Genomic DNA, 56,466 nt, shown 5'->3' with positions numbered 1-56,466 from the left:
CGCGAAAACGGAGACCCTGCGTGACCAAACACCCGCCCGGCCGACGAGCAATCCGGGCGTTTCGCCGATCCGGTGACTACGCGTCTATCCGAAGAGGCCGGTCTCCCGGCCCAGTTCGTCCACCGTTCCACCGGGCACTCCGCGCACCAGCCGGTAGAACTCCATCGACGGCAGCGGCTGGGCGACGTGGTTGCTCAGCGCGAACCACACCTCGCTGGGGTCGACCACGGCCTGGGTGGCGTGCGCACGCAGGGCCCGGGCCTTGGCCCCGGCGAAGGCCCGGGCGTCGATCGCGGCCGTGACCTGGCCGTCGGGCACCACCAGGCTGGGCAGACGGCCCTCCGGATCGATACCGGAGTAGGCCTCGCCCAGACTCTCCTTCAGCGTCCGCAGGACCTCGCGGGCGAGCGACTCGGGCTGAACGGTCCAGTAGACCTTCGGCACCGCCCATCCCGGTTCACCCTCCGGTCCCTCCAGGGCCGCGAGCTCGACGCCGCGCATCGTCACCAGGTGGGCATGCACATGGTCGGGGTGTCCGTAGCCGCCGCCGGGTTCGTAGGTCACCACGACCTGGGGCCGCACCCCCCGCAGCAGTGCCGCCAGGTGCCCGGCCGGTTCCTCGGTGCCCGCCAGCACGAACGCCCCGGCGGGCGGGTTCGGGGAGGGCACCACCCCGCCGTCGTGGTCGTAGGCCATGCCCGAGTCGGCATAAGCAGTGCTTGAGGACGACCTGGTCACCCCGGCGGGTCGCCCGGGAGTCGTGGGGTCACCCAGGAAACGGTGGTCGGGCACGCCCAGAGCCGTCATCGCGGCCGCCAGCTCGGCCACCCGGTGATCACCCAGCCGCTCGGCGTCGCCCTCCAGGTGCGCCAGATCCGGCGGGATCACCTCACCCTGCTCGCCCCGGGTGCAGGTGACCAGCGTGACGTGGGCGCCCTCCGCCGCGTACTTCGCCATCGTCGCGCCGTTCCCGATGGTCTCGTCGTCGGGGTGGGCGTGCACGAACACGATGCGGCGGGGGTTCTCGATCATGGGGCCATTGTCGTGCAAAACAAATGGTGGACGCCCGTGGAGACCACGGGCGTCCACCATCGGTTCGGTTCTAGGCAGCCACTCCGGGACGGGAGGGCGTCTCGCCCGGGAAGTGGCAGGCGGCCTGGGCACCGGAGGAGGTGACCTCCAGGGCCGGGTCCACCTCGGCGCAGACGGACTGCGCCTTCCAGCAACGGGTGCGGAACCGGCAGCCCGACGGCGGGTTGGCCGGGCTGGGCGGGTCACCCTCGAGCACGATCTGGTTGCCCTTGCCGCGCTGCGAGGGGTCCGGGTTCGGCACGGCCGAGAGCAGCGCCTTGGTGTACGGGTGCTGCGGGTTGTTGTAGACCTGCTCCTTCTCGCCGAGCTCGACGATCCGGCCCAGGTACATCACCGCCACCCGGTGGGAGATGTGCCGCACCACGGACAGGTCGTGCGCGATGAAGATCAGCGAGATGCCCAGCCGGTTCTGCAGGTCCTGCAGCAGGTTGATCACCTGCGCCTGCACCGAGACGTCCAGCGCGGACACCGGCTCGTCACAGATCAGCAGCTTGGGGTTCAGGGCCAGGCCGCGGGCGATGCCGATGCGCTGACGCTGACCACCGGAGAACTGGTGCGCGTAACGGTCGATGTGCTCCGGCGCAAGACCGACGAGCGACATCAGCTCACGCACCCGCTCGGTGCGCTTGTTCTTCGGGACGACGTCCGGGTGGATCTCCAGAGGCTCCGCGATGATGTCACCGACCGTCATGCGGGGGTTCAGCGACGTGTACGGGTCCTGGAAGATCATCTGCACGTCACGGCGCATGGCCTTGAGCTTCGCGCCCGAGGACCCGACCATCTCCCGGCCGGTCAGCTGGATCGAGCCGCCGGTGGGGGTCTCCAGGCCGATCAGCAGCCGGGCCAGCGTCGACTTGCCGCAGCCGGACTCACCGACCACGCCGATCGTCTCGCCCGGGTAGACCTGCAGGTTCACGCCGTCGACGGCCTGCACGGCACCGACCTGACGCTTGATCACGATGCCCTGGCGCAGCGGGAAGTGCTTGACCAGGCCGTTGACCTCGAGGATCGGGTCGCTGTCCGGAGAGGGCTGCGACCCGGTCTCGAGGCCGGCCGGGGCGGCCTGGGCGGCGCCCCACGGGTCCGGGGTCTCAGTGGATGCCATGAGAGACAACCTCCTCGGCGAAGTGGCAAGCGGCGTAACGGATTCCGTCGAGCTGAACGGCCGGCGGGGGCGGGTCCTGGCGGCAGATGTCCTCCGCGCGCGGGCAGCGCGGGGCGAACGGGCAGCCGGCCGGGATGTTCAGCAGGCTCGGCGGCAGGCCGGGGATGGCGTACAGCCGGTCGCCGGCCCCGGTGAGCCGCGGCATCGACTCCATCAGGCCCACCGTGTACGGGTGGGCCGGGTTGGCGAAGACGTCGACGGCGGGCCCGTGCTCCACGGTGCGCCCGGCGTACATCACGCTGATCACGTCGGCGGTCTCGGCCACCACGCCGAGGTCGTGCGTGATCAGGATCAGGCCGCTACCGGTCTCCCGGCGCATCTCCGCGAGCAGCTCCATGATCTGCGCCTGCACGGTGACGTCCAGGGCGGTCGTGGGCTCGTCCGCGATGATGATGTCGGGGTCCAGCGCGATCGCCATCGCGATCATGATGCGCTGGCGCATACCGCCGGAGAACTGGTGCGGGTAGTCGCCGACGCGCGCGGCGGCGCCCGGGATCCGCACCCGGTCCATCATCTCGATGGCCTTCTTCTTCGAGTCCTTGCGGGAGAGCCCGCGGTGGACCTGGAAGAGCTCACCGATCTGCTCGCCGACCGTGTAGACCGGGTTCAGCGCGGAGAGGGCGTCCTGGAACACCATCGCGATGCGCTGGCCGCGGTACAGCCGGCGCTCCTTCTCCGGCATGGTCAGCAGGTCCTTGCCGCGGAACTCGATGGTCCCGGACGTGATCTCGGCCGGCGGCATGTCGAGGATGCCCATGATCGCCTTGGCCGACACCGACTTGCCGGAGCCCGACTCACCCAGGATGGCGAGGGTCTGACCCCGGGCCAGGTCGAGATCGACCTTGTTGACCGCCTGGGCCGAGCCCTCCCGGGTGCGGAACACGACGCTCAGGTCGCGAACGCGAAGCAGCGGCTGGTTCTCGTCGACCTCGGGTTTGCCGAGTTCTTCGGTCTTCTTGCTGAACATCCGCCCGCTCACATCGTCTTCGGGTCGAGAGCCTCACGCACGACATCGCCGAGCGCGATGAAGGCGAGCACGGTCAGGGACAGGAACAGCGCCGGGAACAGCAGCATGTGCGGCGTGCTGCGGATGTACGGCGCGGCGTCGTTGATCGCGATACCCCACGAGATCACCGGCGGCTGGAGACCGATACCGAGGAACGACAGGGTCGCCTCGGCCCCGATGTAGCCACCCAGGCTGATCGTGGTGATGACGATGACCGGCGCGGCCGCGTTCGGGATGATGTGCTTGCGGATCATCCAGCTCTGGCTGGCGCCCAGAGCCCGTGAGGCGGCCACGAAGTCGGACTGCTTGACCTGGATCACCGCGGATCGCGCCACCCGGGCCGTGGACGGCCAGGAGAGCACCGAGATGGCCAGGGCCACCTTGGCGATGTTCAGGAAGTCGCTGCCGGGCGGCGTCGGGATCGAGCTGAGGATGATGATGCTGCCCAGCAGGATCGGGATACCGATGAAGATGTCGGTGACCCGCGAGAGCAGGATGTCGACCCAGCCGCCGTAGAAACCGGCGTAGACGCCGATGCCGGCCCCGACGATCATCGCCATCAGGGTGGAGAGCGAGCCGACGATGATCGACGCGCGGGCGCCGTACATGGTGCGGGCGTAGACGTCGCAGCCCTGCACGTCGTAACCGAACCAGGCCGAGCCACTGGGCTCCTGCCGGGCCCGCATGGCCTGGCAGTCACGCGGGTCGGCATGGGCGAACAGGCCCGGCCAGGCGGCCATCACCAGGAAGATCGCGATCAGCACCAGCGAGCCCCAGAAAACCCAGGAACCGCGCAGAGTCTCCCAGGCGTCACCGGCCAGGGTGCGGGACTTGCCGGCCTCGGTGACGGAGGAGGTGGGGGTACCCGGCGCGCCCTCGATGGTCTCCAGGGCGGCGACGGAGTCGGGTTCACTCATAACGGATCCTTGGGTCGAGCCGGGCGTACAGCAGGTCCACGAGCAGGTTCACGAGCAGAATGATGAGCACGACGAGCGTGGTCACACTGACGACCGTGGCGTTCTCGCGAATACGCATGGCGTGGTAAAGCAGACCGCCGATGCCCTGGATGTTGAACACGCCTTCGGTGACGATCGCACCGCCGAGCAGAGCGCCGACGTCCGCGCCGATGTAGGTGAGCACGGGGATCAGCGAGTTCCGCACCACGTGCTTACGCAGGACCATGCCGCGGGGCAGCCCCTTGGCGATCGCGGTGCGCACGTGGTCGGCCTGCAGGGTCTCGAGCAGGCTGGCCCGGGTCAGGCGCAGCACGTAGGCCAGCGACAGCGAGGCCAGCACGAAGCCCGGAAGTATCAGGTCGCCCCAGGGCGCACCCGATCCGACCGTCACGCTGAACAGACCCAGCTTCACGCCCAGCAGGTACTGCAGCACGAAACCGATGACGAACGACGGAAAAGAAATGGCGACAAGGCTCGTGAAGAGGAAGAATCCATCGAGGTAACCGCCGCGGCGCAACGCCGCGAGGATGCCTATCCCGATACCCAGGACGAGCTCGAAGGTGATCGCGACCACGGTGAGCTTGACGGTGATCGGGAAGGCCTTCTCGGTCGCCTCGAGCACGGTCTGACCGTTCGACGTGGTGCCGAAGTCACCCTTGGCCATGTTCCCGAGGAAGTACGCGTACTGAACCGGGAGCGGCTTGTCGAGATGGAGCCGTTCCGTCTCGGCCGCGACGAACGCGTCCGAGCAGGGGCGCTGGCCACATCTGCTGGCGAACGGGTCACCGGGGATGGCCCAGGCCATCGTGTAGATGAGGAACGTGGTGCCCAGGAGCACCGGAATCATCATCAGCAGGCGTCTAACGACGTAACGCCCCATGGCTTTCGCCTACCCTTCATGGGTTTCGCCCGCTGATCGGCCGGCCCCGCGTCGTGCTGATGCGGGACCGGCCGATCGTGTGTGTAGCGGTACTGCGTCTGTCCTAGAGCGCCGCCCCGCCCGTGCTGGGGCGGGACGGCACCGAGGTAATGCTGCTCCTACCGACGAGCGGTTGTCAGGAGGTAGCGGTAACGCTGGTGAGGTCCAGCGTGCTCTTCGGCGTGACCTTCACGTTGCCCAGCCGCTCGGACCACACGGACTGCTGCGCCTGGTACCAGAGCGGGATGACCGCCATGTCCTCGGACAGCAGCGCCTCGGCGGCCTGGTAGTCGGCGTAGGACTCTTCGCCCTCGGCCGCGTTGGCCTTCTTGATCAGCGCGTCGAAGTTCTTGTTGCTCCAGTGGCCGTCGTTGGAACCCGCGCCGGTGGCGTACAGCGGCTCCAGGAAGTTCTGGATGTGCGGGTAGTCCATCTGCCAGCCGGACCGGAACATGTTGTCCATCTTGCTGGCGTTCACGTCGGCGCGCAGGGTCGCGAAGTCGACGTAGCTCTTGGCGTTGCACTCAACGTCGAGAGCGTTCTTGATGCTGTTGCAGATGGCCTCGGCGGCTTCCTTGTTGCCCTGGCCGTCCGAGTTGTAGCTGAAGGAGAAGGGACCCTTGAAGTTGGACTTCGCCAGGTACTCCTTGGCCTTCGCCGGGTCGTAGGTGCAGAACTCGCCACACGCGCCGGCCTTGTAGCCGTCCACGATCGGGGAGACCCAGCCGGTGGCCGGGGTCCGGCCGCCGTTGAACACCGACTTGGTGATGGTGTCCCGGTCGATCGCCAGGGACAGCGCCTTGCCGACGTTCGGGTCGTCCTTGAAGTTCTTGCTGTACTGCGGCAGCGTCGCGGTCTGGATGACGCCGACGGCCTTGTTCACGAAGTGGTCGGGGCGGTCCGTCTGGTACTGGTTGTCGACCAGAGCAGCAGCCGGAACCTGGTTCATGAAGTCCAGGTTGCCCGCGAGGACGTCGGAGTAACCGGCCGAGTCGGAAGTGTAGGTCTTGTAGATCGCTTCCTTGATCTTCGGCTTGTCCTCGCCCTTGTAGCCCGACCAGGCCGTCAGGGTGAAGCCCGAGTCGCCGTCACCGGCGGTGACCTGGAACGGGCCGTTGGCGATCGGCTTCTTGCCGTACGCCTCCGGGTCGTCGAAGAACGCCTGCGGCAGCGGGTAGAACGCCGTGTAACCGACCATGGTCGGGAAGAACGACTGGGCGCTGGCGAGCTTGACCGTGAACTCGGTGTCGCTGACCTTCTTCAGGCCGGACAGTTCCTTGACCTTCGGCGTGGGGGCCTTCTTCGGGCCGTCCTCGTCCGGGTCGGCCGGGTTCATGGCCTCGTAGCCGTCGAACGACGCGAAGAAGTAGTTGTTCAGCGCGGCGTTGGGACCGTAGGCGGTCCAGTTCCAGGCGTTGATGAAGCTGTCGGCGTCGACCGGGGTGCCGTCCTGGAAGGTCTGGTCGGCCTTCAGCTTGACGTCCCACGTCTTGTTGTCGCTCGACTCGATGGACTCGGCCATCGACATCTCCGGAGCGGCGGTGTCGGGGTCGTAGTCCACGAGGCCGCGGAAGACGGCGTCGAGGATGTTGCCGCCGCCGACCTCGTTCGTGTTACCCGGGATGAGCGGGTTCTCCGGCTTGGTGCTGTAGAGCGTGATCGAGGCGTTGCTGTCGGCACTGCCCCCATCCGACCCGCTGTCGCTGTCGCTGCTGCACGCGGTCAGGGCCATGGCCCCCGCCGCGAACATAGCGCCAGCAGCAATCAGCCTTCGCTGCTTCACTCGTCGTTCTCCTTAGGTTTCCGACATCACGGCGTCGAGCCGGCGCTCGTGAGTACTCGCGCCTGCACTCTTGGTACCGGATTCGGGGCACGATAGGCGTTCACAGCTGATTACGATCCGGACAAGGATGCTTCACGATCAGCCGCTCCGCACGATGAAACCACGTTCGAAAACCCGCTCCGACCGGACGATCTTCTGCCCCGTCGCTATCGGTCGCCCGCCCGACTACCGACTGTTCCGAATCGCCAAGGAGCGGCCACGGGTCGGTCTCGATCGGGACACGATGTAGCCCCGCACTACCGCTTAACCGGCGAAACGGACAAGCAAACATCGTCCCGTGAGCTTGAACACACCAAGACCAACGGGCCGCACTAATTTACCTGCTGGACACAAACCTTGCACATCGAGAAGCCCCGCCCTCCGAAATTGATACGGAAAGCGGGGCTGCACCGAAAATTTCACACCAGCCCTCAAGCCCTTCTCAGGGCTCGAGGGCGTACCCGTACGGGTCAGCCGCGCTTGGCGCGGGCCGTGGACCGGCCTCGGGCGACCTGGTCCAGGACCACCTTGCGGATGCGCACGGCGTCCGGCGTCACCTCGACACACTCGTCGTCGCGGCAGAACTCCAGGCACTGCTCCAGGGAGAGCTTGCGCGGCGGCACCAGACGCTCGAAGTTGTCCGAGGTGGACTGCCGCATGTTGGTGAGCTTCTTCTCCTTGGTGATGTTCACGTCCATGTCGTCGGACCGTGAGTTCTCACCGACGATCATGCCCTCGTAGACCGGTGCGGTCGGCTCCACGAACAGGGTGCCGCGCTCCTGCAGGTTGGTGATCGCGAACCCGGTCACCACCCCGGCCCGGTCGGCCACCAGCGAGCCGGAGGGACGGGTGCGCAGCTCGCCCACCCAGGGCTCGTAACCCTCGAAGGTGGCGTGCGAGATGCCGGTACCCCGGGTGTCGGTGAGGAACTCGGTGCGGAAGCCGATGAGGCCGCGCGAGGGCACCGCCCACTCCATCCGGATCCAGCCGGTGCCGTGGTTCGACATGTGCTCCATCCGGCCCGCCCGGACCGCCAGGAGCTGGGTGATCGCACCCATGTACTCCTCGGGGGCGTCGATGGTCAGGCGCTCGAACGGCTCGTGGACCTTGCCGTCGATCTCCTTGGTGACCACCTGGGGCTTGCCCACGGTCAGCTCGAACATCTCCCGGCGCATGGTCTCCACCAGGATGGCCAGCGCCAGCTCACCGCGGCCCTGCACCTCCCAGGTGTCGGGACGCTCGGTGTTCAGCACCCGCATCGAGACGTTACCGATCAGCTCCCGGTCCAGCCGGTCCTTGATCAGGCGGGCGGTGACCTTGGTGCCCTTCACCGTGCGGCCGGCCAGCGGCGAGGAGTTCGCGCCGATGGTCATCGAGATGGCCGGCTCGTCCACCGTGATCAGCGGCAGCGGGATCGGGTTCTCCGCGTCGGCCAGGGTCTCGCCGATGGTGATCTCCGGGATACCGGCGATGGCGACGATGTCACCGGGGCCGGCCTCCTCCGCGGGCTCGCGGGTGAGCGCCTTGGTGATCATCAGCTCGGTGATCTTCACCCGGCTGATCGAGCCGTCGTGCTTGCACCAGGCCACCTGCTGGCCCTTGCGCAGCGTGCCGTTGTGCACCCGGCACAGGGCGAGACGACCGAGGAACGGCGAGGCGTCCAGGTTCGTCACGTGCGCCTGGAGCGGCATCTTGTCGTCGTAGGACGGCGCCGGCACGGTGTCCAGCAGCACCTGGAACAGCGGCTCCAGGTTCTCCGAGTCGGGCAGCTCGCCGTTCTCGGGACGCTTCAGCGAGGCGCGCCCGGCCCGGCCCGAGGCGTAGATGATCGGGAAGTTCAGCGCGGCGTCGGGGTCGAGACCGGTGCCGTCGAGCAGGTCCATGAACAGCTCGTAGGTCTCGTCGACGACCTCGGAGATCCGCGCGTCCGGACGGTCGGTCTTGTTGACGACCAGGATCACCGGCATCTTGGCCTGGAGGGCCTTGCGCAGCACGAACCGGGTCTGCGGCAGGGGGCCCTCGGAGGCGTCGACCAGCAGGGCGATGGCGTCGACCATGCTCAGGCCGCGCTCCACCTCGCCACCGAAGTCCGCGTGACCGGGGGTGTCGATGATGTTGAAGGTGACCCCACCGTCAGGTGCTCCTGGCCCCGAATACCGCACCGCGGTGTTCTTGGCGAGGATGGTGATGCCCTTCTCGCGCTCCAGGTCGTTGGAGTCCATCGCCCGGTCGTCCACGTGCGCGTGGTCGCCGAAAGAGCCGGTCTGCCAGAGCATGGCATCGACGAGCGTGGTCTTTCCGTGGTCGACGTGGGCGACAATGGCGACATTGCGCAGGTCGTCACGGGTCTGCGTAGGCATGCTGGACCGATCCGGTTGTGGGGTGGGGACGATTGATGTTACCCGCGCCTCAGGGAGCCTGACGCTCCTCCGCCAGGGCGGTGAGCGCAGCCACGATCGGCATGTCAGCCGGTAGCCAGTTCACCTCGCCCCATCGGCCCAGCGGCAGATGACGCAGTTCGTCGTGCGCCTCGATCGGCGCCGACTCACCTTCGGTCACCCGCACCAGCCAGACGCGCATGCGATGCGACGGCGGGAGATCCCAGCCCAGACCGTTCGGGGCCACCAGCTCCTCGCCGACCTCGATTTTAACCCCCAGTTCCTCGTGCAGCTCACGGTGCAGGGCCTGGAGGGGCTCTTCGCCGGGGTCGACCTTGCCTCCGGGCAGCTCCCAGCCGCCGGCCAGGTGCGGGGGTTCGGTGCGGCGCGCGGCCAGCAGAACGGTGGGCCGCGCCAGGTCGTCGACCACGGCTCCGCCGACCACCATCGTGGGCATTTTCTCGGTCACAGTCCGCGATCATCCCAAGTCCGGACGGTTCCCGCACCACGCGGGTGCGCCGGGAGAGTGAACCGGCCGGTAATCCGGCCCAGGTCCTACCCTTGGGTCATGCCTGAGCTGCTGACGATGCAGGAACTGGACACGGCCCTGGTGGGACTGCCCGCCGTCCACAAGTCCGGTACCTCCCTGCTGCGCGTCCGCGTGCGGGCCCCCGGATTCCCCCAGGCGGTCGATCTGGTGTCCCGGGTCGCGACGAGCGCCCAGGAGATGAACCACCACCCCGACATCGACGTGCGCTTCGACAAGGTCACGTTCACCCTCAGCACCCACAGTTCCGGCGGGGTCACCGCGCTCGACGTCGAACTCGCGCAGCGCATCATGCTGCACGCCGACGCGGTCGGGGCCCGGGTGCTGCCCCCGGCCGCCCGGGTCGAACTGGCCATCGACACCCTCGACGCCGACGCCATCCGCCCGTTCTGGCGGGCCGGGCTGGGCTACGTGGAGCGCCGCGGCGACGAGGGCATCGAGCTGCACAACCCCGACGAGGTCGGCCCGGTGGTGTGGTTCCAGCCGATGGTGCAGCCGCGCCCCGACCGCAATCGCATCCACTTCGACGTCTACGTGGCGTTCGACGAGGCCCCCCAGCGGGTCGCCGACGTGGTGGACGCCGGTGGCCGGCTGGTCACCGACGAGTTCGCCCCCGACTGGTGGGTGCTCGCCGACGCCGACGGCAACGAGCTGTGTGTCTGTACCCAGTGACTACGAGGACGTCCAGGTGTTGACGTTGTAGGTGACGCCGGACCAGCTCGGATTGTCCTGCACGCCCTGCACCTTGGTGTCGGTGGCGAGCAGGGCCGGGAAGGCGAAGATGGGCACGTCGACCAGGTCGTGCCACAGCGCCGTGTCCAGCTGCTTGAGCAGGTCCCGCTGGCGGCCCTCGTCCAGTTCCCCGGCCAGGTCGGCGTAGAGCCCGTCGACCTTCTTGCTGCTGTACCCGAGGCGGTTCTCCGCGCCCTTGGACGTGTAGACGGCCGACGACTGGGTGACCGAGGCCGAGTCGGTGGCGCTGTACAGGGCCACGTCGAAGTTGCCCCGCACCAGCTCGGACGACAGGAAGGTGTAGCTGCCCGCGTCCACGACCTTGAAGCCGGCCTTGCCACACGACTTCTTGATCAGCTTCACCTCGTTCTCGCGGCGCAGGTCGGGCGCCAGGTAGGCGATCTCGACCCGGGTGCCGACCTTCTTCTCCTTCTCCAGGATCTTGCGGGCCCCGGCGACGTCCGCCTTCGCGTAGTCCTGCCCGCCGGTCTGCGCGAACTCGGGGTAGTCCTTCTGGAACGGCAGCCGGAACCGGGAGTGCAGCACCTGCGCGCGGGGGTTCAGCGGCTTGATCAGCTCGTCGACGATCTGCTGACGCGGAAGGCATTTCGTGAACGCCTCACGCAGGGCGCGGGACGAGAAGGGGCCGTCGAAGTTGTAGTCGGCGTGCTCCCAGGCCGCCGAGTCGTGGCTGGACACCTTCACCGCCCCCTTCGCGGCCGAGAGTGTCTTCAGGATCTTCTCGGTCGGGGTCGGGTGGATCACCTGCACCGTGCCGTCGACCAGGGCCTGCGCCTGGTCCTGGGCGTGCACCAGCCGGAACACGATGGTCCGGGCGGCCGGCACCGCGCCCCACCACTTCGGGTTCGGCTCCAGCGTCAGCGCCTTGCCCGGCTTCCACGAGGCCACCTGGTAGGGGCCGGAGCTCGGGGAGATCGCCGTCTCGTACTTCCCCGGCTCGAACAGCCAGCCGGTGTTGTAGAACCGGCCGAGCTTCCGCATCGTGGCGTTCTTCCCGCCCTTCACCGCGGAGATCACGTCCTTGACACCGGACCGCTTCTCGACGATGTGGGCGGGCAGGATGGTCGACGGCCCGAAGAACGTCTTCCAGTCGGCGTACGGGTGCTCGAACGTCATGGTGAACGTGCGGTCGCCGTCGGCGCACTTCGGCATCGAGGCCCGCGCCCAGGCGCCCGGGGTGAGCGAGGAGAACGCCGTCAGCCTGGCCTTGGTGTACTGGTCGACCTCACCGGTGGGCCAGCGCCCGACGTTGGCGGCCCAGGCGAGCACCGCGTCGTCACAGTCGATCGGCTCGCCGTCCGACCAGACCGCGGCGTCGGCGAACGTGTACTTCACGGTCTGCGGGTCGGTGCCGGTGAGCTCGAAGGTGCCGAACTCGGTGTCGGGCACCACGTCGCCCTCCGGCCCGTAGGACCAGAACCCACGCAGCACCTGATTCAGCACGGCGGCGTTCGCGGGGTTGGCCTGGTCGGCGGTGTTGTTGTTGTAGGAGGAGAACTCCGAGGGGGTGGCGTAGGTCAGCTCGATCGGCGCCGTGGAGGGGGTGGGCGACGGCGTGGTGGGCCCGCCGTCGGGCTCGGGGTTGCTGCCCCCGCCGCCGGAGCAGGCGGCCAGCGCCAGCGCGGCGCCGGCCAGGACGGCGATCAGGGTTCTCGGCTGCCGTGAGCGGCTCAAGCGAGGGTCCTTTCCTGAGCGGCGATCACCGGCCTTCCAGCCGTTCTGTCCAATAAATCCGCCAGCGACCGATTTATCAAGAGTAACGACGGTGCGTTACCCAGGTGTGACGCACCGCTCCCCCGACCGTAGTCCTGCGGCCCGGTCGGGCGCCGGGGCTTCGATCCGGGTATTTTTGAACGGATGATCACCCCAGCTCGTTGAGGTAGCTGGACGGGCTTCGACCGGGCGGGAGGCGGCACGATGGGCAAGAAGTGGCATGCGCACACCGTCCATCACGTCACCGAGCGCTGCCCGGTCCACAGCAAGAACATCTATCCGAGCTCCGCCGTCGCCGGCATCGCCGCGAAGAACGTCGAGCGCAAGGAAGGCCTGGAGTCGGGCGCGATGGACACCTTCTACTGCGAGGAGTCCAAGGGCTGGCACATCGGCCACCGCTCGATCCGGGCCCGCATCGAGCGAAAGTGGTCCATCTGAATGCTTGACGTCGACGTTCTCCGCTCCCACTTCCCCGCCCTGGCCGAGGGGGCGGCCCACTTCGACGGGGCCGGCGGCACACAGACCGCCGACGTGGTCGGTGACGCCATCCGCGTCACCCTGCTGTCCGACATCTCCAACCGGAACACCGTCACGGCCGCCGAGCGCCGTGCCGAAGAGGTGGTCACCCGGGCCCGGGGCGCCCTGGCCGACCTGCTGGAGGCCGATCCGGGCGGCGTGGTGTTCGGGCGCAGCATGACCCAGCTGACCTTCGACTTCTCCCGCACCCTGGCCAAGACCTGGCGGCCGGGTGACGAGGTGGTGCTCAGCCGTCTCGACCACGACGCGAACGTGCGGCCCTGGGTGATCGCGGCGCAGGCCGCGGGCGTCACCGTGCGCTGGATCGACTTCGACCCGGCCACCGGTGAACTCACCCTCGACCACGTGCGCGAGCAGCTCTCGGAGAAGACCCGCCTGGTCGCCCTGACCGGTGCGTCCAACCTGATCGGCACCCGGCCCGCCCTGCGGCCGATCGCCGATCTGGTGCACTCGACCACCGGCGCGCTGTTCTACGTCGACGCCGTGCACCTGGCCGCCCACGCCCCGGTGTCGCTGCCCGGGCTCGGCGCGGACTTCCTGGCCTGCTCGCCGTACAAGTTCTTCGGCCCGCACTGCGGCGTGGTCGCGGCCGCGCCGGAACTGCTGGCCGAGCTGCACCCCGACAAGCTGCTGCCCTCCAGCGACTCGGTGCCCGAGCGGTTCGAGCTGGGCACGCTGCCCTACGAGCTGATGGCCGGGGTCACGGCCGCGATCGACTTCATCGCCGGCCTGGCCCCGGACGCCTCCGGGCACCGCCGCGACCGGCTCGTCGCCGCGATGAACGCGACGGCGGCCCACGAAGACGCGCTGCGGGCGAAGATCGAGGCCGGGCTGAACGAGATCGGCGGCATCACCGTGTGGTCGCGGGCGGGCAGGCGCACCCCCACCCTGCTGCTGACCTTCGAGGAGCACGAGGCCGCGGACGCGTACCCGTTCCTCGCCGACCGCGGCGTCAACGTCCCGGCCGGTTCCTTCTATGCGTACGAACCGGCCCGGCACCTCGGACTGGGCGCGGCCGGCGGCCTCCGCATCAGCCTGACCGCGTACAACAACGACGACGACGTGAACCGTCTGCTGGCCGGGATCCGCGAGTTCGTCAGTCGCTGAGCCGGCGGCGACTACCTAGCGTCTACTGGTCGAGACGTGGGCGCAGCGCATGACCTCGAGGAAACCGTCGGTGTCGAGCTCCGCCGCCGGTAGCCGGTCACGTTCGGGGCAGGCCCGCAGACCTTCCAGGACGATCTCGAGCGGTCGCCGCCAGAGGTCGGGCTGCACCGCCCGGCAGCCGTCCATCACCGGGCCGAGCATCAGCGGGATCATGCCCAGGTCGTAGGTGGTGACCTCGGGGCGCACGACCCCGGCCTCGCGGGCCCGGGCCACGATCCGGTCGAGCATCGGTATCAGGTCGGCCCGGCAGGCCGACATGGCGTCGCTGGTGACGTTGTGCATCAGGAACTCTTTGAGCCCCCGGTTGCCGGCCTGGAGCTCCAGCGACTGGGTGACGAAGCAGACGAGCCCCTGCCACGGGTCCGGGTTCTCGAGAGCCGCCCGGGCGATCCGCATCACCTGGTCCATCTCGTCCACGAACAGGGCCTCGAGCAGCGAGTCCTTGTCGGGGAAGCGCCGGTAGACCGTGCCCACGGCGACATCGGCCGCCTCGGCGAGCTGGTCGTGACTGACCCCCAGCCCGTGCTGGGCGACCAGGATGCGCGCAGCCTGGAGGATCCGCTGGCGGTTGCGCTCGGCATCTTTCCGCAGCGGCCGGCAGATCTGCGTCCGCTCTACGACCACGAGGCCCAGTGTACGCGGGACCGCCCATTCAGGCGAGATAAGTGGAGAGTTCATTTCTAAGTTGACAGAGCTCTCCACTTCCGGGGTAAGGTCTCTGTGTTCTCAAAGTTGAGATCTCTCTCCACTTATTCCGCGCGGCTGGCGAGCCCGCCTGCGGAACACAGACTTTCTCCCCAGAACAGGACCCTCATGGCGTCTGTAGAAAGCGTCGACCGCGCGCCCTCTCAGGGCAGCGCACTCGACGGCGAACCGGATCCCCGCAGATGGTGGGCCCTCGGGATCATCGCCATCGCCCAGCTGATGGTCGTGCTCGACGCGTCCATCGTCAACATCGCCCTGCCCTCGGCCCAGGCCGACCTCGCCATCAGTGACGCCAACCGCCAGTGGGTCGTCACCGCGTACACGCTGGCCTTCGGTGGCCTGCTGCTGCTCGGTGGCCGCATCGCCGACTACACCGGCCGTAAGCGGATCTTCCTGATCGGCCTGATCGGCTTCGCGGTCGCCTCGGCCCTCGGTGGCGCCGCGACCAACGACGTGATGCTGTTCGGCGCCCGCGCCCTCCAGGGTGTCTTCGCCGCTCTCCTTGCCCCGGCTGCACTTTCGCTGCTTCAGGTGAGCTTCACCGACGCCAAGGAGCGCGCTCGCGCGTTCGGTGTCTACGGTGCGATCTCCGGTGGTGGCGCCGCGATCGGCCTGATCCTCGGCGGCGTGCTCACCGAGTACGTGAGCTGGCGCTGGTGCCTCTTCGTCAACGTGCCGATCGCCGTGCTCGCCGCGCTCGCCGCCGTGAGCGTGGTGCGCGAGAGCAAGGCCCACGGTGACACCCGGTACGACGTTCCCGGTGCGGTGCTGGTCAGCGGTGGCCTCGCCTCGCTGGTCTACGGCTTCACCCAGGCCGCCGAGGCCAAGGACGGCTGGACCGACACGAGCACGATCACCTGGCTCGTCGTCGCGGCCGTGCTGCTCGTCGGCTTCGTGATCTGGGAGACGCGCACCCACCACCCGCTGCTGCCGCTGCGCGTCGTGCTCGACCGCAACCGGGGCGCCGCCTACGCGTCGTCACTGCTCATCGGCGCCGGCCTGTTCGCGATGTTCCTGTTCCTGGCGTACTACTTCCAGCAGAACCTGGGCTACAGCGCGGTCAAGTCAGGCTTCGCGTTCCTGCCCTTCAGCGCCGGCATCATCGTGTCCGCCACTGTGGCCAGCAGCCTGATGCCGAAGGTCAACCCGCGGGTCCTGCTAGTGGTCGGCGGCGTGCTGGCCACGGCCGGTCTGGCGCTGCTCACCCGCATCGACCTCGACAGCAGCTGGCTCACGCTGATCCTGCCCGCCGAGGTGCTGCTCAGCCTGGGTATGGGCCTGTTCTTCGTGGTCTCGGCCAGCCTTGCGCTGACCAAGGTCGAGGAGCACGACGCCGGTGTTGCCAGCGCCATGCTGAACACCAGCCAGCAGATCGGTGGCGCCCTCGGTACCGCGCTCCTGAACACGCTTTTCGCGAGCGCCGTGACGAGCTGGATGACCGACAACGCCGGTTCGGGCAATGTGCAGCAGCTGGCCAGTGAGGCCGCTATCCACGGCTACCACGTGGCGTTCTGGGTCGGCGCGGCCTTCATCGCGACGGCAACGATCATCACGCTGCTCATGGTCAACGCGCGCAGCAACGAACTCAGCAATGAGGGCGCGGTGCACGTCGGCTAGGCAGAACTGAATTGAGGACGCCGGTGAGCTCCCCTTCGGGGGGCCACCGGCGTCCTCAATTGTGCCTGTCGACCTCCGCGACAAAACTCAGCAGGGCATCAGCGAGCAGACCGGTCACCGCCGCCGGCAGCGCGTGGCCCAGGCCGGGAATCGTGACCGGTCGCGCCCTTGCGATGGTCTCGGCGATGGGTGCGGCGTCCCGAACCCCGTTTGGTCCGGCGTGACCTGCACCCGATGCTCCAGGCCCCGCCCGCCAGTAACGACGGGTGAGGATGGCCCGCGTAGATACTCCAGCTGCCGAGCGCCTCGCCTGCCACGATGGCGGCATGACAGGGGACACGAAGAGCCAGTTGCGCGAATATCTGCAGGAGACCCGGGACGCCCTGCTGTGGAAGCTGGAGGGCCTGTCGGAGTGCGACCTCCGGCGCCCCCTGGTACCGACCGGCACGAATCTGCTGGGACTTCTCAAACACGTGGCCATGGTGGAAGCCGGTTACTTCGGCAGCGTTTTCGGGCGGCCGTTCGCCGACGAGCCGTTCGCCTGCCTGGCCGAGGACGCCGAGCCCGACGCCGACCTGTACGCCACGGCCGACGAGACGCCGGACCAGATCCGGGACCTCTACCGCCGGGTCCAGGCCCATTCGGACGCCACCATCGAGGCCCTCGATCTCGACGCGACCGGCACCGTGCCCTGGTGGCGGCCCGGGAGCACGACCGTCACCCTGCACCGGATCCTGATCCACATGATCTACGAGACCGGCCGGCACGCGGGCCAGGCCGACATCGTGCGCGAGCTCATCGACGGCTCGGCCGGGCGCCTGCCGGGCAAGACCAACCTGCCCGACGTCACCGCCGCGGAACGGGCGGCCCGGCGGGACCGGATCGAGCAGATCGCCCGCAGCTTCGCCTGACCTTCACTGCTTGAGGACGACGATCAGCTCGGCCGGGGCTGTTCGTCGTCCTCAATCTCTGGTTCTTCTCAGTTCTTGGCCACACCGCTCAGCGGCCACCACTGCGGAAGCATCTGCACATAGATCCGCATGAAGTCGTCGATGCCGAGCTCGGGGCGTTCCAGCCAGCCCGCGATCGCGCCGACCGTGCCGTCGGCCACCAGCCGGGCGGCGATGTCGGCGGCCACCTCGTCGGGGATACCGCTGACCGGTACCTCGACGCGCACGCGGGCGAGCGTCAGCAGCAGCTGGCTCGACTGCAGGAAGTGCGAGCCCAGCATCGAGCGCAGACCGACCTCCGACGTGTACGCGAGGTCACGCCGGTAGATGTGGATGTTCTGCTCGATATGCCTCATCACGCCGACCGTCACCTCGGTCACCACCTCACCCAGGTCCCGGCCGGTCTCGTCCAGTAGGCCCTGACGCAGCTCGTCGAGGTCGGCCAGCAGGGCCTGACGCAGCAGCTCGTCCGGTGAGGAGGCGTGCTCGTAGAACGTCGATCGGTGGACGCCCGCCTCCCTGGCCAGCTCGGACACGCTGACCTGAGTGACGGGGCGCTCCTGAGCCAACCGGAGCACGGCCTGGTGCAACCGCTCGCGGCTCCGGCGTTGCCGTGCGTCCATTCGTGAACCCTCCCGGGAATGTCTATCCGACAGTCGTCGGTTAACTTGATGTCAACACAACACATTGCAAGGGGCGAACGAACTCCCCGGACCGGCCGCTCGTCCCCTTGCCTGAGGACGGAGAACATCATGGCCACTTACGACGTAGCGGGCCGTTCGGCAATCGTCACGGGTGCCGGTTCCGGCATCGGGCGGGCCATCGCCCTTCTGCTGGCGGCCAACGGCGCCGCTGTCATCGTGTCGGACATCAGCGCCGAGCACGCCGACCTGGTGACGAAGGAGATCGAGGCCGCCGGTGGCGTGGCCCAGGCCTTCGTCGGTGACGTCAGCGATGTCGCCTCGCACTCGGCGATGGTCGACGCCGCGAACGCCCTGGCCCCCCTGAAGATCGCCGTGAACAACGCCGGCATCGGCGCCCCGCCCGCCCCGATCGCCGAGTACGACATCGAGAAGTGGAAGAAGGTCGTCGAGGTCAACCTCAACGCCGTCTTCTACGGCCTGCACGCCCAGATCCCGGCGATGATCTCGAACGGCGGCGGCTCGATCGTCAACATGGCCTCGGTGCTGGGATCGGTCGGCATCGCGAACAACTCGGCGTACGTCACCACCAAGCACGGTCTCCTCGGCCTGACCAAGAACGCCGCTCTGGAGCACTCTCCGCAGGGTGTCCGGGTCAACGCCGTCGGTCCCGGCTTCATCCACACCCCGCTGGTGGACGCCACTCTCGACGCCGACGCCCAGAAGTTCCTGGCCGACCAGCACGCCCTGGGCCGGCTGGGCACGTCGGACGAGGTCGCCGCACTGGTCGCCTTCCTGGCCTCCGACGCAGCGAGCTTCATCACCGGCAGCTATCACCTCGTCGACGGCGGATACTCGGCGCACTGAGCACATTCTGCACGACCGGGGAACCCCTGGCTCACCAGTCGGGCCTTCCCCGGTCGCAGAACTGTTCAGGTCACCGTTAGGTCTTTTGCCTCACCGGGCTTGGCGCGAACCCTCCTACGCTTCCCGACGTGACTCGCCGGAACCAACGCCTCGTCGGAATCATCGCCGCCATCGCCCTGGTCATGGGCGGGTTCGGCTACCTCGGACTGCGTTCGCGCTCGTCGGGCGCGAACGCCGCCCAGACCTCGCTGGTCGCGGCCGACCTACCGCAGGCCGCCGCCACGCCCACCTCGTCCGCCCGCACGGCCACTTCCACCGCATCCGCAGATGCGCTCAAGAAGAAGGCCGCGGCCGCCCGGAAGCGCGCGAAGGCGTTGCGGGACCGGATCGCGAAGGCCCGCAAGGCCGCCGCGACCAAGACGCCCACCGCGGCGCCGACCCCGACTCCCACGAAGAGCACGGGGTCGGGCTCGGGGTCGGGCACCGACACGGTCGGCTCCGTGAAGAAGGGGGCCGCTCTCTGGAAGCAGGACGGCATCACCGCCTCGCTGAAAGACTCCGGCGTCAGCTGGTTCTACAACTGGTCACCCGAACCGCAGGGCGTGAGTGCCCCCGCCGGCGTCGACTTCGTCCCGATGATCTGGGGCGCCGACTCCGTCACCAGCGCCAACCTGGCCACCGCCCAGAAGAACGGCAACACCCTGCTCGGCTTCAACGAGCCCGACCTGGGTGAGCAGTCGAACATGACGGTGGACAAGGCCCTCGAACTCTGGCCGCAGCTGGAAGCCACCGGTATGCGTCTCGGCAGCCCGGCCGTCGCCTGGGGTGCCGACCAGGACGGGCAGTGGCTCGACAAGTTCATGGCCGGCGCCAGGACCAAGGGCTACGACGTCGACTTCATCACGCTGCACTGGTACGGCTCGGACTTCAGCAGCGCGAACGCCACCGCCCAGCTGAAGTCGTACATCGAGGCCGTGCACCAGAAGTACGGCAAGCCGATCTGGCTGACCGAGTACTCGCTGATGAACTTCGCCGCCGGGGCCCAGAAATTCCCCTCGGCCACGAACCAGGCCGAGTTCGTGACGTCGTCGACGACGATGCTCGAGACCCTGAGCTATGTCGAGCACTACTCCTGGTTCGCCTTCCCGACCTCCACCAACGGCCAGGACGAGACCGGCCTGTACCGGCCGGACGGCTCCGTCACCAAGCCCGGCGAGGCCTACCGCGCGGCCGGCTGACCTCGACCGACCTCCTGGCCCGGCCGTCGAAGCCTCCCTTGAAGGGCTTCGACGGCCGGTTGTCGTTGGGTTCAGAAGGTCTGCACGAGCTCGATCAGCCCCACGATGTTGTCGTTGAACTCCTCGAGCTCCTCTGCCGGAATCCAGTATTCGAGAATCGTCCGGCCTCCCACCTGATGCACCGGAAACCGTTCCAGGTACGCGCGGCGGACCTCGAACCGGGTCACGTGCCCGACGCCGGACGCCGGCACGTTCCAGTCCCGGGCGATCCGCACGGCGTAGTCCTCGTTGAGCACCGGGTAGAAGATGGGCTGGTCCGGCAGGCGTGGGGGCCAGCGCTTCCAGCCGCTTTCCCGCACCAGCTCGAGCTCGGCCGGGCCGGTCAGCCGCCAGAGCGTCACCGTGGTGTTCATATCCACAGACGTTACGTACTCGGCCGCAGGACCTTCCACCGGATTACGGCGCGTCCTCGGGGTGGAGGTAGCTCTCCACAAATGGGTCGACGCGAGGTGGCAGCGGGATCGGTCTCAGCGGGGTGAGGTCTTCCGGGCAGTGGATACGGCCGGGCTCACCCATGACACCGTAGTAGTTGAACGTCGCCCGATAGCAGGCATCCATGGCATCCACCTGCCCGAACCAACCCTCCGACGCGTCGGAATGCATGTGGAAGACCAGCTCTGCCATCGGATTCGTTCGGGCGCCCGCCTTCAGGTCTTCAGCTCTCACCACCGCTATCCCGCCCGAACGACCGGCCCGGGTGTCGAGCACCGCGTTGAGAAGGCGCGCGGCAGAATCCTGCCGGGGCCAGCTCACAGCGCTGGCAACGATCGCGGCGTCCGGTCGGTGGCGACGGTCCCGTCCGGACGCTGCCACCACGCGATCGCCCAGAGCACCGGAACGACACCGATCACCGACGCCACGACCACGGACCGGCGTCTCATGGCCCGGTGACCACTTCGGGCGGGAAGCGCGGCCCGGACGCACGAGGAGCGGAAGCACCGGCCATGTCCACCATTCTGCGGGTGGGATCAGACGGAGAGGGCGCGTTCCCAGAACTTGCGGGTGCGCTCGTCGAAGGCGACCAGCACGCACCGGGTGACCGCACTCTGTGCGCCGTGGAGAGCGTCCATACTGATCCGGCAGGCCTCGAACACCGGGAACCCGTAGGCGCCGGTCGAGAGGGCGGGGAACGCCACGCTGGTGGCGCCGACCTCGTCGCACCGCTGCAGGCAGGACACGTACGCGGAGGCGAGCAGATCGTCCGCCGGTTCGTCCACCCCGTACCGCGGGCCGACAGCGTGCACCACGTGCCGGATGCGAGGCCCCAGGCCGAAGGCCAGGGTGATGACCGCCTCGCCGGGCGGGCACGGGGCCAGCGGGCGAAGGGCCTGCAAGAGTTCCGGGCCCGCCGCCCGGTGCACCGCACCGTCGACCCCACCACCACCGATGAGTGACCGGTTCGCGGCGGTGACCACGACGTCCACATCAGCGGCGGTGATGTCCCCGACCGCCACTTCGATCTGCATGACGGTCATGATGGCGCAGGTTTTTATTAAGGCAGGGCCGTTTTGGTCAGGCGTTGTTCGATCAGGCAGGGTCGGGCGCGGCCATGTGGTCACGGATCGCCTTGAGCTTGCCCAGTCGCGTGGACGGGTCGTCGATCGCGATCGGGCCCGTGTGCGCCTCGACCACGGCGCTCGGCTTCCACTGCAGGGCCGTCGACTCGTTCTCCGAACCGCGAAGGCGACGGGCCAGATGACGGCCGCGCTGACGAGGGCCGGTGTTGTCGTGCTGAGCCAAGAGCCTGTTCCCCTCACCGTGTCTGCCACCAGCCCCGGGAGGGCGGTGCACATTGGTAACAATAGGGCATCGAATGCGCAAAGGCTCCAGTGTTGGCCGAGTTTGATCCCGGTTTATCCGTGGGTAAGGACTCCTCGCCATGTCATCACCCGTTGACGGACCTCGGGCGAAAGCGGCAGCTCATCCAGGCGCAGTCCGGCGAGTGCCTCCAGGAAGGCCCGCTCCGCCGTCGTGCCGTGCTGCCGCAGCAGCTCGTCGATCGGGATCAACTCGCGCTGCGCGTCGGTGGTGAGGGCGAAAACTCCACCCAGCCGGGCCGTCTGCAGGTAGTCATCGGCCACGACCTCCGGCCGCACCCCCGCGACGTGCAGAAGCACCATCGCCGTCAGACCCGTACGGTCACGCCCGCCCATGCAGTGGAACAGCACCCCGCCCTCGGGCGCCTGCGCGAGGGCCGTGAGCACCGCGCCCATCCGCTCGGGCATGGCCGCCAGGTGGGGCAGGAACACCAGCGGAGTACCGTCCAGACCGCTGTCCTCGTAATAGGGCCAGAACTCGCGGTTCTCCGGCCCGTCGAGATCGACCGTCACCGTCGTCAGCCAGGCCGGGCGGTCCTGGACGTCCCGGGCCCTCTCCCCCGGCGTCCGCAGGTCGATGACCGATCGAATACCGGCCTCGTACACCTGGTCCCACCCGGCCGGAGTGATCCGGTCGACGATCTCGGACCGGAAAAGATGCCGTAGGGCGTCTCCCCACCGCCGGTGCGCGCAAGGCCACCCAGATCGCGCGCGTTGACCAGCCCGTCCACACGCAGAATTCGTGAGGATTCAGTCACGGCGTCATCCTATGAAGGCCTGTCGTGCTCAGAAGAGACCGAGGCGCTGCCCCCGGAATGCCTTCGTCCAGGTCACCTGGAGCCACTGGATCACCGGCTCCATCAGCTGCGGCGCCAGGTGGCCCGGGGTTCCCAGCCGATGATGTCCTTGGCCCGGGCGAGCTCGAAAGCCCCTGTATGGCCTGGCAAAGCACGGCGTAGCACGGACTGCGGACTGTGCCGGGCCAGCAGCTCACCGGTCGGGGTCTCGCTCGTCGTCTCGTCGGCCGCGATGACCAGGACCTCGTAGGGACCGGTTCCGGGCCGGGGTTTCAGCGACAGGAGGCAGGCCCGGGCCGCGTCCTCGAGAGCGACGTAGCCGAAGAGGTTGTGGACCTGGTCGGCCTCCGGGATCGGAACGGCGACGCTCCGCACCTCCGGCACCGCGAGGATCCAGTGAAAACGCAGAGCTGTGACCGTCATCCCCCGCCGGGCGTACATCTGGCCCGTGCGCTCCAGGAAGTCCTTGGTCAGCGCGTAGGGATCCACGTACTGCAGCGGACTGTCCTCGTCCACCGGCAGGTAGGGCTGGACGAGCGGCTCCGGCGACCAGGCCGGCCCGTAGATCGATCCGCTCGACGCCAGCACCGCGGTCCGGATACCCGCCCGCCAGGCCTCCTCCAGGGCATTGAACATGGTGAGGGTGTTGATCCGCACCAGCTCGACCGGCTCGATGTTCTCGGGGCTGGGGATGGCCGCGCAATGGATGACCGCGTCGCAATCACGCAGAGACTCCGCGACCGCGCCGGCATCCAGCAGATCGACCGCATGGCCCTCCGCATCAGGCACCAGATCCGCCGGCACGTACTGATGCCCCTCGGCCTCGAGCTGCCGGCACACCTCGCGGCCCAGCTTCCCCCGCGCCCCACTCACCCAGACCCTCATACGGCGAACCTAGCCGCGCGTCGGTGAATCACGCTCGTGAATTAGTCGAACGCGTGAAACAGCCTGACCGCGAGGCCGGTCGACCACCAGTTCCCCGGCGGGCTCTTCGTGGTTCACGAACCCGTCGCCCCGACCACGCAGAGCGTGAACGTCAGGACCGTAGCGCCGGGTGGCAGTGGCCGGTCTCCCTTGAGGGGACTCAAAAATGCGATCCCGGTTTAATGGCCGGGCATTATTCGACCCGGGGACGAGGACCAGGCTCCGGACTCAGATAAGGATCCGCCCAGGCACTGATGATCCGGGCCGCGCGATCCGCCTGTCCGGCGCCGGTGAGAAAGTGGTTCGACCCCTCCAGCGAGACGAAGCTGCGGGGATGACGGGCGATCTGGAAGATCTCACTGGCGTTCTCGATCCCGACGGTGTTGTCGGTCGGCGAGTGCATCACCAGAAGGGGCAGGCGCAGCTCGCGGATCCGGGCGCGCAACTCGGACGCCCGTACGTCCTCGACGAACGACCGCTTGAGCGTCAGGGCCTTGCCCCCGATGAGCCACTCGGCCGAGCCCTCGGCCAGAACCTTCTCGACCACCGCATCGTAGTGACGTTCCACGCGACTCGGGTCGACCGGAGCCCCGACCGTGGCCACGGCGCGCACGCCGGCGATCTCCCGGGCCGCGGCGATCACCGTGGCACCACCCCAGGAATGACCCACCAGGAGCTCGACGGGCCCACCCCGCTCAGCCATGAACTCGGCGGCCTTGCCGGTGTCGGCGATCTTGACCGTGAAGGACCCGTCGCCCCAGTCACCCTCCGAGTCACCCAGCCCCAGGTTGTCGTAGCGCAGCATCCCGATGCCCTCACGAGCCAGACGCCGGCAGATCCGCGCGGCCGCCGGGGAGTCCTTGCCGAGCGTGAACCCGTGGGCGAAGACGCCCCACCCCCGCACGGGGCCGTCCGGCACCTCGAGCACACCCGCGAGCATGGGCCCGACCGAACTCGGGAACGAAACCTTTTCGATCATGGTGGAATGATGTACCACGCCTGACCAGCAACTTCACACCGAGCCCAGGCGCCCCACGATCGTCCCCCGTACGAGACACACGAGCAGGTATGGCGAGGCCTACACGTTGAAGCGGAACTCCACCACGTCGCCGTCCTGCATGACGTAATCCTTGCCCTCCATGCGCACCTTGCCCTTGGACTTCGCCTCGGCCATCGAGCCGGTCTCCATCAGGTCGTCGAAGCCGACGATCTCGGCCTTGATGAAGCCCCGCTGGAAGTCGGTGTGGATGACGCCCGCGGCCTGCGGAGCGGTCCAGCCCTGGCGGATGGTCCAGGCGCGGGACTCCTTCGGGCCGGCGGTGAGGTAGGTCTGCAGGCCGAGGGTGTGGAAGCCGACCTTGGCCAGCTGGTCCATGCCCGACTCTTCCTGGCCGACGCTGGAGAGCAGCTCGGCGGCCTCCTCGGCGTCCAGCTCGATCAGCTCGGACTCCAGCTTGGCGTTGAGGAAGATCGCGTCGGCCGGGGCCACCAGCTCACGCATCTTCGTCTGCAGCTTCTCGTCGGACAGGCCGTCCTCGTCGACGTTGAAGACGAAGATGAAGGGCTTGCTGGTCATCAGGCTGAGCTCGCGCAGGTGCTCCATCTCGATGCCGGCCTTCGCGGCGCCCTTGGCCAGCGTCACGCCCTCTTCGAGCAGCTTCTGCGCGGCGACGGCGGCGTCGAGCACGGCCTTGTCGGCCTTCTTCCCCTTGACCTCTTTCTCGAGGCGGGGAATGACCTTCTCCAGGGTCTGGAGGTCGGCCAGCATGAGCTCGGTGTGGATGACCTCGATGTCGTCGGCGGGGTCGACCCGGCCGGCGACATGGATCACGTCGTCGTCGACGAACGCGCGCACCACCTGGCAGATCGCATCGGCCTCGCGGATGTTGGCGAGGAACTTGTTGCCCAGGCCCTCACCCTCGCTGGCGCCCTTCACGATGCCCGCGATGTCGACGAACGACACCGTGGCCGGGATCAGCTTCTCGCTGCCGAACACCCCGGCCAGCTTGCCGAGCCGCTCGTCGGGCAGCGGGACCACCCCGACGTTGGGCTCGATCGTCGCGAACGGGTAGTTCGCCGCGAGCACCTCTGCCTTGGTGAGAGCGTTGAAGAGCGTCGACTTGCCGACGTTCGGGAGACCGACGATGCCGATGGTGAGTGCCACGGGGCCAGGTTACTGGCCACAGGTCACGAGGCCCGAATTGCGGACGCACACGAGCACCGACCACGGTCCGGGTCACCACCCGCTGTCGGTGCGCGGGGAACCGCCAGGACAACTCCTGGCGTGGTGACCACCGGCGTTCGCCGGGACGGGCCCTGGGGTCCGTGATCAATCATCGTGTGCATTCCGTGCGCGACGACCGCAGCGAATGCACACGATCATGGTCGGGCACGGCGGAACCGGGTGGCCAGGTGACCTCGGGGACGGGTGAGGCCAGGCGGCTCGGCGGCCGGGCGGCCGGGGCGGCCGGGGCGGCCGGGGCGATTCGCACAGCCCCGACGCCGGGTCATCCGCTCCCGGACCGGCCCCGCTCCGGTCCCGAACGGGTATCGCCGCCATTACTGTCGGTGGCGCCTGGCATCGTGGCCGTCATGACAACCGCGGTGGGGTTCCTGCTCGGCCTGATCCTGGGGCTGGCGCTGGCGGCGTTCGGCGCGCGGGCGGCGTTCCAGCCCCTGCTGCGGGCCCGCCAGGCCTCTCTGGAGGCCGAGCGTGACCTACTGCGCGAGCGCGTCACCGATCTGGAGGCCGCGGCCGGTCAGGACCACGAGCTGGTCGCCACCCTGTCCCCGCTGTCCGCGACCCTGCAGCGCGTGGAGAAACAGGTGCAGACGCTCGAGCGCGACCGGGTGGAGCAGTTCTCCCGGCTGGACGAGCACCTGACCGCCGTCCAGGCGTCGGGTGAGTCGCTGCGGGCCCAGACCGCCGCCCTGGCCGGCGCCCTGCGCTCCCCCACCTCCCGCGGTGCCTGGGGCGAGGTGCAGCTGCGCCGAGTGGTGGAGCACGCCGGCATGCTGCCCCGCGTCGACTTCCTCACCCAGGCCACGGGCACCACCCCCGACGGCAACGGTGTGCGCCCCGACCTTCTGGTGAACCTGCCCGGCGGCAAGTACATCGTGGTCGACGCCAAAGCTCCTCTCGCGGCCTTCCTCGAGGCCAGTGAGAAGGGCGAGGCCGCCCTGAGCGCCGCGGCCGGCGCCCACGCGAAGGCCCTGCGGGCCCACGTCGACGCGCTCGCGGCGAAGGAGTACTGGCTCGCGTTCCAGCCGACCCCCCAGCTGGTGGTGTGTTTCGTGCCGGGCGAGGCGTTCCTGGCCGCCGCCTGCACCGCCGACCCGAGCCTGCTGGAGCACGCGATGGCCCGCCGCGTCGTGCTGGCCACCCCCACCACCCTGCTGGCCCTGCTCCGCACGGTGGCCCTGACCTGGCAGTCCGAGGCCGTGAGCGGCAACGCCCGGCAGCTGCTGGAGATCGGCTCCGAGCTCTACCGCCGTCTGGCCGGCCTCGGCGAGCACGCGAGCAAGCTGGGCCGCGACCTGCACCGCGTGGTCGAGGACTACAACGCCCTGGTCGGCACCCTCGAACGCCGCGTACTCGTCACCGCCCGCAAGATGCAGGATCTCGACCTCGTCGACCACGACCTCCCCACCGTGGCCCCGCTGGAGTCCAGCCCCCGCCCCCTGACCGCCGACGAGCTGATCACCGGCCCCCCACAGCCCGGCAGCAACTACCTCGATCTGGAAACCCGGCAGGGCAGAAGAGAACTACGGCCGGAACGAGCCCGTTCCATAACGATCGACCAGGTGCCCTCCCCCGGCAACGGCACGGTAGATCCGACGAACCAGAACGACTGATCGAGATCCGACCTCCGAAAGCCACCCGGCCGGCGCTGCCCCAGGTCGCACCCCGGGGCAGCGCCGTCAACAGAGCTGGAACCCGCATCCCGTCACAACGTGCCCCAGTCCCCCGCTGCCCGCAGCAGACGTTCCCGCACGGCACCCAGTGGTTGCGACAATTCCTCCCCCGTCCGACAGGCCAGGTACACCGTGTTGAGCGGCAGTTCCTCGCCGCGGTGCAGCACCTGCACGCTCGCGGCCTCCAGCGCCGGGCAGGCAATGTAGCGGGGCAGCACGCTGATGCCGGTGCCCGCCGTCACCGCGGCCAGCACGGCGCGCAGGTCGGGCACGGTCAGGGCCACCCGGTTCGGCGGTCGCCGACCGAAAAGGGTCAGCCAGTAACGTCTCACGATCGGCAGGTCGACGCCGTAAGCCACCAGCGGAAGATGCGCGAGCGCCGCCACCGGATCATTCGCCAGTTCGGCCGGGTCGATGGACCGGGCGTGCGACGCCGTCCCGACCAGGACGAACTCCTCGTCGACCAGAGGCACCGCGGTGATGCCAGGCAGTTTCGGGCGAACCGCCGAGATCACCAGGTCCAGTTCGGATCCGGGCCCAGCCGGTGACGGGATCGGGGCGGGAGCCAGGCCGGAAGCTGACCGCTCCGGGAAGGAGGATGCCATCGGAGACAAACGGTGCACCGGGCCCGAAGAGGTAGTAGCAGGCTCCGCAACCGGTGAACTCACGACAGGCGCCGTACCCGGGGAAGATCCCGCAGCACCAACCGCCGGACCCGCAGCCACCGGAGCGGCCAGGGTCGGCGACGTCACGGAAGCCCGGACTGAGACCGGCGGCACGGTGGGGGCCAGAGCCGCCAGGAGTTCGTGGGCCTGACCCAGGCGGATGTCCACCCGTAGGCCGGCCCCGAGCAAGGGGGCGAGGGCCGGTAGGACGCGCAGCGCCATGAGTTCGGCCGGGCCGCCGAGTCGCAGGAGTCCGGAGACCGGGGCAGGCTCGGACGGGGGCCGCATCACCTCCCGCAACCGGCTCAACGGCTCACCGACGGAGGTGGCCAGGCGTTCGGCGTGCACGGTGGGACGGGTGCCCCGCCGGGAACGCTCGAACAACCGCACCCCGAGCCGGGCCTCCAGGCGGGAGATGCGATCGGTGAGGGCCGGCTGCGACACGCCGAGGTCGGCTGCGGCCGCCGTCATCGACCCCCGCTGAAAGACCCGCATGAAGGCATCCAGCAAGTCCAGTTCCTGCACACCGCCCATCATAAGAAACCTGATGACGGCGGGTCTGCTCGTCGTGCGGCATCCGGGGTGCAGCGGATACGAATACATCCGGACGCCGACTGAAGAGAAGGACGTAGAAAACGTGGCAAAGATCCTCATGGTGCTCAGCGCGGCCGACAGCCTCACGCTGGCCGACGGCACCTCCCACCCGACCGGCTACTGGGCCGAGGAGGTCGTGCGCTCGCACCAGGTACTGACCGAGGCCGGCGTGGCGGTCGACATCGCCACCCCGGGAGGTCGCACCCCGACCGCCGACCCGGTGAGCCTGCCGGACGACGACGAGAACACCCCCGTCTTCCGGGCCTACCTCGACGGGCTCGGCGACGAGCTCCAGCACCCCAAGGACCTGGGCCGGGTCTCGGGCCCCGACTACGACGGCGTGTACCTGCCGGGCGGGCACGGTCCGATGACCGACCTGATCGACGACGCCGACCTGCGGCGCATCCTGGGCCGGGCGGTGAAGAAGAACCAGGTGGTCGCCACGTTGTGCCACGGTGCGGCGGGTCTGCTGAGCATCGACGGGTCCGCGCTGAAGGGCCGCCGGATCACCGCCTTCACCGATGAGGAGGAGAACGCGGGTGGGCTGGGTGACCGCTCCCCGTGGTTCCTCGAGAGCCGCCTGGCCGAGCAGGGCGCCGAGCTGGCCACCGGCCCGGCCTGGAGCGACACCGTGGTGGTGGACGGAAAACTGATCACCGGCCAGAACCCGGCCTCCAGCGCCAGCACCGCCCGGGCCGTGGTCGAGGCGCTGAAAGACATCCCCAACGGCACCGCTCTCGACCTGCACGGCGCCGCGCACATCCAGCGCTATCGCGAGACCCGGGGCGCGGACGGGCACGAGTGGCGTTACGGCACCACGATCCTGCTGCTCGACAGCGTGGGCAACAAGTCCGGTCAGCCACGCACCCACGCGCTGATCTACCGCCGTTTCGACGACGCCTACCTGGTCGTGGCCAGCAACGGCGGCACGGACGCACCGCCGGCCTGGTATCTCAACCTCCAGGCCCAGCCCGATACCCAGATCCAGGTGAAGGACCAGGTCGTGCCGGTCCGGGCCCGGGTGGCGACCGCCGCCGAGAAGCCCGCCCGCTGGGCCGAGATGGCCGACGCCTGGCCGGATTACGACGACTACCAGGCCCGCACGGACCGCGAGATCCCGATCGTGGTGCTGGAGCCGGCGGGTGAGGCCCGTCCGGCCTGACCGACCCGGCCCGACGAGAACCCGGCTTTGAGGACGCAGGCCACCACCTCGTCCTCAAAGCAACGGTTATCGGGGTGGTCGCCGACGAAAGGCGACCACCCCGATATCTCAGGCGGAAACCATGCCGTGCGGATCGATCACGAACTTCTTCGCGGCGCCCTTGTCGAAATCGGCGTACCCCTCCGGCGCCTCGTCGAGGGAGATGACCGTGGCGTTGACCGCCTCGGCAATCTGCACCTTGTCGTTGAGGATCGCCTGCATGAGCCCGTAGTTGTACTTCATCACCGGGCACTGACCGGTGACGAACGACAGCGACTTGGCCCAGCCGGTACCGAGACTCAGGGACAACGAGCCGATCTTGGCCGCCTCGTCGATACCTCCGGGGTCTCCGGTGACGTAAAGCCCCGGAATACCCAGGGCCCCACCGGCGGCGGTGATCTCCATCAGCGAGTTCAGCACCGTGGCGGGGGCTTCCCCGGAAGCGCCTTCCCCGTGCCCACGGGCCTCGAAACCGACCGCGTCCACTCCGCAGTCGACCTCCGGAACACCGAGGATCTGAAGGATCTGGTCTTTCGGATCACCCTTGGACACGTCGACCGTCTCGCAGCCGAAACTCCGGGCCTGGGCGAGCCGTTCCTCGTTCAGGTCACCCACGACGACTACAGCCGCACCGAGCAGCTGAGCCCCCGCGGCGGCCGCCAGGCCGACCGGACCGGCACCCGCGATGTACACCGTGGAGCCGGGTTTCACGCCCGCGGAGACCGCTCCGTGGTAGCCGGTCGGGAAGATGTCCGACAGCATCGTGAGGTCGGTGAGCTTGGCCAGCGCCTGGTCCTTGTCGGGGAAGCGCAGCAGGTTGAAGTCGGCGTAGGGCACCATCACGTACTCGGCCTGCCCACCGACCCAGCCACCCATGTCGACGTACCCGTAGGCCGCGCCCGGGCGGGCGGGATTCACCGTGAGGCAGATCCCGGTCTTGCCCTCCTTGCAGTTGCGGCAGCGCCCGCAGGCGATGTTGAACGGCGTGGAGACCAGGTCACCGACCTTGAGGAACTCCACGTCGGGCCCGACTTCCGCCACCTCACCGAGGATCTCGTGCCCGAGCACGAGATTGGGCGGGGCGGTGGTGCGGCCTCTGACCATGTGCTGATCACTGCCGCAGATGTTCGTCACGGCGACCTTGAGAATGACGCCGTGACGGCATTTCCGGCCGATGTTGTCGGGGTGCACCCCGGGGCCGTCTTGTAGTTCCAGTTTCGGGTAGTCGATGTCCTGGACCTCGACCTTGCCGGGGCCCACGTACGCAACGCCTCTGTTGCCTGCCATCTGCGATCAACCTCTTCGTCGAACGACGGCGAACGGACGCCCCCATCAGAACACGGGTCTTTCGGGCGGGCCATGGCAAAGCGGAAGAGCCGCGCCGTCCGGTCGGACAACGCGGCACCTTCAGGACGAGAAGCTTTCGGGACGAGAGGCTCAGCCCTGCGCGGCCTTGGCCTTCGCCTTGATGTCACGGTGCAGCTCGCGCGGCAGCGAGAACATCAGGTCTTCGTGCGCGGTGACGACCTCTTCGGTCTGGCCGTAGCCCCGCTCGGCCAGCCAGGCCAGCACGTCCTGCACCAGGATCTCCGGCACCGAGGCGCCCGAGGTGACGCCGACGGTATTGACGCCCTCCAGCCAGGCCTCGTCGATCTCGGTGGCGAAGTCGACCCGGTAGGAGGCCTGGGCGCCGTACTCCAGCGCGACCTCGACCAGGCGCACCGAGTTGGAGGAGTTGCGCGAGCCGACCACGATGACCAGGTCGGCCTCGGGAGCGATCTTCTTCACCGCGACCTGCCGGTTCTGCGTGGCGTAGCAGATGTCGTCGCTCGGCGGGTTCTGCAGGTTGGGGAACTTCTGCCGCAGGCGGCGCACGGTCTCCATGGTCTCGTCGACCGAGAGCGTGGTCTGGGAAAGCCAGACCACCTTGTCCGGGTCGCGGACCTCGATGTTGTCCACGTCGTCGGGGCTGTTGACGATCTGGATGTGCTCGGGGGCCTCACCGGCCGTGCCCTCGACCTCTTCGTGACCGGTGTGACCGATCAGCAGGATGTCGAAGTCGCCGTCGGCGAACCGGACGGCCTCCTTGTGCACCTTCGTGACCAGCGGACAGGTCGCGTCGATGGTCTTCAGCAGGCGCCGGTCGGCGGCCTCCCGCACGGCCGGTGACACGCCGTGGGCGGAGAAGATGACGATGGCGCCCTCGGGCACCGCGTCGGTCTCGTTGACGAAGATCGCGCCCTTGTTCTCGAGCGAGGTGACGACATGCCGGTTGTGCACGATCTCCTTGCGCACGTACACCGGGGCCCCGTGGACCTCCAGGGCCTTCTCGACCGCCACGACGGCCCGGTCCACACCGGCGCAGTAGCCGCGCGGGGAGGCCAGCAGGACCCGCTTGGTGGCGGCGGGCGCGCCGTCGGACGTGGGGGCCGTGGAGGCGATGCTCGATGCAGTCACGACTCCATGGTAAGTCGCGAATCGGGAGAGTCCGCTGTGGGCTAGCGTGATCGGGTGAGCAATACGCCCCGGAAGATCCCGGCTACGGCGGGTGAGACCACAGCGGAACAGCCCTGGCCGGTGCGCCTGCTGTCGTCCAAGCTCACCGACTATGTGTCCAGGTCACCCGTGGTCTGGGTGGAGGGTCAGGTGGTGCAGCTCACGCGCCGACCCGGCCAGACCACCTGCTACCTCACGCTGCGCGACCCGGATGTCGACCTCTCCTTCAACGTGTCCGTGCACGTGCGGGTGCTCGACGCGCTGCCCACCCCGCTGCAGGACGGGTCCCGGGTGGTCATGCGCGCCCGCGCCCAGCTCTTCCCCCGCCGGGGCTCGCTCAGCCTGTTCGCCGAGCAGATCCGCCCGGTCGGGGTCGGGGAACTCCTCGCCCAGCTGGAGCATCTGCGGCGCCTGCTCACCGCCGAGGGGCTGTTCTCGGCCGACCGCAAGCGCCCCCTGCCATTCCTGCCGAACGTCGTCGGCCTGATCTGTGGCCGGGCCTCGGCCGCCGAGCGCGACGTGGTGGAGAACGCCCGGCGCCGGTGGCCCGCGGTACGTTTCGAGATCCGCGCGGTCGCGGTGCAGGGCCCGAAAGCGGTGGAGGACGTCGTGGGCGCCCTGCGCTCGCTGGATGCCGATCCGATGGTGGACGTCGTGGTCGTCGCCCGCGGCGGCGGCTCGGTGGAGGATCTGCTCCCCTTCAGCAACGAGGCCCTGCTCCGCGTGGTCTCGGCGTGCCGCACGCCGATCGTCAGCGCGATCGGCCACGAGGTGGACAAACCCCTCCTCGACCTGGTGGCCGACCTCGCCGCCTCGACCCCCACCGACGCGGGCAAGCGGATCGTGCCCGACATGAAGGCCGAGCTCGACGGCATCCGCCAGACCCGGCGCCGGGCTCGCCAGGCCGTGACCTCGCGGCTGCAGCGCGAGGTCGCGACGATCGCCTCGCTGCGCTCCCGACCGGTGCTCGCCGATCCGCATCGGCTGCTCACGGCCCAGTCCGACCTGATCACAAATCAGCGGGAACGGGCCGCGCGGGCCCTGGCCAACCGTCTCTCCCACGCCCACCAGGACGTCGACCACCTGCGTCAGCGGGTCCGGGCCCTCTCCCCCCTGGCCACGATGGAACGTGGCTACGCCGTGGTCAGCGAGCCGGGCGGTCAGGTGGTGCGCTCGGCCGGCGAGATCTCCCCCGGCGACCCCCTGCGCATCCGCGTGCACGAAGGCGAGTTCGCGGCCGAGGTCACCCGGCAAACACAAGAGACCCAGTAGTCACCCCGCGAACTTGCTTAACTACTCAAAGCAATCATTTGACGGTATTTTCCCTTCCCCGAGGGGACTTGCACGGTTCAAGCGATTACGATGAGGACGGTATCGATGGGTCGGCCTCGGCACGGGGTGCCAGAGATTGAGCAAGTTCTGCAAGACGCTGAAGCTCGCAACTGGCCAGTCGAATACAACAAGAACAACAACATCTGGCGGCTCATGTGCCCGATGTGCGGCAAACACATCAAGTGGGTCCACAAGACGCCGTCGAACCCCAGGTACGCACTGAACCTACGCAAGTGGTTGGAGCGCACCGGTTGCTGGAAGGAAAAGGTCTCATGATGTACGAGCTGCACCTGGGCCTGTCTGTCAGCACGCCCGAAGACGACGCGACGCTGAGCACCCACCTGGAGGAAGTGGCCGAGGCCCTGGCCGCACAGGAACTGGGGAACGAGGCTCTGCTCGACTTCAGCCTGGGGGCCGACCTGGCCGCTCGCACCGTCGAGATCGAAGTGACGGTCGACGCCTCATCACCCGAGCAGGCCGCGGCAGAAGGCTTCTCATGGATTCGTGCCGCGATACACGCGACGGGCGCGAGCACCCCGAACTGGGAAGCCGCTCCGGTGGCCGCCGGGTTGGTGGAGTTCCGCCTGGACCGGGCCAGCACCAAGCCACTGATTGAAGCCTGAGACAACCCGACCCGGCCGGATAGGGTCGTCGTCGTGACGCCCAGCCCGAAGAAGACCGACGACGACCCGCTCGAGAAGGCGGCGGCCGAGGCGGCTGCTCTCGACGCCGAACTGGCGGAGCTGTCGTACGAGCAGGCCCGGGACGAGCTGGTCGGGGTGGTCCGGCGGCTGGAGAGCGGGGCCGAGACACTGGAGGAGTCGCTGGCTCTGTGGGAGCGCGGCGAGGCCCTGGCCCGGCGCTGCGAGACCTGGCTGGCCGGGGCGCAGGCCAAGCTGGACGCCCGGCTGCCCGCCGAGGACGACTAGGCCAGCTGGGCCCGCACGGCTTTCTCGACCAGGGAGTCGATCTGAGTGTCGAGCCCGGCCGGTTCCAGCGTGAGAACCGGTTCCAGCGTGAGACCGGCCGCGAAGGTGGCGATGCCGTGCACGTGGGTCCAGATCAGCAGGCCGTGCTCGCGGGGATCGTCCACCGCCGGTGCGGCGTCGGCGACCATGGCCGCCATCGCGTCCAGCAGGGGCAGCCAGACCACGCGCAGCGAGTAACCGCTGCCCCGGTGCAGGTCGTGACGGAAGATCAGGCGGAACATCTCCGGCCGGGCCTGAGCGAAGCCGACGTACTCGTGCGCCGCGGCCCGCAGACGTTCCCGGGCCGGCTGCGGGCCGGTGAAGACCCGCTCCATCAGCGCCGTGAGATCGGTGAGGCCGGACTTGGCGATGGCCGCGAGCAGCAGCTGGTGGGTGGGGAAGTAGCGCCGCGGGGCGGGTTACTTCAGGGCGGTGGCAACGGCCGTGGCGAACTGGTCCATCTCCAGTTCGGCGGCGGTGCCGGTGACGATGGTGGTGATGTCGTCGTCACCGCGGTGGACCAGGCTGATGGTGCCGCGGTCGGTGCGGCTGCGCACGACCCATTCGACCCCGCCGATGGTCTCGGTGCCGGTCTCCTTGCCGTCGGTGACCTGCCGGGACTCCCAGGCCTCGGTGACGTTCTGGGCCTGCTGCACACCGGCGTACGTGCCACTCGGGGTGGTGTAGGTCAGCTGCCAGGTGGCGATGTTGTTGGTGGTGCCGGTCTCCAGGCCGGCGGCGCGGGGGGTCCAGCCCTGCGGCACGTCGGGCTGCACCGGGGTGAAGCCCACCGAGGGCTGCGCGCCGAGAGCGGCCGAGGCGACGTTGATGTCGCGCGTGGGGATCTGGTTGGGGCGGGGCACGAGCAGCAGCAGCACGAGCACGATGCCGACGATGACCGCCATCGAGATGATCATGTCGCGCGGGCGGGTGCTCATGGATGCGCGGCGGTGCTCCGCACTGCGGTCCGCCGCCGACCCGACGACCTGCGCCGGTGCCGCTGCCTGGGAGGACGAGGCCGGTGTGCTGGTGCTGGGCGTCTCGGTCACGTACCTATGGTCGCGCCCCCGGCCCGTAAACGCGTAACCGGGTGGTCCCGACACGCTCCCGGCCGATCTTGCGTGGGTTTTCGAGGGGGCTGGTGGCCTTAGCCTGGTGCGGGGCTCAAGGGTGGCCCCGTGATCGCGAGGAGGCGGCGTTGGACGAGGTTCTGGTCATCGGTGAGGCTCTGGTCGACATCGTTCATGCGCCGGGGCGACCCCCGGTGGAGCATCCCGGGGGCAGCCCCGCCAACGTGGCCCTCGGCCTGGCCCGGCTCGGGGTCGACACCCGGCTGCTGACCCGGATCGGTGACGACGCGCGGGGCCGTTCGATCGTCGATCACCTGCGGGGTTCCGGGGTGGAACTGACAGAGGGGTCGATCACGCCGGACGCGACGTCCACCGCCACCGCGCGGCTGGACGCCGAAGGGGTCGCCAGCTACGACTTCGCGCTGCACTGGGCCCTGTCTGACATCGTTGTCAGCCCCGCGACCAGGGCCATCCACACCGGCTCGATCGCGGCCACGCTCTCTCCCGGCGGCGACGACGTGCTGCGGCTGGTCGAGAAGAACGCGGACCGGGTGGTGATCTCGTACGACCCGAATGCGCGGCCGGCGCTGATGGGCTCGCGGGAGGCCGCCCGGGAACGGATCGAGCGCATCGTGCGGGCCTCGGACGTGGTCAAGGTCAGCGACGAGGACCTGGAATGGCTCACCCCCGGCGCCGACCCGCTGCAGGTGGTCGAGGCCTGGCGGGCGAGCGGCCCGGCGCTGGTCGTACTCACCCGCGGGGGCGCCGGCGCGGTCGGGGTGACGGCCACCGGCATCGTGGAGGTCGCGGCCCCGAAGATCACCGTGGCGGACACGGTCGGCGCCGGCGACTCACTGATGAGTGGTCTGCTGCACGGCCTCGACCGGGCCGGCCTGCTCGACGCCGCCACCATCGGACAGCTCCGTACACAACCGGCCGAGAACCTCGTCCCCTTGCTGACCCATGCCGTGAAGATCGCCGCCTACACGTGCACGCAGGCGGGCGCCCAGCCCCCGACGCTCAGGGAGCTGGACGCCTACCAGCCCTAGATGCCGGGACGGCGCTGGATCGTCATCGCCATCGGCTTGGTGACCTCGGCGAAGAAGTCGTTGCCCTTGTCGTCCACGACGATGAAGGCCGGGAAGTCCTCGACCTCGATCTTCCAGACGGCCTCCATGCCCAGCTCGGCGTACTCCAGCACCTCAACCTTACGGATGCAGTCCTGCGCCAGGCGGGCGGCCGGCCCACCGATCGAGCCCAGGTAGAACCCTCCGTGCGCGGCACATGCCGATGTGACCGCGCCGGAGCGGTTTCCCTTGGCCAGCATCACCATCGAGCCGCCGGCCGCCTGGAACTGCTCGACGTAGCTGTCCATCCGGCCCGCGGTGGTGGGCCCGAACGAGCCGGACGCGTAGCCCTCGGGGGTCTTGGCCGGGCCGGCGTAGTAGACCGCGTGATCGCGCAGGTAGGAAGGCATCTCCTCACCCGCGTCCAGACGCTCCTTGATCTTGGCGTGCGCGATGTCCCGCGCCACCACCAGGGGCCCGGACAGCGAGAGCCGGGTCTTCACCGGGTACTTCGTGAGTTCGGCGCGGATTTCGGCCATCGGCCGGTTCAGGTCGATCCGCACGGCCTCGTCGGAGTCGTTCAGGTGCTCGTCGGTGGTCTCGGGCAGGTAGTGCGCCGGCTCGGTCTCCAGCTGCTCCAGGAAGATGCCCTCGGCCGTGATCTTGCCCAGCACCTGACGGTCGGCGCTGCACGACACGGCAATCGCCACCGGGCAGGAGGCACCGTGCCGGGGCAGGCGCACCACCCGCACGTCGTGGCAGAAGTACTTGCCGCCGAACTGCGCACCGATGCCGAACTGCCGGGTCAGCTCCAGCACCTGAAGCTCCAGGTCGAGGTCGCGGAAGGCGTGACCGGTCGCCGAACCCTCGGTGGGGAGGTTGTCGAGGTACTTGGCGCTCGCGTACTTGGCTGTCTTCAGGGCGAACTCGGCACTGGTACCGCCGACCACGATGGCCAGGTGGTAGGGCGGGCAGGCGGCCGTGCCGAGCGATCGCAGCTTCTCGTCCAGGAACTTCATCATCCCGGCCGGGTTCAGCACCGCCTTGGTCTCCTGGAACAGGAACGACTTGTTGGCGCTGCCACCGCCCTTGGCCATGAACAGGAACTTGTAGGCGGCCTCGTGCCCGGGCTCGGTGTCGGAGTACAGCTCGATCTGCGCCGGGAGGTTGGTGCCGGTGTTCTTCTCGTCCCACATCGTCAGCGGCGCCATCTGCGAGTACCGCAGGTTGAGCCGGGTGTAGGCGTTGTGGATGCCCCGGCTGAGGGCCTCCTCGTCGGACACCGCCCCCGGGGAGGTGAGCACCTGCGTCCCCCGTTTGCCCATCACGATCGCGGTGCCCGTGTCCTGGCACATCGGCAGGATGCCGCCCGCCGACACGTTCGCGTTGCGCAGCAGGTCGAGGGCCACGAACCGGTCGTTGGGGCTGGCTTCGGGATCGTCGAGAATGCGCGCCAGCTGGGCCAGGTGGGCCGGGCGCAGGTAGTGCGCGATGTCGTGCATGGCGGTGTCGGCGAGCAGGGCGAGCGCGTCGGGCGACACCTCGAGGAACTGCCGGCCGGCGGCCTCGATCGTGCGGACCCCGTCGGTGCTCAGCAGACGGTAGGGCGTCTGGGTGTCCGGGGTCGTCGGAAGCAGATCGGAGTATGCGAACTCAGCCATGCCGAATACTAAGCACCGAGGAGGAGCGGTGAGTGTCAGACCGGCGCGGCAACCACGGTGATGACGCGGTCGATCTCCTCGATGATGGCCCGGGTCGGAGCACCGGACGAGGCGATCCGGCGGATCTCCAGGAGCTTGTTCAGCGTGGCCCGGTCGGCCTGGGCCAGCACTTCCTCGGCCCGCTTCTCGGCCAGCTCCCGCTCGGCCTGCTCCCGGTTCACCGCGCCCCCGTTGAACAGCGTCTCCATCGCCGCCATCACCCGGGTCAGCATGCTGTGCACGGCGTCGGCGGCGAACCCACCGAGCAGGGCGATCGCGGGCCGGGCCAGCCCGGACAGCGCGTCACCCCCGCTGCCCAGCGGGATCAGCTCGGCGATCACCAGCCCCGCGGCCATCCCGAGCAGGATGCGCTGCAGGAAGGTGTGGTCGAACTCGGGGTCGTAGCTGCCCCGGGCCACCTCGCGGCCCGCGCGGTAGAGCGCGGTCAGGCCGGCCCCGAGCGCCGCGGCGGCGAGCAGGAAGAGCTCACGCAACAACAGGGAACCGAAGGCCGGGTCGCTGTCGCCCAGACCGGTACCCGCACTCGCCTGACGGGCCTGCGGAACGGCCGCCAGCAGCACGAAGGCCACCAGGAAGACCAACGTCGCCGTCATCAGCCAGCGCACCAGGGGCACGGTGCTGCCGGCCGGGCTGATACCGACGAAGACCAGTCCCTTGAGGCCCTTCCGGTCGCGCGCCGGGTGCACGCCCGAAGGCCCGGACTGGCGCGGGATCCGGTCGGCGAGCCGGATCGGACGACGTCCCTCGCGGTAACCGTGCAGCAGTTCGAGCGTCGCCGGGCGGGCCGGGGCCACGATCCGGCTCAGCTCCCGATGCGCACGGACCAGGGACTCGGTCGCCAGCATGCGGTCGGCCTCACTCGGAGCGGCGTTCCAGCCGTCGGAGTTGAGGTCCACGACCGTACCCATCGTGTTCTGGTCACGGACGGCCTCGAACATCCACGCCGCAGGCGCGGGGGTCAGTCCCAGATCGAGAACGTGGGCGAGCATCACCTCGACCTGCCTGCGCAGGCGCTCGACTTCCTGTCCCTTACCGGCCTCGATGTTTCCGAGGGCGGTCAGTGTTGTCTCGGGAACCACCACGACCCCTTTCACAGGCTCTGAGATCACTGAAAGTAAGGGATCGGTAGCGGATTGTTTCGCATCTTTAGGGTGGCCGGACGAAAGTAGGGTGTTCGGTCCAGACCTGTATCCCCCTGGTCAGCCCCTCCACAAAGGTCCCAGGTCGCCCCAACTGCAACCTCTGATCTCGGCAGCCACGCACGTCACCCGATCCGAGCGTGGGAAACCGTGCTTCGCGGCGTGTCACCCGCTGCGTGTCACCAGCGGGGGTGACGTGATGCGCGCGTCGCAATACGGCGTGTCGGCGTGTTGCGCACCCAACCGGCACTCTCTGCGCGATTCCCCGAAGGCTTCGGGAATCCCGGAGCGGACGTCGATCGCTGCGTGATAGCTCACCGTGAATGGATGCCTGCCGAGCGGAGGGGACACAATGACCTCCGGCCCCGGCAGTAACCGGGCTCCAGGAAGGTGTGGGTAAAGACATGGGAACGACCGACAGCCCGGACGAGACCAGTGGTGGGCAGGACGTCATGCCGGACGCCGCGGGCAGCCTGGCCGAGCTTCTGGCCGGTAACCAGCGCTTCGTGCTGGACGACGCCGCCCATCCGAACCAGGACGTCCACCGGCGGGCCACGCTCACCGGTGGCCAGCGTCCATTTGCCCTGATCTTCGGCTGTGCTGATTCCCGCGTGGCCGCCGAGATCATCTTCGATCAGGGGCTGGGCGACCTCTTCGTGGTGCGCACCGCCGGCCACGCCGTGGACAACGCCGTGCTGGGCTCGATCGAGTTCGGCGTCGACGTGCTGGGCATCCCGCTGGTGATCGTGCTCGGCCACGACAGCTGCGGTGCGGTGAAGGCCACCATGGAGGCCCACGACAGCGGCACCATGCCCTCGGGCTACCTGCGCACGGTGGTCGAGATGCTCAGCTCCAGCGTGATCAACGCCCGCCGGGCCGGCCACGGAGACATCAACGCCATCGTCGCCGAGCACTCGGTGCAGGTGGCGCGGGAACTGCCGGAACGATCCAGCGTGATCGGGCGCCGGGTCGCCGACGGTCGGCTGGCGATCGTGTCGATGGAGTACGCGCTCTCCGACGGCGCCGTGCAGGTGCTCAGCAGCACGATCGCAGACCCCCAGGTGGCCTGAACTCCCCAGCCCGTCACTCAGGGCAGTCTTGGTAGCTTTGAGTGATGGGCTTGAGGACGCGGGTGGTCTCCCTTCCCGGGGACGCGGGCCACGAGGCAGTCGGTCAGTCGCTCCTGATCGCGGGGGTCGGCGTGGGAGCGCTGGCCGCGGCCGCGCTGGGCCGGTCGGTGGTGCACGACCTGACCTCCTTCATGACCCAGCTGACGTCCTTCGTCCCGTAAAAAAACCTTTCCGTGATCATGCAAAATCTCCCCGGAGTTCTAGAACTCTCGATCGCGCCAAGAGGTCAGGAGCCTGACCCCGGGTGGCCGTGACCCGGTGAGCAGGACGAGGATCGGGACATGGCCAATGAAGACATGCGTGTCGAGCACGACACGATGGGCGAGGTCCGGGTTCCCGCACAAGCCCTGTGGGGAGCCCAGACCCAGCGTGCCGTGGACAATTTCCCGATCAGTGGGGTGCGGATCGACCCGGCGGTGATCTCCGCCCTGGCGTACATCAAGGCGTCGGCCGCGCGGGTGAACGCCGAGCTCGGCGTGGTGCCCGCGGACATCGCCGAGGCCGTGGCGACTGCCGCCGCCCGTATCGCCGCGGGCGAGTACGCCGACCAGTTCCCGATCGACGTGTTCCAGACCGGCTCCGGCACCTCGACGAACATGAACGTCAACGAGGTCGTGGCCACCCTGGCGAGCCGTGAGCTCGGCTCCCGGGTACACCCGAACGACCACGTCAACGCCTCCCAGTCGTCCAACGACACCGTGCCGACGGCCGTGCACGTGGCCGCGGCCGGCGCCACGGTGAACGACCTGCTGCCCGCGCTCGACCAGCTCGCGATCTCGCTCGAGAACCTCTCCGCCCGCACCCAGCACGTGGTGAAGGCCGGGCGCACCCACCTGATGGACGCCACTCCCGTCACCCTGGGCCAGGAGTTCGGTGGTCACGCGGCACAGGTTCGACGGGGGATCGAGCGGATCATCGACACCCTGCCCCGGGTCGTCGAGGTTCCCCTGGGCGGCACCGCGACCGGCACCGGCATCAACACCCCACCCGGCTTCGCCGTCGGCGTGATCGCGGATCTCTCGGTCAGCACCGGACTTCCGATCACCGAAGCACGGGACCACTTCGAAGCCCATGGTTCTCGCGACGCCCTGGTCGAGCTTTCCGGTGCGCTAAGGGTTCTCGCGGTCAGCCTGACCAAGATCTGCAACGATCTGCGCTGGATGTCGTCCGGCCCGAACGCCGGCCTGGGCGAGATCCACCTGCCCGACCTGCAGCCCGGGTCGTCGATCATGCCGGGCAAGGTGAACCCGGTGATCCCCGAGGCGGTGCTGCAGATCTGCGCCCAGGTGATCGGCCACGACGCCACCCTGGCCTGGGCCGGGGCCAGCGGGAACTTCGAGCTGAACGTGATGGTGCCGGTGATCTCCCGCTCGCTGCTGGAGCAGATCCGGCTGCTGACCAGGGGTTCCGCGCTGCTGGCCGAACGCGTGGTGGACGGCGTCGAGCCGGACGAGCGCCGCGCCCGCGAACTGGCCGAGTCCTCCCCCGCGATCGTCACCCCGCTGGCCCGCCCCCTGGGCTACGAAGCCGCCGCGAAGATCGCCAAACACGCCGTGGCCGAACGGATCACGATCAAGGCGGCGGCCATTGCCCTGGGCGTGGTGGAACGTGGCGAGCTGACGGAGGAGGAGCTGGACAAGCTGCTCGACGTGAGCACGATGACGCACCCCTAACCCCATTTTTTCGTGATCATGCAGAATCTCCCCGGCGTTCTAGAACTCTGGAGCTGAGAGTTCTAGAACTCTGGGGAGATTCTGCATGATCACGAAAGGTTTTTGGGGGGTGCAGAAACGGCGCCCCTTCCTGCTGCCAGGAAGGGGCGCCGTTCCGGAAGAACTCAGTACCAGCCGACGGACTGGCTGTGACCCCAGGCGCCGCAGGGGGTGCCGTAGCGGTCGGCGATGTAGTCGAGACCCCAGCGGATCTGCGTCACCGGGTTGGTCTGCCAGTCGGAGCCGGCGGAGGCCATCTTGCTGCCGGGCAGGGACTGCGGGATGCCGTAGGCACCGGACGAGGGGTTGGTGGCCTGGTAGTTCCAGCCACTCTCCTTGGTCCAGAGCGAGTCCAGGCAGGAGAACTCCGACGACGACCAGCCGCGGTCGGCGAGCATGACCCGGGCGGCCGACTTGGGGTCACGCTGCGCGTTGCGCAGGGCCCGCTCGCGGCGCTCGGCCGCGGCCTTGATGCGGTCGGCGGCGGCCTTGGCCTGCTTGTACTGGGAGAGCGCGGCCTTCGCCTTGGCCGGCGAGGCCTTCTTCAGCGACTGCTTGGCCTCGGCCGCGTCCTCGGCGGCTTCTTCGGCCGCCTGCGTGGCGGCTGCGACCTCGGCGGCCTTGTCGTCCTGGGCCTGCTTCTCGGCCGCGGTGAGTGTGAAGGCCGCGGCGGCGTTGGCGCCGTTTCCCCCGTCAAGAGGGGACGCGGTGCCCGCGAGCTGGGTGACCGCGACGCCCTCGGCGCCGATGACGAGCGCCATGACCAGCAGCCGGGCGGCGGTGGACTTACCCCCACCGAAGAGCCGGCGGTTCGGCGTCGGTACGAACGCCTCGTCGGGGGCGGTGGGTTTTCGGCGGCCGGGCTCGAGGCTGACGGGCTCGACCGTGAGGTCGAGACCCCACTCGGCCGGGTCCACACCGTCACTGGCCGGGGCTTGGAACTCGATCGGCGCGGTGGGCGGCGACGGGAGCAGGTCGGCCTTGCTCGGCTTGGCCCTGCGGTCCGGGGCCGGGATCGCGATCGGCACCATCGGCGGCTGCCGGTCGGGCTGCCGGAAGGCGTCCTGCGAGATCGCGGGCGGCACCGGCATGTCGATGCCGGCCGGACGCCACGGGTCGGTCTGGGGGATGGGGAGGACAGCGGGGGTCGGTGCCACCGCGACCGCCGGGTACCGCGCCTGGAGCGTGGAACGCCGGGTGGCCTCCGCGCTGCGCAGTGCGCTGGCCGGGGCCTGCGGACGCTGCTGCCGGGCGGCGGGTGCGCCGGAGGGACGACTGCCACCGGCGGGCCGGCTGGTCGCTCCCCGGCCGGCTCCGCGCCGGGCCTCGGCCTTACGCAGTTCCGAACGCTTGGGATAGCTCTTGGTCTCGCTTTGGACCGAGCTGGGCACCCCTCCTGTGCTCAACCACAGATCCGCGAGGTCTTCATCATTTTCAGACCCAACGGTTGCTGTCACGCCGACTACCGTGGCGAATCGGACCCGCGAGCACAAGTCCCCTGGTGAGGGTTAAGGAAGGTTTGACCTCGATCAGACGTACCGATCCACCCTGGGTGACTTCGTCATACGGAGGGTGAATTTTTGGACCACCCGCACCAACAGGAAGGGCCGGCCCTCCGATCGGGAGAACCGGCCCTCAGGACCCTGCTGCGGATCAGTACCAGCCGACCGATCGGCTGTGCGCCCAGGCGCCGCACGGGCTGCCGTAGCGCTCCTGGATGTAACGCAGGCCCCACTTGATCTGGGTGCTGGGGTTGGAGCGCCAGTCCCGGCCGGCCGAGGACATCTTGCTTCCGGGCAGCGACTGCGGGATGCCGTAGGCGCCGGAGGAGCGGTTCTGAGCGTTGTGGCGCCAGTTGCTCTCCTTCTCCCAGAGCTTCACCAGGCAGGTGTACTGGCCCGACTTCCAGCCCCGCTGCGACACCATCAACCGGGCCACGGCCTTGGCCGAGCGGGGACTGGTGCGGGATGCCTGGGCGCGGGCCTGGGCCCTGCGCTTGGCGGCAGCTTTCTTGGCGGCTGCCTTCTTCGCGGCTGCCTTCTTCGCCGCCGCCTTCTTCGCGGCCGCCTTCTTCGCCGCGGCCTTCTTCTTCTTTTCGGCGAGCGCGCCGGCGTCGACCACGGCCGACGCGTTCTGAGCGCCGATGACGCTCAACGGGGAGGCGGCGAGGGTGGTGGTACTTCCGGTGAGAGCGATCCGGCCGGTGAGGTCCTGCTCGGCGGCCCGGAGGTCGACATCGGCCGAGCCACCGGTTCCGTGGGACTGCGGGGCGGTGGCGATCGCCGTACCGGAGACGGCGACCAGGAGAACAGCCACCGAGAGGGAGCGCAGGGCGCTGGGAACCACGTAGGGCCTTTCAACGGTGCGCCCTGGGTCACGGCGCATCTGCGTCACTCCGCTCCGGGCCCGCCGGTACCCATGATCGGCACCGCGCTGACACCACAGGGGCCCGCGAGGTCCCGATCGAGCAGGCCTACCGGTTGCGGCAGGACGACACCGCGATGAAACGGCGCGCTCTTTCGTCACTCACTGAAGCGGGGTGCTGACGAACCCACCGTGCGGGGCGGGCCGTCGATATTTCAAACGAACTACAGCGATGTAATTGCTCACCGTAGATATTGATGACGTTTCTATTACCCACCGTGGGCTTTGTGAGAGTCGTCACGAGCATTCGGGTGACGTTCCTGACCCGCCGACCAACACCTACTGCCGCAGGAATTTTCATGATCATGGACGTCTTCGGTGACCGATTCCCCTTCGGTCACCGAAGAGTGGTGCCACCACCGGTTCGGTAGCCCAGAGCAACCAGAACGACGTGAGGCCCGGCCGATCCCGGCCGGGCCTCACGTCGTTCACCTCACTGGAAGAACGATCAGGGCACGAAGTTCTCCAGCAGCTCGGTCACGAGCGCCGCCACCGGCGAGCGCTCCGAGCGGGTCAGGGTGATGTGGGCGAAGAGCGGGTGGCCCTTCATCGCCTCGATCACGGCCGCGACCCCGTCGTGCCGGCCCACCCGGAGGTTGTCGCGCTGGGCCACGTCGTGGGTCAGCACCACCCGGGAGTTCTGGCCGATCCGCGAGAGCACGGTCAGCAGCACGTTGCGCTCCAGCGACTGCGCCTCGTCCACGATCACGAACGCGTCGTGCAGCGAACGGCCGCGGATGTGGGTCAGCGGCAGCACCTCGAGCATGCCGCGGCCCATCACCTCCTCGACCACCTCGGGGGCGACCAGCGCCCCCAGAGTGTCGAAAACCGCCTGCGCCCAGGGGTTCATCTTCTCTGCCTCGCTGCCGGGCAGGTAGCCGAGGTCCTGCCCGCCGACGGCGTAGAGAGGACGGAACACCATGATCTTGCGGTGCTGGCCCCGCTCGAGCACGGCCTCCAGACCCGCGCACAGGGCCAGGGCCGACTTTCCGGTGCCGGCCCGGCCGCCCATCGAGAGGATGCCGATCTCCGGGTCGAGCAGCAGGTCGATCGCGATGCGCTGCTCGGCGCTGCGGCCGTGCACCCCGAACACCTCGCGGTCGCCGCGGACCAGCTTCACCTTCTTGTCCGGGGTGACCCGGCCCAGGGCGGAGCCGTTCGGCGAGGCGATCACCAGGCCGGTGTGGCACGGGAGCTCCGCGGCCTCCGGCACGTCGAGCGCCTCACCCGCGTACAGCGCGCCCACCTCGGACGCGTCCAGTTTCAGTTCGTCCAGCCCGGTCCAGCCGGAGTCCACGGCCAGGCCGGCCTGGTACTCCTCGGCCGCCAGGCCGATCGCCGAGGCCTTGATCCGCATCGGCAGGTCTTTACTGACCAGCGTGACCGACAGCCCCTCGGAGGCCAGGGCGCGCGCCACGGCCAGGATGCGGCTGTCGTTGTCCGCGTGCCGGAAACCGTCCGGCAGCACCGAGAGGTCGGCGTGGTTGAGCTCGACCCTCAGAGTGCCCCCGTCGTCGCCGAGGGGCATCGGGGCGTCGAGCCGCCCGTGCTTGATCCTCAGGTCGTCGAGCAGGCGCAGGGCCTGCCGCGCGAAGTAACCGAGTTCGGGGTGGTTGCGCTTCCCCTCGAGCTCGGTGATCACGACGACGGGAAGAACGACCTCGTGCTCGGCGAAACGGTGAATCGCCTTGGGGTCCGACAGCAGGACGGACGTGTCGAGAACGAACGTCCGGTCACCTGCCTCGGGCACGTTCGCAGAGGCCTGGGTGAAACTCGCGGGCAATGCCACGGTGACTCCCCTCGCTGGAGGATGACGAACGTCCCGCCTGGCAACGACATATTGCCTGGCGGCAAGCGACGCTACGCGAGGTACCACCGTCGCTATCCGAACCCGGTCGCGTCAACCCATTGCACGTAAACGGTTTTGACGAGGCCAATGTCATAACTGGCGGGGAGCCGGAAAAGGCGCCCCGGCTCCCGGGATTCCAGGAATCACGATCACGGGCGGGTATCTTGGATATCACGGATGAGTTACAGGCAGTTGAACAACAAAGGCGACCCGCAAAATGAGGAACGCCTGCGAGCCGGGGCCCACAGGCGTCTTCAATCCGGGTTGTTCTAGGCTCCGTAGCGGCGCTCGCGCTGGGCGTACTGCCGCAGGGCCCGGAGGAAGTCGACCTTGCGGAAGTCGGGCCACAGCGCCTCGCAGAACGAGAACTCGCTGTGGGCGCTCTGCCAGAGCAGGAAGCCGGACAGACGCTGCTCGCCCGAGGTGCGGATCACCAGGTCCGGATCGGGCTGGCCCTTGGTGTAGAGGTGCTCGGCAATGTGCTCGACGTCGAGAAGCTCGGCGAGTTCCTCGATCGTGGTGCCGCGGGCGGCGTGCTCGGACAGGAGTGACCGCACGGCGTCGGCGATCTCGCGGCGGCCGCCGTAACCGATGGCGATGTTCACGGTACGCGGGCAGTCGACCCCGCGGGTCTGCTCCTCGAGCTCCTTGAGGCGGGCGGACGTCGCGCCCGGCAGCAGGTCGAGCGCGCCCACCGGGTTCACCCGCCAGCGGCCGGTCGCGGCGATCTCTCCCGCGACCCCCTCGGAGATCTGGAAGAGCGCCGCGAGTTCCTCGGGCGAGCGGCCGGTGAGGTTGTCGGTGGAGAGCAGCCAGAGCGTGACCACCTCCACCCCGACCTGGTCGCACCAGCCCAGGAACTCGAGGATCTTCGCGGCCCCGGCCCGGTGCCCGCCACTGGCGTCGAGCCCGGAGTTCTTCGCCCAGCGCCGGTTACCGTCGAGAATGACCCCGATGTGACGCGGGACGGCGTCGGGCTGCAAGCCCCTCATGACGTTGCGCTGATAGGCGCGGTAGACGAGCCGGCGCAGTCCCATGAACCTCACGGTATCGCTGTCCCGAGGGTGGGTTGTAGCAAAGTGCCCGTTCTTCAAGCAGACGGCGCACTCTCGAAACCGGAAAGTGACATTGATTCGTGTCACGCACGAGACGCCCGATGCGTCAAGGGGCCTGGCACCCCGAAATCCCGAGTGGTGCACCCACCGTCAATCCCCAGGGTCCACCGTTATTCTCGGTGTGATGACGGATCACCACGAGCAGGCCCCGAGCCCCGGCGACCAGGACGAGCCCAACGGCCGCACCGGCCGGATCGAGGCCGGCGTGGAGCGTATCGGCGACCGGCTCGAGGCCGGCCGGGAACGCATCGAGAACAAGCTCGTCGAGCTGAAGCCGCGGATGCGGGGCTGGCTGCACGCCGGCACCTTCCCGCTGTCGGTGCTGCTCGGCGCGATCCTGGTGATCCTGGCACCGGACGAGCGCACCCGGGTCTCCACCGCGATCTTCGCCGTCACCGCGTCCATGCTCTTCGGCGTCAGTGCCCTGTACCACCGGGGCGGCTGGAGCCCCCGCACCAGCTCGTTCCTGAAGCGGTTCGACCACGCCAACATCTTCCTGATCATCGCCGGCACCTACACGCCGTTCAGCGTGCTGCTCCTGCCGGCCGGCCCGGCCCGCACCCTGCTGTGGATCGTCTGGACCGGCGCCCTGCTCGGCGTGGCCTTCCGGGTGCTCTGGGTCGGGGCGCCGCGCTGGCTCTACGTACCCGTCTACATCGCCCTGGGCTGGGTGGCCCTGGCCTACGTGCCGGCCCTGCTCAAGGGTGGCGGCGTGGCGGTGTTCACCCTGGTCGTGGTGGGCGGCGCGCTCTACACCATGGGCGGCGTGGTCTACGGCCTGAAGAAGCCCAACCCGAGCCCGCGCTACTTCGGGTTCCACGAGGTGTTCCACGCCTTCACGGTGCTGGCGTTCCTGGCCCACTACACCGGCATCAGCCTGGCGGCGTTCAACTCGTAGGGCCCGCCTTCCGCACCTTCTCCACCTCTTCCATGGCCGTGCGCAGGTCGCCGAGCCAGGTCGAGGTGTTGTCCCCGACCAGACGCACGCACCAGGCCAGCGCGTGGGCCCGGGACCGGGCGACCCCGGCGTCCACCAGCGTGTCCAGCACGAGCCGCTCGGACTGACGCAGCCGCGTCATCACCGGCACGGAGAGGCTGGTGAAGACCTCGGTCTCCTCCCCCGACGTCACCGCCCAGGCGACCTTGCGGCCGAACCGGTGCTCGGCCTCGCGGGCGATCTGGATCCGGCGCTCCCGGGTCTCCTCCCGGAACCGGGCGATGCCTCCGGCCGTGGCCTCCCTGAAGGCCGGCCCGTCGTCGGTGGCCTCGGGCGCGGCGATGACCAGCCGCACCATGATCTCCTCGCGGTCGGTGACGACCTCCGCCACGGGCTCGTTCCACTCGGACGGCAGCCGGGCGCCGAACCATGCCTTCACAGCTCCTACTTCATCCATACCAGCGATGATTACTTGCTTACACCGACCATGCAAGCGTGTAATCATGCTTCTTCCCTGAGCAGAGATGCTGCCCCGGCATGGCATCGATGTCACCCGGCGTTCGCGCAGGCGATCATCAAGAGCAACCGGAGCGCTACCCTGTGCGCATGACCACACAGCGCAGCGGCGGGGTCACAGATCTGAGCGTGGTGATCGACCCTGCCACCACGACCTGGGTAGCCGGCCGCTCCCAGGAGGGCCTGGACGACCGCCTCGAGGTTGCCGTGCTCGAGCCCGGCAACCGGGTGGCCGTCCGCGACGTCGCCCACCCGGCCGGGCCCGCCCTGGTGTTCAGCAGCGCCGAGTGGCAGGGCCTGCTCGGCGGCCGGCCGAGCCTGGTCGACCTGCGTTAGAAGCCTTCCGTCGCCGGCACTTCCGGGGCCAGCTGCTTCTCCAGCTCAGCCACGGTGGTCACTGACAGGCGGCAGGCGAAGTTCTGGCAGACGAATGCCTGGGCCTCGCCCGACCTCGTCAGTGGGCGCCCGGCCAGCAACGGCACTCCCGGGGCGTCGGGCGCACCGGCACTGATCACGGCTCCCGGCGCGGTCGAGGCCAGGGCGGCGAGATGCAGATCCAGGCGCACCGGGTCGTCCTCGTGGCCGACGATCGCGATCTCCCGGGGCCCGTCCAGCCGCGCCACCGACACGGCCAGCCCCCAGCCGAACGCCTGCGGGGCATGCCCGCCGACCGCACCGGTGGCGGCCAGGCACCGCTGGGCCGCCTCCCGCGCGCGGGACGAACCGGTCAGGGCGGCGTAGCTGAGCAGAGCCCCCGCCGCCGCGGAAGCGCCCGAGGGATAGGCGTTGTCGGTCGGATCGGCCGGGCGGCGCAGGGCCAGCAGCGCCTCGTCGGTGGAGTCGGCCGCGGTGTCGTGCACCCCGTCGTCGTCGATGAACTGGGCCATCACCACCTCGAGCAGGTTCCCCGCGGTGGCCAGCCAGCGCACCTCACCCGTGACGTGGTGCAGGGCGAGCAGGCCCTCGGCCAGGTCTCCGTAGTCCTCCAGCACCCCGACGGCGGCCCCCGGGTTGCCGTGCCGGCTGGCCCGGTGCAGCCGGGGCACCACCCCAGAGCCGTGAATATGCACGCGAAGCACCAGATTCGCGATCCGGCCGGCCGCCTCGACGAGATCGGGCCGGTTCAGCAGGGCCCCGGTCTCGGCCAGCGCGGCGATGGCCAGCCCGTTCCAGGCCACCACCACCTTGTCGTCGCGGCCGGGCTGGGGGCGGGCCGTGCGCACGGCCCGCAGCTTCTCCCGCAGGCCCTCCCAGCGGGCGGCGGTGAACGGGTCGGCCCAGACGTCCTGCGCCAGCTGGGCCGTGGACGCGCCGTGCTCGAAGGTGCCCGGACGGCCGACCCGCAGCAGGGCCGCCGCCCAGGCGCCGTCCTCCGGGCCGAGGTGGGTCAGCAGGTCCTCGGGCGTCCAGACATAGGTGCGCCCCTCCTCGCCGTGCGCCTCGCCGGTCTCCTCGTCCACCACCTCGGTGTCCGCGTCGAGTGAGGAGGCCAGGCCCTGCTCGTCGGTGAGCAGCGCGGAGAGCATCCAGTCGCAGGTCTCCAGCGCGATCCGGGAGCCCACCGCCTCACCCGTCAGCCGCCACCAGTGCAGGTACACCCGGGCCAGCTGGGCGTTGTCGTAGAGCATCTTCTCGAAGTGCGGCACCACCCAGCCGGCGTCCACCGAGTACCGCGCGAACCCGCCCGCCACCTGGTCGTACATCCCGCTGCGGGCCATCGCCCGCAGGGTGCGGCCGGCCAGGTCACGGGCCGCCCGGCCGCCGGGGGCCAGCGGCTGCGCGGCGGCGTACCGGATCAGGAACTCCAGCACCATGGACGGCGGGAACTTCGGGGCGCCGCCGAAGCCCCCGTGCACCGGGTCCTCGGAGGAGACGAGCTTCTGCAGGGCGCTGGTGAGGGTGTCCCAGTCCGGCGGGGTGGCCCCGGCGCTGCTCGGGATGGCCTGGTCGGCGAGGGCCTTGGCGATCCGGTCACCGGCTTCCAGCACCTCGCCGCGGCGCTGGTTCCAGGTGTTGGACACCGCGGTCAGCAACTGCCGGAACGAGGGCATCGGGCCGCGCGGCACCGGCGGGTAGTAGGTGCCCGCGTAGAACGGGCGGCCCTCCGGGGTGAGGAACACCGTCATCGGCCAGCCGCCCTGCCCGGTGAGAGCCTGGGTCGCGGCCATGTAGGTGGAGTCGACGTCAGGCCGTTCCTCGCGGTCCACCTTGACGTTGACGAACAGCTTGTTCATCAGGTCGGCGACCTCGGGGTCCTCGAAGGACTCGTGCGCCATGACGTGACACCAGTGACAGGCCGCGTACCCCACCGACAGCAGGATCGGCGCGTCGCGACGGGAGGCCTCGGCGAAGGCCCCCTCACCCCACTGCCGCCAGTCGACCGGGTTGTCCTTGTGCTGTAGCAGGTACGGGCTGGTCGCGTGCTCCAGTCGGTTGGCCACAGCGTCAAGGTCTCATGCCCGGTGCGACATCACCGCCGGACACGCGACGAGGGCGGGCCGTCACCGTGGTGACGACCCGCCCTCGAGGGCAGTACCTAGATGATCGGCGGACGACCGGCCTTGGTCATGGCCCAGATCGCCTTCCACTTCATCTGGCGACGCGGGCCGCAGGCCTGGGTCAGTCCCTGCCAGTAACCCCGCATCATCTCCAGGGCGTCGTCCTTGGCCCGCAGCCGGATCGCGGAGATCGCGAACCAGGTGCCGACGTAGATCAGGCCGACCGGGGCCGGAAGGTTGCGCCGGGCCAGCCAGACCCGGTTCCGGGCCGAGAAGCGGTGGAACACGGCGTGCCGGGTCGGGGCGATGACCGGGTGGTTGACCACCAGGTCGCCGTCGTAGCGCACCCGGTAGCCGGCGTCCCAGACCCGCCAGGCCAGCTCAATGCCCTCGTGGGCGTACCAGAACGGGGCGGGCCAGCCGTCGGCCACCGCGAAGATGTCGCGGCGCAGGGCCACCCCACCTTCCCAGACCGCGGTGACGTCGCTGCTGCGATAGGGGTCGCCGACGCGCAGACGCGGGGTCCAGCGGCGGGGCGAGGGCAGACCCTCCGGGTCGGCGACCCGGGGCTGGATCAGGCCCAGGCTCGGCTCGTCGGCGAACTTCTGCGCGATCACGGCGAGGATGTCGGTGCTGGGCAGGAACGCGTCGTCGTCGAGGAAGAACAGCAGCTCACCCTTGACGTAGGGCACGCCCGCGTTGCGCCCGGCCGGGATGCCGAGGTTCTCCGGCAGACCCACACCGCGAGCCCCCTCCGGCAGACCGGTGGGCTCCCAGCCGTTTCCCACCACGACCACGTCGGTGACCACGCCGCGCTGGGCCAGGACCGACTCCACGGCGCGGTTCAGCGCTTCCGGACGGGTGCCCTGGCTGAGCAGAACCACGCCGTAGTGCGCCACGGGAAGAGGTTTGGCGGCCTTCTGGCGGCCGGACGAGTTGGGTTCGGTCATCGCGCTCACCGCAGCCGGGCCGAGGAGAGCACTGCCGCGAGGTGCCCGACGACCGTGATCGACACGGCCAGGAGCAGGGCGACCAGCAGGGCGCCGGTGGCGGTGTGGTTGCCCGCGACCAGGTCGACGACCGCGGCGGCGAACACCAGCAGGGAAAGCTCCACAGAATGGAAGACCCGGTGGAAGGGCAGCAGTTTCGCGACGCGACGGAGCGTGCGGACCGATCCGGCGGAGGGGACGCGAACCTGTTCCGCGTCTTTCATCGCCGACATCCCGGCGTAGTGCCGTGACACGTGTACCAGGTCGTTCTCCACCTTGTTGAGGGCCACCAGCAGAGCCAGCAGCGCACCGAGGAACAACGCGGGGTCGGCGAGCGTGGCGAGCAACCCGGCCCACCAGCCCTCCCCGCCGTCGACGATCGAGGGAGCGGAACCGAGACCGCCACCGGACGCGACCCGGATACCGAGGGCCAGCGCGATGCCGCACTCGGCCACGTAGTGCCCGACCCGGTCGAGGTAGACACCCACCGGCGAGGAGGTGTTCCGCCAGCGGGCGACCTCCCCGTCCGAGCAGTCGAGCAGCATCTGCAGCTGCACGAAGATCACCGCGAGGAGGGCACCGGCGAAGCCGGCCCAGGCGGTCGACACCGCCGACAGCGCCGCCGCGATGATCATCAGCCAGGTGACCTGGTTGGCGGAGAGGCCGAGGGCCAGGAGGGGCCGGGTCAGGTACGGCGAGATCTTCCGCAGGTAGACGTCGGCCACCCAGTGCTCGGCCGCCGCCCGGTTCCGCACGTGCTCGGGCTGACCGACCCGGCGGATCTCCGCGATGCTGGGCCCGCTCATCGCGTGACTCCGATCCATGATTTGAGACTGGTTGAGACCGAGGCCACGGCGACCACGGCTGTGAGTGCCCAGAGACCGCCGGTGACCCAGTCCTCGACATCGTCGATGGGCAGCAGCAGACCGGGCAGGAAGATCAGGACGAGGAACGCGGCCATCCGCAGATCGGCCCCGATGACCAGCTGGGACTCGCTGGCAGCGCCTTCGCGCACCCCGTAGGCCTGCAGGTAGTGGGCCACGGCGATGACCGCGACGAGCATGACGACGGCGCCGTGCTGGGCCCCGACCGCGGTGCTGAGCAGGTACACGACCGCGATCTCGATCACCGAGACCAGCGCCGGGGCGATGACGGCGGCCCGGCCGCGCAGCCGCTGGAGGGCGGCACCCAGCCAGGGGCCGGTGTCGGCGGCGATCGCCGGGACCAGGTCACCGGCCAGGGACCGGCCGCGGGAGGCGAGCGCCGTGAGCATGTAGGCGCCCGCGGCCAGGCCGAGCACGTTCAGGCCGATCAGCGTGGCCTTCGGGCTCCACAGCGCGGCGCCCAGCGAGATCAGCAGGAAGCGCTCGCCGATCGGGAAGTGACCGAGCCGCTTGAGCCAGCCGGCCACCCCGAACGTGTCGGTGGACGAGATGAAACCGGACGGCACCCGTACGTTCTCGGTCGATGCCACCCAGTGCACCGGCTCCGGGACGACGTCGCCCTCCAGCTGCTTGCGGCGCAGCGACCAGGACAGGTCGGCCAGGCTGCGGAAGGTCTGCACACCGATCGCCAGGGCCGCCAGCGGCCACAGGTCCTGGTCGGCGCGCGCACCGGCCAGGGCCAGGGCGAAGACGACGGCGAACTCCTTGATGCGGTCGGTGCTGGCGTCGAGCCAGGCGCCGAACCGGGAGAACCGGCGGCGGTAGCGGGCCAGCTCGCCGTCGACGCAGTCGACCACCACGCACAGCTGCAGCAGCAGGGCGCCGATGACGGCCGGGAACCGGTCACCGGTGGCGATCAGGCCGGCCGCGATCAGGCCGAGCACGAACGAGCCGGCGGTGACCTGGTTCGGCGTCAGGCCGAGCCGCTCGGCCGGGCCGGTGAGCCGCCAGGACAGCTTGCGCAGCACGAAGGTGGAGAAGAAGCCGTCACCCCCGCGGGCTGCCTCACGCAACCGCACGCGGCGCTCGGGCACGGTGGCCAGGGCCTGTTGCGCCGCCATCGCCTCGACGGCGTCGGTGGGCCGGGCCCAGACGTAGCCGCCCATCGGGACGGGCTTCACCTCGACGCCCACGCCGGGGAGCCGACGGGTCAGCTCGAGCAGGAGCCCGTCGGGGTCGTGCGGGTCGAGTTCATGGACGAGGCCCGCGGCGGCGGGGCGGTCGTCGGCGTCGATGCGGAGCACGTCGAGCAGCTCGGTGCCCGCGGCAGTACTTTCGGCGGCCAGAGCACCGGTCCGCACCCGCGGGTCGTCCAGTACCGCACCTAGAACTGTGCCGTTGGTCACCAGATCGATGGGGATCAGCGCGACCGGACGGCGCGGAACCGCATTGGAGCCGACCCCGTTCGGCGGCGTGCCGTCGTCGTAGGCCGGGTGCCCGGGAACGGGCTGCCCCGCCACTGCCCTCGCCAGGGTGGTGAGCCCGTCGGCGCTGCCGACCGTGACCACCTGCTCGTCGGCGACGACCAGACCCTGCTCCGCGAGAGCGGTCCTCAGGGCCGCGGCCCGGGACGGGGAGTTCGGGCGAAGTTCCAGGAAAACGATGTCCATAGCCGCCGTACCCGGTGCCGTGACGACCTCGCCGGGGGCAGGGCGTGCGGATTCCGGTAATGTTGAAGTCTCGGCGGCCCCGTCACTCACAGTGACAGCATTGCCGGTACGGTGCCGTAGCCCCGTTTCGGCCGATCGCCCTCGCGCATCCACCCTCTGAGGTCCGTTCTGTCGGCTCGAGTCGAAGAACATTAGCACTGCGTTCATGTGCCGGTCCCCTCACCGCATGGTCCCGTTCCCTTGCCCAATAAGCAAAAACGACCACAGAGCGTGAAGGTTGACGCGCACAGCTGTGACACAGGGGGCGAAAATTTACTGAGCGCGATCTCGCCGGAGCCCGGATTCTGCCACCGGACCGTGTAACGATCTGAACCCGAATCAACGATCAGGCAAACGAGCCGAATCTCCGGATGAGAACAAAGGCGTGGACCGCGCATTATGCTTCCGGCCGGTCCCTCGTCCGTACGACCGATTCACGAAAGGGCACCAGACCCCCGATGGCGCTGCCGAAATCTGTGTCCAACTTCCTCCGTTCGCCCAACCCGGCAACGATCGGGGCCCTGGCGAACACGATCAACAACAAACGCCGGGACATGGGCCGGCGCAAGCCCGCACGGGGTCCGCGCCTGAACCGCGTGCCCGAGGGACCCGCCCCCGCAGCCGAGGTGGTCGTCTACTTCGCCGAGGACAGGCGGAAGATGTATCAGCTCGACCAGTGGCTGCCGGTGTTCGAGGAACTCCACCAGCGCCACCCGGTCGTGATCGTGCTGCGCTCCAAGCAGTCGTTCAACAACCTCAGCGAGCGCACTCCGCTGCCGACCGTCTACACCCGGCGTCTGGCCGACGTGCTGGAGCTGTACGACGAGCTCGACCCCAAGGTCGCGATCTACGTCAACAACGGTG

At 69.1% G+C, this 56,466-nt stretch carries 55 protein-coding genes (1 of these 55 cut by a window edge); 19 read left to right on the top strand and 36 right to left on the bottom strand.

What is annotated here, in order from left to right; all coding sequences use genetic code 11:
- Nucleotides 1-84: 84 nt before the first annotated feature.
- The 8 genes from mshB to LR393_RS19600 form a co-directional block, all read right to left on the bottom strand.
- Nucleotides 85-1,032, bottom strand: coding sequence for an N-acetyl-1-D-myo-inositol-2-amino-2-deoxy-alpha-D-glucopyranoside deacetylase (gene mshB, locus LR393_RS19635; protein WP_231485434.1), 948 nt, complete (start codon nt 1,030-1,032; stop codon nt 85-87).
- Nucleotides 1,033-1,102: 70 nt separating this feature from the next.
- On the bottom strand, nt 1,103-2,101 hold the full coding sequence (locus tag LR393_RS19630) for an ABC transporter ATP-binding protein (RefSeq protein ID WP_407937336.1): 999 nt from the start codon (nt 2,099-2,101) through the stop codon (nt 1,103-1,105).
- Between the two features lie 82 nt (nt 2,102-2,183).
- Entirely contained in the window at nt 2,184-3,224 is a 1,041-nt protein-coding gene (locus tag LR393_RS19625; protein WP_231485431.1) for an ABC transporter ATP-binding protein, read from the bottom strand.
- A gap of 8 nt (nt 3,225-3,232) precedes the next feature.
- A complete protein-coding gene (locus tag LR393_RS19620; protein WP_231485429.1) occupies nt 3,233-4,180 on the bottom strand; it encodes an ABC transporter permease in 948 nt (315 codons plus the stop codon).
- Nucleotides 4,173-5,099 carry an ABC transporter permease gene (locus LR393_RS19615; protein WP_269327519.1) on the bottom strand — a complete coding sequence of 309 codons (927 nt, stop codon included), beginning with the start codon at nt 5,097-5,099 and terminating at the stop codon, nt 4,173-4,175. The genes LR393_RS19620 and LR393_RS19615 overlap by 8 nt, the downstream gene beginning before the upstream one ends.
- Nucleotides 5,100-5,274: 175 nt before the next feature.
- Entirely contained in the window at nt 5,275-6,921 is a 1,647-nt protein-coding gene (locus tag LR393_RS19610; protein WP_231485426.1) for a peptide ABC transporter substrate-binding protein, read from the bottom strand.
- A 509-nt stretch (nt 6,922-7,430) separates the two neighbouring features.
- Complete coding sequence (gene typA / locus LR393_RS19605; RefSeq protein ID WP_231485425.1) at nt 7,431-9,320, bottom strand: translational GTPase TypA; 1,890 nt, start codon at nt 9,318-9,320, stop codon at nt 7,431-7,433.
- A gap of 49 nt (nt 9,321-9,369) precedes the next feature.
- Nucleotides 9,370-9,807, bottom strand: coding sequence for a (deoxy)nucleoside triphosphate pyrophosphohydrolase (locus LR393_RS19600; RefSeq protein ID WP_231485423.1), 438 nt, complete (start codon nt 9,805-9,807; stop codon nt 9,370-9,372).
- 99 nt (nt 9,808-9,906) lie between these two features.
- On the opposite strand from LR393_RS19600, the gene LR393_RS19595 reads away from it, so the two are divergent.
- On the top strand, nt 9,907-10,557 hold the full coding sequence (locus tag LR393_RS19595) for a 4a-hydroxytetrahydrobiopterin dehydratase (RefSeq protein WP_231485422.1): 651 nt from the start codon (nt 9,907-9,909) through the stop codon (nt 10,555-10,557).
- On the opposite strand, the gene LR393_RS19590 is transcribed toward LR393_RS19595, so the two are convergent.
- On the bottom strand, nt 10,558-12,312 hold the full coding sequence (locus LR393_RS19590; RefSeq protein ID WP_231485421.1) for an ABC transporter family substrate-binding protein: 1,755 nt from the start codon (nt 12,310-12,312) through the stop codon (nt 10,558-10,560). It abuts the gene before it with no gap.
- Nucleotides 12,313-12,555: 243 nt separating this feature from the next.
- On the opposite strand from LR393_RS19590, the gene LR393_RS19585 reads away from it, so the two are divergent.
- On the top strand, nt 12,556-12,789 hold the full coding sequence (locus tag LR393_RS19585) for a hypothetical protein (RefSeq protein ID WP_231485420.1): 234 nt from the start codon (nt 12,556-12,558) through the stop codon (nt 12,787-12,789).
- Nucleotides 12,790-13,995, top strand: a complete 1,206-nt coding sequence (locus LR393_RS19580) for a cysteine desulfurase-like protein (protein ID WP_231485419.1) — start codon at nt 12,790-12,792, stop codon at nt 13,993-13,995.
- A gap of 15 nt (nt 13,996-14,010) precedes the next feature.
- Here LR393_RS19580 and LR393_RS19575 read toward each other — a convergent pair whose 3' ends face one another.
- Entirely contained in the window at nt 14,011-14,679 is a 669-nt protein-coding gene (locus tag LR393_RS19575) for a TetR/AcrR family transcriptional regulator (RefSeq protein ID WP_231485418.1), read from the bottom strand.
- A gap of 189 nt (nt 14,680-14,868) precedes the next feature.
- Here LR393_RS19575 and LR393_RS19570 point away from each other — a divergent pair, with 189 nt between their 5' ends.
- Nucleotides 14,869-16,377, top strand: coding sequence for an MFS transporter (locus tag LR393_RS19570; protein ID WP_231485417.1), 1,509 nt, complete (start codon nt 14,869-14,871; stop codon nt 16,375-16,377).
- 326 nt (nt 16,378-16,703) lie between these two features.
- The gene (locus LR393_RS19565) at nt 16,704-17,288 is read left to right on the top strand and encodes a DinB family protein (RefSeq protein ID WP_231485416.1); all 585 of its coding nucleotides are present in this window, start codon (nt 16,704-16,706) and stop codon (nt 17,286-17,288) included.
- Nucleotides 17,289-17,356: 68 nt separating this feature from the next.
- Here LR393_RS19565 and LR393_RS19560 read toward each other — a convergent pair whose 3' ends face one another.
- Entirely contained in the window at nt 17,357-17,950 is a 594-nt protein-coding gene (locus LR393_RS19560; protein ID WP_231485415.1) for a TetR/AcrR family transcriptional regulator, read from the bottom strand.
- Nucleotides 17,951-18,079: 129 nt separating this feature from the next.
- Here LR393_RS19560 and LR393_RS19555 point away from each other — a divergent pair, with 129 nt between their 5' ends.
- Together LR393_RS19555 and LR393_RS19550 are read left to right on the top strand one after the other, a co-directional pair.
- Nucleotides 18,080-18,835 carry an SDR family NAD(P)-dependent oxidoreductase gene (locus tag LR393_RS19555; protein ID WP_231485414.1) on the top strand — a complete coding sequence of 252 codons (756 nt, stop codon included), beginning with the start codon at nt 18,080-18,082 and terminating at the stop codon, nt 18,833-18,835.
- Nucleotides 18,836-18,963: 128 nt separating this feature from the next.
- Nucleotides 18,964-20,073, top strand: a complete 1,110-nt coding sequence (locus LR393_RS19550; protein ID WP_231485413.1) for a glycoside hydrolase family protein — start codon at nt 18,964-18,966, stop codon at nt 20,071-20,073.
- Nucleotides 20,074-20,144: 71 nt separating this feature from the next.
- Here the strand turns inward: LR393_RS19550 and LR393_RS19545 are convergent, their stop codons facing one another.
- The 9 genes from LR393_RS19545 to ychF all read right to left on the bottom strand — a co-directional run bounded on the left by LR393_RS19545 (nt 20,145) and on the right by ychF (nt 25,835).
- A complete protein-coding gene (locus LR393_RS19545; protein ID WP_231485412.1) occupies nt 20,145-20,486 on the bottom strand; it encodes a hypothetical protein in 342 nt (113 codons plus the stop codon).
- A gap of 43 nt (nt 20,487-20,529) precedes the next feature.
- Nucleotides 20,530-20,841: a hypothetical protein gene (locus LR393_RS19540; RefSeq protein WP_231485411.1), complete on the bottom strand. Its 312-nt coding sequence runs from the start codon at nt 20,839-20,841 to the stop codon at nt 20,530-20,532.
- Nucleotides 20,842-20,882: 41 nt separating this feature from the next.
- Nucleotides 20,883-21,014, bottom strand: coding sequence for a hypothetical protein (locus tag LR393_RS35520; RefSeq protein ID WP_269327517.1), 132 nt, complete (start codon nt 21,012-21,014; stop codon nt 20,883-20,885).
- 87 nt (nt 21,015-21,101) lie between these two features.
- The gene (locus tag LR393_RS19535) at nt 21,102-21,599 is read right to left on the bottom strand and encodes a macro domain-containing protein (protein WP_231485410.1); all 498 of its coding nucleotides are present in this window, start codon (nt 21,597-21,599) and stop codon (nt 21,102-21,104) included.
- A 61-nt stretch (nt 21,600-21,660) separates the two neighbouring features.
- On the bottom strand, nt 21,661-21,873 hold the full coding sequence (locus LR393_RS19530; RefSeq protein ID WP_231485409.1) for a hypothetical protein: 213 nt from the start codon (nt 21,871-21,873) through the stop codon (nt 21,661-21,663).
- Nucleotides 21,874-21,986: 113 nt separating this feature from the next.
- Nucleotides 21,987-22,556, bottom strand: coding sequence for a tyrosine-protein phosphatase (locus LR393_RS19525; RefSeq protein ID WP_231485408.1), 570 nt, complete (start codon nt 22,554-22,556; stop codon nt 21,987-21,989).
- Between the two features lie 254 nt (nt 22,557-22,810).
- The gene (locus LR393_RS19520; protein WP_231485407.1) at nt 22,811-23,632 is read right to left on the bottom strand and encodes an NAD-dependent epimerase/dehydratase family protein; all 822 of its coding nucleotides are present in this window, start codon (nt 23,630-23,632) and stop codon (nt 22,811-22,813) included.
- A 232-nt stretch (nt 23,633-23,864) separates the two neighbouring features.
- Nucleotides 23,865-24,650 carry an alpha/beta hydrolase family protein gene (locus LR393_RS19515; protein WP_231485406.1) on the bottom strand — a complete coding sequence of 262 codons (786 nt, stop codon included), beginning with the start codon at nt 24,648-24,650 and terminating at the stop codon, nt 23,865-23,867.
- 99 nt (nt 24,651-24,749) lie between these two features.
- Entirely contained in the window at nt 24,750-25,835 is a 1,086-nt protein-coding gene (ychF, locus tag LR393_RS19510) for a redox-regulated ATPase YchF (protein ID WP_231485405.1), read from the bottom strand.
- Nucleotides 25,836-26,263: 428 nt separating this feature from the next.
- On the opposite strand from ychF, the gene LR393_RS19505 reads away from it, so the two are divergent.
- On the top strand, nt 26,264-27,526 hold the full coding sequence (locus LR393_RS19505; RefSeq protein ID WP_231485404.1) for a DNA recombination protein RmuC: 1,263 nt from the start codon (nt 26,264-26,266) through the stop codon (nt 27,524-27,526).
- 92 nt (nt 27,527-27,618) lie between these two features.
- On the opposite strand, the gene LR393_RS19500 is transcribed toward LR393_RS19505, so the two are convergent.
- Nucleotides 27,619-28,776: a LysR family transcriptional regulator gene (locus LR393_RS19500; RefSeq protein ID WP_231485403.1), complete on the bottom strand. Its 1,158-nt coding sequence runs from the start codon at nt 28,774-28,776 to the stop codon at nt 27,619-27,621.
- A gap of 112 nt (nt 28,777-28,888) precedes the next feature.
- Between LR393_RS19500 and LR393_RS19495 the strand changes: the two genes are divergently transcribed.
- Nucleotides 28,889-30,007, top strand: coding sequence for a nitroreductase/quinone reductase family protein (locus LR393_RS19495; protein ID WP_231485402.1), 1,119 nt, complete (start codon nt 28,889-28,891; stop codon nt 30,005-30,007).
- Between the two features lie 108 nt (nt 30,008-30,115).
- On the opposite strand, the gene fdhA is transcribed toward LR393_RS19495, so the two are convergent.
- Both fdhA and LR393_RS19485 read right to left on the bottom strand, forming a co-directional pair.
- Nucleotides 30,116-31,333, bottom strand: coding sequence for a formaldehyde dehydrogenase, glutathione-independent (gene fdhA / locus LR393_RS19490; protein ID WP_231485401.1), 1,218 nt, complete (start codon nt 31,331-31,333; stop codon nt 30,116-30,118).
- Nucleotides 31,334-31,483: 150 nt separating this feature from the next.
- Nucleotides 31,484-32,503 (bottom strand): 4-hydroxy-3-methylbut-2-enyl diphosphate reductase, encoded by a 1,020-nt coding sequence (locus LR393_RS19485; protein WP_231485400.1) that lies wholly within the window; start codon nt 32,501-32,503, stop codon nt 31,484-31,486.
- Nucleotides 32,504-32,557: 54 nt separating this feature from the next.
- Here LR393_RS19485 and xseA point away from each other — a divergent pair, with 54 nt between their 5' ends.
- The 3 genes from xseA to LR393_RS19470 all read left to right on the top strand — a co-directional run bounded on the left by xseA (nt 32,558) and on the right by LR393_RS19470 (nt 34,803).
- Nucleotides 32,558-33,814: an exodeoxyribonuclease VII large subunit gene (gene xseA / locus LR393_RS19480; RefSeq protein WP_231485399.1), complete on the top strand. Its 1,257-nt coding sequence runs from the start codon at nt 32,558-32,560 to the stop codon at nt 33,812-33,814.
- Nucleotides 33,815-34,146: 332 nt separating this feature from the next.
- Nucleotides 34,147-34,497 (top strand): hypothetical protein, encoded by a 351-nt coding sequence (locus LR393_RS19475; protein ID WP_231485398.1) that lies wholly within the window; start codon nt 34,147-34,149, stop codon nt 34,495-34,497.
- 33 nt (nt 34,498-34,530) lie between these two features.
- Complete coding sequence (locus LR393_RS19470; RefSeq protein WP_231485397.1) at nt 34,531-34,803, top strand: exodeoxyribonuclease VII small subunit; 273 nt, start codon at nt 34,531-34,533, stop codon at nt 34,801-34,803.
- On the opposite strand, the gene LR393_RS19465 is transcribed toward LR393_RS19470, so the two are convergent.
- A complete protein-coding gene (locus LR393_RS19465) occupies nt 34,800-35,177 on the bottom strand; it encodes a TetR-like C-terminal domain-containing protein (protein WP_231485396.1) in 378 nt (125 codons plus the stop codon). The two genes, LR393_RS19470 and LR393_RS19465, sit on opposite strands and share 4 nt — an antisense overlap.
- 84 nt (nt 35,178-35,261) lie before the next feature.
- Complete coding sequence (locus tag LR393_RS19460) at nt 35,262-35,891, bottom strand: DUF4245 domain-containing protein (RefSeq protein ID WP_231485395.1); 630 nt, start codon at nt 35,889-35,891, stop codon at nt 35,262-35,264.
- 149 nt (nt 35,892-36,040) lie between these two features.
- Here LR393_RS19460 and LR393_RS19455 point away from each other — a divergent pair, with 149 nt between their 5' ends.
- Nucleotides 36,041-36,961 carry a carbohydrate kinase family protein gene (locus LR393_RS19455; protein ID WP_231485394.1) on the top strand — a complete coding sequence of 307 codons (921 nt, stop codon included), beginning with the start codon at nt 36,041-36,043 and terminating at the stop codon, nt 36,959-36,961.
- Here LR393_RS19455 and LR393_RS19450 read toward each other — a convergent pair.
- Nucleotides 36,958-38,640, bottom strand: coding sequence for a fumarate hydratase (locus LR393_RS19450; RefSeq protein ID WP_231485393.1), 1,683 nt, complete (start codon nt 38,638-38,640; stop codon nt 36,958-36,960). The genes LR393_RS19455 and LR393_RS19450 overlap by 4 nt on opposite strands.
- A 35-nt stretch (nt 38,641-38,675) precedes the next feature.
- Nucleotides 38,676-39,782: a hypothetical protein gene (locus tag LR393_RS19445; RefSeq protein WP_231485392.1), complete on the bottom strand. Its 1,107-nt coding sequence runs from the start codon at nt 39,780-39,782 to the stop codon at nt 38,676-38,678.
- Nucleotides 39,783-40,291: 509 nt separating this feature from the next.
- Between LR393_RS19445 and LR393_RS19440 the strand changes: the two genes are divergently transcribed.
- From LR393_RS19440 to LR393_RS19430, 3 genes are all read left to right on the top strand, one after another.
- Nucleotides 40,292-40,909, top strand: a complete 618-nt coding sequence (locus LR393_RS19440; RefSeq protein ID WP_407937335.1) for a carbonic anhydrase — start codon at nt 40,292-40,294, stop codon at nt 40,907-40,909.
- 44 nt (nt 40,910-40,953) lie between these two features.
- Nucleotides 40,954-41,130, top strand: coding sequence for a hypothetical protein (locus LR393_RS19435; RefSeq protein ID WP_231485390.1), 177 nt, complete (start codon nt 40,954-40,956; stop codon nt 41,128-41,130).
- 120 nt (nt 41,131-41,250) lie between these two features.
- Entirely contained in the window at nt 41,251-42,642 is a 1,392-nt protein-coding gene (locus LR393_RS19430) for a class II fumarate hydratase (protein WP_231485389.1), read from the top strand.
- 164 nt (nt 42,643-42,806) lie between these two features.
- Here LR393_RS19430 and LR393_RS19425 read toward each other — a convergent pair whose 3' ends face one another.
- The 4 genes from LR393_RS19425 to LR393_RS19410 form a co-directional block, all read right to left on the bottom strand.
- On the bottom strand, nt 42,807-44,072 hold the full coding sequence (locus LR393_RS19425; RefSeq protein WP_231485388.1) for an aggregation-promoting factor C-terminal-like domain-containing protein: 1,266 nt from the start codon (nt 44,070-44,072) through the stop codon (nt 42,807-42,809).
- A gap of 262 nt (nt 44,073-44,334) precedes the next feature.
- Complete coding sequence (locus tag LR393_RS19420) at nt 44,335-45,066, bottom strand: aggregation-promoting factor C-terminal-like domain-containing protein (RefSeq protein WP_231485387.1); 732 nt, start codon at nt 45,064-45,066, stop codon at nt 44,335-44,337.
- Between the two features lie 487 nt (nt 45,067-45,553).
- Nucleotides 45,554-46,894, bottom strand: coding sequence for a PhoH family protein (locus LR393_RS19415; protein WP_231485386.1), 1,341 nt, complete (start codon nt 46,892-46,894; stop codon nt 45,554-45,556).
- A gap of 329 nt (nt 46,895-47,223) precedes the next feature.
- Nucleotides 47,224-47,991: an isoprenyl transferase gene (locus tag LR393_RS19410; RefSeq protein WP_231485385.1), complete on the bottom strand. Its 768-nt coding sequence runs from the start codon at nt 47,989-47,991 to the stop codon at nt 47,224-47,226.
- A gap of 202 nt (nt 47,992-48,193) precedes the next feature.
- On the opposite strand from LR393_RS19410, the gene trhA reads away from it, so the two are divergent.
- On the top strand, nt 48,194-48,967 hold the full coding sequence (gene trhA / locus LR393_RS19405; protein WP_231485384.1) for a PAQR family membrane homeostasis protein TrhA: 774 nt from the start codon (nt 48,194-48,196) through the stop codon (nt 48,965-48,967).
- Here the strand turns inward: trhA and LR393_RS19400 are convergent.
- Nucleotides 48,957-49,463 (bottom strand): hypothetical protein, encoded by a 507-nt coding sequence (locus tag LR393_RS19400; RefSeq protein WP_231485383.1) that lies wholly within the window; start codon nt 49,461-49,463, stop codon nt 48,957-48,959. The genes trhA and LR393_RS19400 overlap by 11 nt on opposite strands.
- 149 nt (nt 49,464-49,612) lie before the next feature.
- On the opposite strand from LR393_RS19400, the gene LR393_RS19395 reads away from it, so the two are divergent.
- Complete coding sequence (locus tag LR393_RS19395; RefSeq protein WP_231485382.1) at nt 49,613-49,858, top strand: DUF397 domain-containing protein; 246 nt, start codon at nt 49,613-49,615, stop codon at nt 49,856-49,858.
- Here the strand turns inward: LR393_RS19395 and LR393_RS35515 are convergent.
- The 4 genes from LR393_RS35515 to LR393_RS19375 all read right to left on the bottom strand — a co-directional run bounded on the left by LR393_RS35515 (nt 49,855) and on the right by LR393_RS19375 (nt 55,563).
- A complete protein-coding gene (locus LR393_RS35515) occupies nt 49,855-51,963 on the bottom strand; it encodes a thioredoxin domain-containing protein (protein ID WP_331282963.1) in 2,109 nt (702 codons plus the stop codon). The two genes, LR393_RS19395 and LR393_RS35515, sit on opposite strands and share 4 nt — an antisense overlap.
- Nucleotides 51,964-52,058: 95 nt before the next feature.
- The gene (locus tag LR393_RS19385; RefSeq protein WP_231485381.1) at nt 52,059-52,970 is read right to left on the bottom strand and encodes a glycosyltransferase family 2 protein; all 912 of its coding nucleotides are present in this window, start codon (nt 52,968-52,970) and stop codon (nt 52,059-52,061) included.
- A 5-nt stretch (nt 52,971-52,975) separates the two neighbouring features.
- On the bottom strand, nt 52,976-53,815 hold the full coding sequence (locus tag LR393_RS19380; protein WP_231485380.1) for a CDP-alcohol phosphatidyltransferase family protein: 840 nt from the start codon (nt 53,813-53,815) through the stop codon (nt 52,976-52,978).
- Entirely contained in the window at nt 53,812-55,563 is a 1,752-nt protein-coding gene (locus LR393_RS19375) for a CDP-alcohol phosphatidyltransferase family protein (protein WP_231485379.1), read from the bottom strand. Before LR393_RS19375 ends, LR393_RS19380 begins: the two co-directional genes overlap by 4 nt.
- A gap of 515 nt (nt 55,564-56,078) precedes the next feature.
- Here LR393_RS19375 and LR393_RS19370 point away from each other — a divergent pair.
- Nucleotides 56,079-56,466: the 5' portion of a CDP-glycerol glycerophosphotransferase family protein gene (locus tag LR393_RS19370; protein WP_231485378.1), read on the top strand. It continues 1,109 nt past the right edge of the window; only the first 388 of its 1,497 coding nucleotides appear in the window; it begins with the start codon at nt 56,079-56,081; the stop codon falls past the right edge of the window.

It is taken from the genome of Kineosporia mesophila (assembly GCF_021129235.1).
GTDB classification, from domain to species: domain Bacteria; phylum Actinomycetota; class Actinomycetes; order Actinomycetales; family Kineosporiaceae; genus Kineosporia; species Kineosporia mesophila.
This window is presented reverse-complemented; position numbering and strand designations above follow the sequence as displayed.

Bases quoted from the DNA above. Each gene is read 5' to 3' on its own strand.
- mshB (WP_231485434.1), bottom strand. From the start codon at position 1,032: ATGATCGAGAACCCCCGCCGCATCGTGTTCGTGCACGCCCACCCCGAC.
- LR393_RS19625 (WP_231485431.1), bottom strand. From the start codon at position 3,224: ATGTTCAGCAAGAAGACCGAAGAACTCGGCAAACCCGAGGTCGACGAG.
- LR393_RS19620 (WP_231485429.1), bottom strand. From the start codon at position 4,180: ATGAGTGAACCCGACTCCGTCGCCGCCCTGGAGACCATCGAGGGCGCG.
- LR393_RS19615 (WP_269327519.1), bottom strand. From the start codon at position 5,099: ATGGGGCGTTACGTCGTTAGACGCCTGCTGATGATGATTCCGGTGCTC.
- typA (WP_231485425.1), bottom strand. From the start codon at position 9,320: ATGCCTACGCAGACCCGTGACGACCTGCGCAATGTCGCCATTGTCGCC.
- LR393_RS19595 (WP_231485422.1), top strand. From the start codon at position 9,907: ATGCCTGAGCTGCTGACGATGCAGGAACTGGACACGGCCCTGGTGGGA.
- LR393_RS19585 (WP_231485420.1), top strand. From the start codon at position 12,556: ATGGGCAAGAAGTGGCATGCGCACACCGTCCATCACGTCACCGAGCGC.
- LR393_RS19580 (WP_231485419.1), top strand. From the start codon at position 12,790: ATGCTTGACGTCGACGTTCTCCGCTCCCACTTCCCCGCCCTGGCCGAG.
- LR393_RS19570 (WP_231485417.1), top strand. From the start codon at position 14,869: ATGGCGTCTGTAGAAAGCGTCGACCGCGCGCCCTCTCAGGGCAGCGCA.
- LR393_RS19565 (WP_231485416.1), top strand. From the start codon at position 16,704: ATGACAGGGGACACGAAGAGCCAGTTGCGCGAATATCTGCAGGAGACC.
- LR393_RS19560 (WP_231485415.1), bottom strand. From the start codon at position 17,950: ATGGACGCACGGCAACGCCGGAGCCGCGAGCGGTTGCACCAGGCCGTG.
- LR393_RS19555 (WP_231485414.1), top strand. From the start codon at position 18,080: ATGGCCACTTACGACGTAGCGGGCCGTTCGGCAATCGTCACGGGTGCC.
- LR393_RS19545 (WP_231485412.1), bottom strand. From the start codon at position 20,486: ATGAACACCACGGTGACGCTCTGGCGGCTGACCGGCCCGGCCGAGCTC.
- LR393_RS35520 (WP_269327517.1), bottom strand. From the start codon at position 21,014: ATGAGACGCCGGTCCGTGGTCGTGGCGTCGGTGATCGGTGTCGTTCCG.
- LR393_RS19535 (WP_231485410.1), bottom strand. From the start codon at position 21,599: ATGCAGATCGAAGTGGCGGTCGGGGACATCACCGCCGCTGATGTGGAC.
- LR393_RS19520 (WP_231485407.1), bottom strand. From the start codon at position 23,632: ATGAGGGTCTGGGTGAGTGGGGCGCGGGGGAAGCTGGGCCGCGAGGTG.
- LR393_RS19515 (WP_231485406.1), bottom strand. From the start codon at position 24,650: ATGATCGAAAAGGTTTCGTTCCCGAGTTCGGTCGGGCCCATGCTCGCG.
- LR393_RS19505 (WP_231485404.1), top strand. From the start codon at position 26,264: ATGACAACCGCGGTGGGGTTCCTGCTCGGCCTGATCCTGGGGCTGGCG.
- fdhA (WP_231485401.1), bottom strand. From the start codon at position 31,333: ATGGCAGGCAACAGAGGCGTTGCGTACGTGGGCCCCGGCAAGGTCGAG.
- LR393_RS19475 (WP_231485398.1), top strand. From the start codon at position 34,147: ATGATGTACGAGCTGCACCTGGGCCTGTCTGTCAGCACGCCCGAAGAC.
- LR393_RS19465 (WP_231485396.1), bottom strand. From the start codon at position 35,177: ATGGAGCGGGTCTTCACCGGCCCGCAGCCGGCCCGGGAACGTCTGCGG.
- LR393_RS19450 (WP_231485393.1), bottom strand. From the start codon at position 38,640: ATGGCTGAGTTCGCATACTCCGATCTGCTTCCGACGACCCCGGACACC.
- LR393_RS19440 (WP_407937335.1), top strand. From the start codon at position 40,292: ATGCCGGACGCCGCGGGCAGCCTGGCCGAGCTTCTGGCCGGTAACCAG.
- LR393_RS19435 (WP_231485390.1), top strand. From the start codon at position 40,954: ATGGGCTTGAGGACGCGGGTGGTCTCCCTTCCCGGGGACGCGGGCCAC.
- LR393_RS19430 (WP_231485389.1), top strand. From the start codon at position 41,251: ATGGCCAATGAAGACATGCGTGTCGAGCACGACACGATGGGCGAGGTC.
- LR393_RS19420 (WP_231485387.1), bottom strand. From the start codon at position 45,066: ATGCGCCGTGACCCAGGGCGCACCGTTGAAAGGCCCTACGTGGTTCCC.
- LR393_RS19410 (WP_231485385.1), bottom strand. From the start codon at position 47,991: ATGGGACTGCGCCGGCTCGTCTACCGCGCCTATCAGCGCAACGTCATG.
- trhA (WP_231485384.1), top strand. From the start codon at position 48,194: ATGACGGATCACCACGAGCAGGCCCCGAGCCCCGGCGACCAGGACGAG.
- LR393_RS19400 (WP_231485383.1), bottom strand. From the start codon at position 49,463: ATGGATGAAGTAGGAGCTGTGAAGGCATGGTTCGGCGCCCGGCTGCCG.
- LR393_RS19395 (WP_231485382.1), top strand. From the start codon at position 49,613: ATGACCACACAGCGCAGCGGCGGGGTCACAGATCTGAGCGTGGTGATC.
- LR393_RS19385 (WP_231485381.1), bottom strand. From the start codon at position 52,970: ATGACCGAACCCAACTCGTCCGGCCGCCAGAAGGCCGCCAAACCTCTT.
- LR393_RS19380 (WP_231485380.1), bottom strand. From the start codon at position 53,815: ATGAGCGGGCCCAGCATCGCGGAGATCCGCCGGGTCGGTCAGCCCGAG.
- LR393_RS19375 (WP_231485379.1), bottom strand. From the start codon at position 55,563: ATGGACATCGTTTTCCTGGAACTTCGCCCGAACTCCCCGTCCCGGGCC.